The organism is Candidatus Manganitrophus morganii, from assembly GCA_021651055.1.
In the GTDB taxonomy this organism is placed as follows: domain Bacteria; phylum Nitrospirota; class Nitrospiria; order SBBL01; family Manganitrophaceae; genus Manganitrophus; species Manganitrophus morganii.
Genome location: JAJHOH010000001.1, coordinates 1,613,930 through 1,671,600, shown reverse-complemented (window position 1 = coordinate 1,671,600; position 57,671 = coordinate 1,613,930). Strand labels below are relative to the sequence as shown.

The 57,671-nt window shown below is 57.0% G+C and carries 50 protein-coding genes and 1 pseudogene (2 of these 51 running past the window's edge); 32 read left to right on the top strand and 19 right to left on the bottom strand.

Annotated features, from left to right (window positions below; all coding sequences use genetic code 11):
- A protein-coding gene (locus tag MCM46_07460) for an EAL domain-containing protein (protein MCG3111648.1) crosses the window boundary here: on the bottom strand, positions 1-1,081 show its 5' end (the start). 1,556 nt of this gene lie to the left of the window's left edge; 1,081 of the gene's 2,637 nt are visible here — the first part of the coding sequence; the start codon lies at positions 1,079-1,081; its stop codon lies beyond the left edge, outside the window.
- Between the two features lie 638 nt (positions 1,082-1,719).
- Positions 1,720-2,001, bottom strand: a complete 282-nt coding sequence (locus tag MCM46_07455; protein MCG3111647.1) for a DUF2934 domain-containing protein — start codon at positions 1,999-2,001, stop codon at positions 1,720-1,722.
- A gap of 402 nt (positions 2,002-2,403) precedes the next feature.
- On the opposite strand from MCM46_07455, the gene MCM46_07450 reads away from it, so the two are divergent.
- Positions 2,404-3,120, top strand: coding sequence for a response regulator transcription factor (locus MCM46_07450; protein MCG3111646.1), 717 nt, complete (start codon positions 2,404-2,406; stop codon positions 3,118-3,120).
- 21 nt (positions 3,121-3,141) lie between these two features.
- Here MCM46_07450 and MCM46_07445 read toward each other — a convergent pair whose 3' ends face one another.
- From MCM46_07445 to MCM46_07400, 10 genes are all read right to left on the bottom strand, one after another.
- On the bottom strand, positions 3,142-4,035 hold the full coding sequence (locus MCM46_07445) for a ribose-phosphate pyrophosphokinase (protein ID MCG3111645.1): 894 nt from the start codon (positions 4,033-4,035) through the stop codon (positions 3,142-3,144).
- 85 nt (positions 4,036-4,120) lie between these two features.
- Positions 4,121-5,380: a glycosyltransferase gene (locus MCM46_07440; GenBank protein ID MCG3111644.1), complete on the bottom strand. Its 1,260-nt coding sequence runs from the start codon at positions 5,378-5,380 to the stop codon at positions 4,121-4,123.
- 8 nt (positions 5,381-5,388) lie between these two features.
- Positions 5,389-8,115, bottom strand: a complete 2,727-nt coding sequence (locus MCM46_07435; protein ID MCG3111643.1) for a bifunctional acetate--CoA ligase family protein/GNAT family N-acetyltransferase — start codon at positions 8,113-8,115, stop codon at positions 5,389-5,391.
- A gap of 38 nt (positions 8,116-8,153) precedes the next feature.
- Positions 8,154-8,885 carry a VIT1/CCC1 transporter family protein gene (locus tag MCM46_07430; protein ID MCG3111642.1) on the bottom strand — a complete coding sequence of 244 codons (732 nt, stop codon included), beginning with the start codon at positions 8,883-8,885 and terminating at the stop codon, positions 8,154-8,156.
- Between the two features lie 57 nt (positions 8,886-8,942).
- A complete protein-coding gene (locus MCM46_07425) occupies positions 8,943-9,983 on the bottom strand; it encodes a zinc-dependent alcohol dehydrogenase family protein (GenBank protein ID MCG3111641.1) in 1,041 nt (346 codons plus the stop codon).
- Positions 9,984-10,019: 36 nt separating this feature from the next.
- Complete coding sequence (locus MCM46_07420) at positions 10,020-10,493, bottom strand: universal stress protein (protein ID MCG3111640.1); 474 nt, start codon at positions 10,491-10,493, stop codon at positions 10,020-10,022.
- Positions 10,490-13,192, bottom strand: coding sequence for a cation-translocating P-type ATPase (locus MCM46_07415; GenBank protein MCG3111639.1), 2,703 nt, complete (start codon positions 13,190-13,192; stop codon positions 10,490-10,492). The genes MCM46_07420 and MCM46_07415 overlap by 4 nt, the downstream gene beginning before the upstream one ends.
- 242 nt (positions 13,193-13,434) lie before the next feature.
- Positions 13,435-13,920 carry a universal stress protein gene (locus MCM46_07410; GenBank protein ID MCG3111638.1) on the bottom strand — a complete coding sequence of 162 codons (486 nt, stop codon included), beginning with the start codon at positions 13,918-13,920 and terminating at the stop codon, positions 13,435-13,437.
- A gap of 13 nt (positions 13,921-13,933) precedes the next feature.
- A complete protein-coding gene (locus MCM46_07405; protein ID MCG3111637.1) occupies positions 13,934-14,383 on the bottom strand; it encodes a CBS domain-containing protein in 450 nt (149 codons plus the stop codon).
- Positions 14,384-14,427: 44 nt separating this feature from the next.
- Positions 14,428-14,874: a CBS domain-containing protein gene (locus tag MCM46_07400; GenBank protein ID MCG3111636.1), complete on the bottom strand. Its 447-nt coding sequence runs from the start codon at positions 14,872-14,874 to the stop codon at positions 14,428-14,430.
- 224 nt (positions 14,875-15,098) lie between these two features.
- On the opposite strand from MCM46_07400, the gene MCM46_07395 reads away from it, so the two are divergent.
- Positions 15,099-15,548, top strand: a complete 450-nt coding sequence (locus MCM46_07395) for a response regulator (protein MCG3111635.1) — start codon at positions 15,099-15,101, stop codon at positions 15,546-15,548.
- Between the two features lie 45 nt (positions 15,549-15,593).
- Here the strand turns inward: MCM46_07395 and MCM46_07390 are convergent, their stop codons facing one another.
- Genes MCM46_07390 through MCM46_07380 form a run of 3 tightly spaced genes read right to left on the bottom strand, consistent with a single transcriptional unit; the run spans position 15,594 to position 17,642 of the window.
- A complete protein-coding gene (locus tag MCM46_07390) occupies positions 15,594-15,980 on the bottom strand; it encodes a hypothetical protein (GenBank protein ID MCG3111634.1) in 387 nt (128 codons plus the stop codon).
- Positions 15,981-16,021: 41 nt separating this feature from the next.
- Positions 16,022-16,585 (bottom strand): hypothetical protein, encoded by a 564-nt coding sequence (locus tag MCM46_07385; GenBank protein MCG3111633.1) that lies wholly within the window; start codon positions 16,583-16,585, stop codon positions 16,022-16,024.
- Between the two features lies 1 nt (position 16,586).
- Positions 16,587-17,642, bottom strand: a complete 1,056-nt coding sequence (locus MCM46_07380) for a tetratricopeptide repeat protein (GenBank protein MCG3111632.1) — start codon at positions 17,640-17,642, stop codon at positions 16,587-16,589.
- Between the two features lie 192 nt (positions 17,643-17,834).
- Here MCM46_07380 and MCM46_07375 point away from each other — a divergent pair, with 192 nt between their 5' ends.
- The 6 genes from MCM46_07375 to MCM46_07350 all read left to right on the top strand — a co-directional run bounded on the left by MCM46_07375 (position 17,835) and on the right by MCM46_07350 (position 32,983).
- Positions 17,835-19,103, top strand: a complete 1,269-nt coding sequence (locus MCM46_07375; protein ID MCG3111631.1) for a sigma 54-interacting transcriptional regulator — start codon at positions 17,835-17,837, stop codon at positions 19,101-19,103.
- A gap of 501 nt (positions 19,104-19,604) precedes the next feature.
- Positions 19,605-24,419, top strand: a complete 4,815-nt coding sequence (locus MCM46_07370) for a multicopper oxidase domain-containing protein (protein ID MCG3111630.1) — start codon at positions 19,605-19,607, stop codon at positions 24,417-24,419.
- Between the two features lie 109 nt (positions 24,420-24,528).
- Positions 24,529-25,704 (top strand): PQQ-binding-like beta-propeller repeat protein, encoded by a 1,176-nt coding sequence (locus MCM46_07365; GenBank protein ID MCG3111629.1) that lies wholly within the window; start codon positions 24,529-24,531, stop codon positions 25,702-25,704.
- Positions 25,705-26,111: 407 nt separating this feature from the next.
- Positions 26,112-31,049, top strand: coding sequence for a multicopper oxidase domain-containing protein (locus MCM46_07360; protein MCG3111628.1), 4,938 nt, complete (start codon positions 26,112-26,114; stop codon positions 31,047-31,049).
- An 88-nt stretch (positions 31,050-31,137) separates the two neighbouring features.
- A complete protein-coding gene (locus tag MCM46_07355; GenBank protein MCG3111627.1) occupies positions 31,138-32,064 on the top strand; it encodes a carboxypeptidase-like regulatory domain-containing protein in 927 nt (308 codons plus the stop codon).
- Positions 32,065-32,140: 76 nt separating this feature from the next.
- Positions 32,141-32,983: a carboxypeptidase-like regulatory domain-containing protein gene (locus tag MCM46_07350; protein ID MCG3111626.1), complete on the top strand. Its 843-nt coding sequence runs from the start codon at positions 32,141-32,143 to the stop codon at positions 32,981-32,983.
- Here the strand turns inward: MCM46_07350 and MCM46_07345 are convergent.
- Positions 32,980-33,384: a hypothetical protein gene (locus MCM46_07345; GenBank protein ID MCG3111625.1), complete on the bottom strand. Its 405-nt coding sequence runs from the start codon at positions 33,382-33,384 to the stop codon at positions 32,980-32,982. The genes MCM46_07350 and MCM46_07345 overlap by 4 nt on opposite strands.
- A gap of 396 nt (positions 33,385-33,780) precedes the next feature.
- On the opposite strand from MCM46_07345, the gene MCM46_07340 reads away from it, so the two are divergent.
- Positions 33,781-34,101, top strand: coding sequence for a hypothetical protein (locus MCM46_07340; protein ID MCG3111624.1), 321 nt, complete (start codon positions 33,781-33,783; stop codon positions 34,099-34,101).
- Positions 34,102-34,136: 35 nt separating this feature from the next.
- On the opposite strand, the gene MCM46_07335 is transcribed toward MCM46_07340, so the two are convergent.
- Complete coding sequence (locus MCM46_07335; GenBank protein MCG3111623.1) at positions 34,137-35,081, bottom strand: hypothetical protein; 945 nt, start codon at positions 35,079-35,081, stop codon at positions 34,137-34,139.
- Positions 35,082-35,497: 416 nt separating this feature from the next.
- Positions 35,498-36,157: a hypothetical protein gene (locus tag MCM46_07330; GenBank protein MCG3111622.1), complete on the bottom strand. Its 660-nt coding sequence runs from the start codon at positions 36,155-36,157 to the stop codon at positions 35,498-35,500.
- 280 nt (positions 36,158-36,437) lie between these two features.
- Between MCM46_07330 and MCM46_07325 the strand changes: the two are divergent.
- The 14 genes and pseudogenes from MCM46_07325 (at position 36,438) to MCM46_07260 (ending at position 47,400) form a co-directional block, all read left to right on the top strand.
- A pseudogene (locus MCM46_07325) lies at positions 36,438-37,001 on the top strand (DUF507 family protein).
- Complete coding sequence (locus tag MCM46_07320; protein MCG3111621.1) at positions 37,002-37,352, top strand: hypothetical protein; 351 nt, start codon at positions 37,002-37,004, stop codon at positions 37,350-37,352.
- 248 nt (positions 37,353-37,600) lie between these two features.
- Positions 37,601-37,789, top strand: coding sequence for a hypothetical protein (locus MCM46_07315; GenBank protein ID MCG3111620.1), 189 nt, complete (start codon positions 37,601-37,603; stop codon positions 37,787-37,789).
- A complete protein-coding gene (locus tag MCM46_07310; GenBank protein MCG3111619.1) occupies positions 37,780-38,784 on the top strand; it encodes a cation diffusion facilitator family transporter in 1,005 nt (334 codons plus the stop codon). Before MCM46_07315 ends, MCM46_07310 begins: the two co-directional genes overlap by 10 nt.
- Positions 38,785-38,888: 104 nt before the next feature.
- Positions 38,889-40,169: a Glu/Leu/Phe/Val dehydrogenase gene (locus MCM46_07305; GenBank protein ID MCG3111618.1), complete on the top strand. Its 1,281-nt coding sequence runs from the start codon at positions 38,889-38,891 to the stop codon at positions 40,167-40,169.
- Positions 40,170-40,224: 55 nt separating this feature from the next.
- Positions 40,225-41,274 (top strand): leucine dehydrogenase, encoded by a 1,050-nt coding sequence (locus tag MCM46_07300; protein MCG3111617.1) that lies wholly within the window; start codon positions 40,225-40,227, stop codon positions 41,272-41,274.
- Entirely contained in the window at positions 41,252-41,515 is a 264-nt protein-coding gene (locus MCM46_07295; GenBank protein ID MCG3111616.1) for a hypothetical protein, read from the top strand. The genes MCM46_07300 and MCM46_07295 overlap by 23 nt, the downstream gene beginning before the upstream one ends.
- A 26-nt stretch (positions 41,516-41,541) precedes the next feature.
- Positions 41,542-41,877 (top strand): hypothetical protein, encoded by a 336-nt coding sequence (locus tag MCM46_07290; GenBank protein ID MCG3111615.1) that lies wholly within the window; start codon positions 41,542-41,544, stop codon positions 41,875-41,877.
- Positions 41,878-41,953: 76 nt separating this feature from the next.
- Positions 41,954-42,862 carry an agmatinase gene (gene speB, locus MCM46_07285; protein ID MCG3111614.1) on the top strand — a complete coding sequence of 303 codons (909 nt, stop codon included), beginning with the start codon at positions 41,954-41,956 and terminating at the stop codon, positions 42,860-42,862.
- A 48-nt stretch (positions 42,863-42,910) separates the two neighbouring features.
- Positions 42,911-44,272 carry an acetyl ornithine aminotransferase family protein gene (locus MCM46_07280; GenBank protein ID MCG3111613.1) on the top strand — a complete coding sequence of 454 codons (1,362 nt, stop codon included), beginning with the start codon at positions 42,911-42,913 and terminating at the stop codon, positions 44,270-44,272.
- Positions 44,272-44,592: a cupin domain-containing protein gene (locus tag MCM46_07275; protein ID MCG3111612.1), complete on the top strand. Its 321-nt coding sequence runs from the start codon at positions 44,272-44,274 to the stop codon at positions 44,590-44,592. The genes MCM46_07280 and MCM46_07275 overlap by 1 nt, the downstream gene beginning before the upstream one ends.
- A gap of 521 nt (positions 44,593-45,113) precedes the next feature.
- Positions 45,114-46,718, top strand: coding sequence for a phosphatase PAP2 family protein (locus MCM46_07270; protein ID MCG3111611.1), 1,605 nt, complete (start codon positions 45,114-45,116; stop codon positions 46,716-46,718).
- A gap of 144 nt (positions 46,719-46,862) precedes the next feature.
- On the top strand, positions 46,863-47,144 hold the full coding sequence (locus MCM46_07265) for a zf-TFIIB domain-containing protein (GenBank protein MCG3111610.1): 282 nt from the start codon (positions 46,863-46,865) through the stop codon (positions 47,142-47,144).
- Positions 47,145-47,241: 97 nt separating this feature from the next.
- Positions 47,242-47,400: a hypothetical protein gene (locus MCM46_07260; GenBank protein MCG3111609.1), complete on the top strand. Its 159-nt coding sequence runs from the start codon at positions 47,242-47,244 to the stop codon at positions 47,398-47,400.
- A 120-nt stretch (positions 47,401-47,520) separates the two neighbouring features.
- On the opposite strand, the gene MCM46_07255 is transcribed toward MCM46_07260, so the two are convergent.
- Positions 47,521-48,438, bottom strand: a complete 918-nt coding sequence (locus MCM46_07255; protein MCG3111608.1) for a mechanosensitive ion channel family protein — start codon at positions 48,436-48,438, stop codon at positions 47,521-47,523.
- A 335-nt stretch (positions 48,439-48,773) separates the two neighbouring features.
- Here MCM46_07255 and MCM46_07250 point away from each other — a divergent pair, with 335 nt between their 5' ends.
- From MCM46_07250 to MCM46_07210, 9 genes are all read left to right on the top strand, one after another.
- The gene (locus MCM46_07250; GenBank protein ID MCG3111607.1) at positions 48,774-49,856 is read left to right on the top strand and encodes a hypothetical protein; all 1,083 of its coding nucleotides are present in this window, start codon (positions 48,774-48,776) and stop codon (positions 49,854-49,856) included.
- Between the two features lie 376 nt (positions 49,857-50,232).
- A complete protein-coding gene (locus MCM46_07245) occupies positions 50,233-50,946 on the top strand; it encodes a hypothetical protein (GenBank protein MCG3111606.1) in 714 nt (237 codons plus the stop codon).
- Between the two features lie 40 nt (positions 50,947-50,986).
- The gene (locus MCM46_07240; protein ID MCG3111605.1) at positions 50,987-52,696 is read left to right on the top strand and encodes a DUF4157 domain-containing protein; all 1,710 of its coding nucleotides are present in this window, start codon (positions 50,987-50,989) and stop codon (positions 52,694-52,696) included.
- Positions 52,697-52,782: 86 nt separating this feature from the next.
- A complete protein-coding gene (locus MCM46_07235) occupies positions 52,783-53,436 on the top strand; it encodes an ankyrin repeat domain-containing protein (GenBank protein ID MCG3111604.1) in 654 nt (217 codons plus the stop codon).
- A gap of 139 nt (positions 53,437-53,575) precedes the next feature.
- Positions 53,576-54,199: a hypothetical protein gene (locus tag MCM46_07230; GenBank protein ID MCG3111603.1), complete on the top strand. Its 624-nt coding sequence runs from the start codon at positions 53,576-53,578 to the stop codon at positions 54,197-54,199.
- Positions 54,200-54,400: 201 nt separating this feature from the next.
- Positions 54,401-54,946, top strand: a complete 546-nt coding sequence (locus MCM46_07225; GenBank protein ID MCG3111602.1) for a PEP-CTERM sorting domain-containing protein — start codon at positions 54,401-54,403, stop codon at positions 54,944-54,946.
- A 341-nt stretch (positions 54,947-55,287) separates the two neighbouring features.
- Complete coding sequence (locus MCM46_07220; protein MCG3111601.1) at positions 55,288-55,839, top strand: DNA-3-methyladenine glycosylase; 552 nt, start codon at positions 55,288-55,290, stop codon at positions 55,837-55,839.
- A gap of 486 nt (positions 55,840-56,325) precedes the next feature.
- Positions 56,326-57,090, top strand: coding sequence for a phosphatase PAP2 family protein (locus MCM46_07215; protein ID MCG3111600.1), 765 nt, complete (start codon positions 56,326-56,328; stop codon positions 57,088-57,090).
- 169 nt (positions 57,091-57,259) lie between these two features.
- On the top strand, positions 57,260-57,671 hold the 5' portion of the coding sequence (locus tag MCM46_07210) for a hypothetical protein (GenBank protein MCG3111599.1). 32 nt of this gene lie beyond the right edge of the window; the window shows 412 of its 444 coding nt (coding positions 1-412); the start codon lies at positions 57,260-57,262; its stop codon lies off the right edge, out of view.

The following is a 57,671-nucleotide window of genomic DNA, read 5'->3' as shown; positions in this document are numbered from 1 at the left end:
TGTAGGCGGCCTGTGAGTTCTCCAGAATACCGACCGTCGCCTCTCCGACCAGCCCCTCTTTCCAACCGACCCCCGCCGCCAACAGCAGCGCGCTCCCGTCCGGGAGCGGCTCCAACACTTTGCAATACTCCACTCCCAGCGTCTCCGCGACCGTGATCACCGCCTCATTCCTCAACGCGGGAAGCGCCATGCCCGAGAGCGCCCGCTGCCCCAGCTCCGCGAGGACCGCCTCCCGGCGGGCGCGGGACCGGAGCGCCTCCTCCGCCGCTTTGCGCTCGGTGATATCCGCAAAGGTCGCATAGACTTGATAAGGTTTCTTTTCTCCAGGTTGGAATTGCGGAACGGCATTGATGCTGATCCAACGATAATTCTCCGTTTCGGGATGCCGGACCCCCATCACCACCTCTTTGAACATCTTTCCGGTTTTCAGCGCGGCCATCGCCGGGTGGGTCTCTCCCGGAAAGTCCGACCCGTCTTCATGGATCGTCCGCCAGCGGGGATCGAACGATGTTCTCCCTTGCAGTTGATCCAACGTCAGGCCGAGGATCCGCTCCGCCGCCGGATTCGCCGATGTGATTTTCCCTTCCGCGTCATGATAAACGACCCCCTGCGCCATCGTTTCGAACAGGTTTCGGTATTTCTCCTCGGATTGGCGCAACGCTTCTTCCGCCCGCTTCCGCTCGGTGGCATCCTCGATGGCAAGGAGGATCGTGCCGGTTTCGGCGGTGTTGTCCTCCGTACGGACCTGCCGGGCATTCAGCAGCATGGTCCTCCGTCCGATCGTCGGAAAGTGGTGTTCAACCTCGAAATTCTCGAACTGGCTGTTCCTCGGGAGAACCTCCTCCATTTGGGTGCGCAATGCCGGAAGGTCCCACTGGCCGTTTCCGAGATCATACAAAGAGTGATGTTCCGTCTCGTCCGGAGAGACCCGGAAGGTTTCGTAGAAAGAGCGGTTCGCCCGCTTGATCCGCATCTTCGCATCAAGGATCAGGAGCGGCTCGCGAATGGTGTCGATGATCCCGTCGGCATAGGTCAGCGCCGCTTGCAGCGCTCGCTCGACACGTTCCCGTTCCGGAGGCATCCGGCGCTCCTAGGATAAGAAAGGTGAATCTTAAGCGGAAGATCGGATCCCGTGATCCCATCATCCCGGTCAATGCCGTTTGGAGGAGAGATTCTTCTTGAACGCGTACGCGCGTCGCAGTCCTCGCAGCTTGCTGCGGGGAGCTTCCATCTAATTTTGGATCTACATGTCCTTCAACGAGAGGAGATGAATATTCCTTGGCGGTGATGCATCGGCATTCTTCCAATAGGCCTTCGAACGCCCGCATTATTTGAAACAAAGACGAAAACCAGGCAGTAAAGGTAGGTCCGGCGTGTGCAGAACTACGGTATCATTTTTAATGACCCTGTCAAGGTAAAGATCAATTAGTGATTCTTTGGTCCGGTAATTATAGGACGGAATGAAAGGGAGAATTGATACGGAGATACCGAAGATGGTTTTTAAACGGCGTGAAGCGGTCCGCCGCGACGGCGGGAACCCCCTGTAGAGACGTTCCGCCGGGACGTCTCTACAGGGGACCGGTTTCGGCGCGGCGAGGGGCGTCGATCGAGACACCCCGCCCCATTTTCCCCATCGACATAGACAGATCCCTCCACGCTTCGGGCGAACCGCTCCCCGGATTTGTTTCCAAAAAGGTGAATGGGTTCCGGATGAGGGAATTACGAAGCCTTTTGCTCGCCGCTTCGCTTCCGGGTCGATTTCGCGCGCGAGGCCGGCTTGGCCGCGGGCGCGGGCGAAACCGCATTTGAGCCGTGTTCGGAGAGAACGCTCTGTTCGGCTTCCAGCCAATCGGCCAGGTCGTTTCCGTGATATTGTCCTCTACTCTGATAAAGCGCGTAGGCCCGTTCGGCAATCCGCTCTTGCAGCAGCCGATCGTCCGGCCTCCCGTTGACCTCTTCCTGGGGGAAGTTCTCATTTTTTTTGGGGGTTGTTTTTTTCATGGGCTCCTCCTTCCTTATTGATGAAGTCATTCTGCCTGAGTGCGGAACGTAACGCAACCCCGCAAACGGCGTGTTCTAGGTCTCGTTCACCTGGTTTTTTCCGATGGTTAATTATCGACAAGAATATAACAAAAACGGCCTCAGGGTAAAGAGGGATTCGTGGTAAGGGGGAGGCCCCCTCTTTTTTTTCGTTAAAAATCATCTGAGACGATTCCTTTTTTAGGGAAGTGGATTAGATCTTCTTTAAAACAGCGGACGACGTATTGAATTGAACGGCATTCGGAGGAGATGTTTCCGGAGATCCGGACTCCTTCTGTCGTTCGGTAGCCGTTTGACAGTCGGATAGAGGGGTATTATACTCCCCTTCATCGTCACCTTGAGCGGCTGGATGGTATATCCCGGATGAGTACACTCGACAAGGAATCGGTCTTTATTCTGCTGGTGGAGGACAATCCGTTGGATGTCGACCTGATCCGGCACTCCCTCGAAAAGGGGGGAATCTCGAATCTCCTCCACATCGCGCGAGACGGTCGGGAGGCGATCGATTTCCTCCATCAACGGGTTTCCCTGCCGGGTGTGTTGATTCTGGACATCAATCTCCCAACGCTCAGCGGCATCGACGTGTTGCGCGAGGCCAAAAAAATCGATTCCGAAATCGTCGCGATCATGCTAACCGGTCAGGCCTCCTTGGATACGGCGGTCCAGTCGCTCCGGAGAGAGGGGGCATTCGATTATCTTGAGAAATCGAAGGACGATTTGCCGCAGCTGGTCGAGGCGGTTCGACTCGCCATCGAAAAACGAGCCCTCCAGCTTCAAAATCGGTGGATCGTCCAGATCGAAGGCCGGATGGAGATTGTCGAAATGAAAAAGGTGCAGGAAACGTTTCATCTCTCGGAGCGGGAGATCGACGTCGTCAAATGCCTCTGCCGGGGAGACGCCAACAAGGAGATCGCCGATCATCTCTTCATCAGCGCGTTTACCGTGAAAGATCATCTCAAGAAGATCTACCAAAAGATGGGTGTGCACAATCGGGCCGCCCTCGTCTCCAAAATCTTATCCAACGCGATGCTCGACACAGCGCCCCGCCTGCCGGAAGAATTGAAGAAATGGAATGAATGAAGGCCGCGCCGCGAACGGGGGTCACGGTGAAAAAAGGGCGGACACCCCCTCCGCAAGAAGGTCCCCCACGTCGATCCGGTTCGATTCATGAGGAATGGTGTTGCAAGTCATCACTTGAGCGGCGCCCGACGCGAGGAGATCGGCATAGGCCCGGTCGGCGAAAACGGCGTGGACGCCGATGCAGACCGGCGGGGCGAGGCCGGCGCGCCGCACCTGGCCGACCGCTTCGATCATCGTGCCGGCGGAGGAGATGATGTCATCGACCAAAACCGGCGTCCGGTCGCGCCATTGATCGGCCATCGGAAGGGAAATTTCCACCTCCCGATCGCCGTGGCGAATTTTTTCCAGAATCAAATGGGGGGCGCCGGCCTCTGCCGCCACGGCGGCGACCCACTGCTCGCTCTCGCGGTCGGGACCGATCAGGAGGGGATGGGGGAGATGGGTACGAACCCAATGGGCGATCGCGGGGGCGGCGCGCACCACGCGGCTGGGGATGGAGTAGACCTCTTCCAGCGACGGGTGGCGGTGGAGGTGCGGATCGACCGTCACCAACCCATCCAAGACATCGGACAGAAGTTGACCGAAATAGACCGAAGAGAGTCCCTCCCCCGAGTGGAACCGATGATCTTGCCGCATGTAGGCGAGATAGGGGGAGATCAATCCTACTTTTTCGGCGCCGAGATCTCTCGCCGTTTTCGCCATAAAAAGGAGCGGCATGATTTTGTCGTCGGGCCTGTCGAGGGTGCAGCAAAGAAGAACGGTGCGCCCTTCCACCGGGCTTTCGATCCGGACATACGACTCGCAATCGGGAAACCGGCGGACGATCAGCTTGCCGATCTCCGCATCGATTCGGCCGGAGAGCCCATCGGCCAGCCCGGCATTGCCCGGAAAGGGTAAGAGAAGGGGTCTTTTCATGATGACTCCTGGAACGGGGTGATCACGGCCTGACTTTTAGTATACCCCAAAGTGTACCGAACCTCTTCGTGTTCGACAATGATCTTCATCCGGGGCGGAGAAGGTCTTCAATCAGCCGCAGCTCGTCCCGCAGGAGCCGCGGGAGGAGGAAATGTTTCCGGACATGTTCCCGGCCGGCCCGTCCGAAATCACCCCGTTCCCCAGGCCGTTTTAAAAGGTGGAGGACCCGGTCGGCGCACTCTTCGACGGTGTCGATCAGGTATCGGTCGTACCCTTCCGGGAACTGCATCGGGATGCCGCCGGCGCATCCGGCGATCACCGGCTTCTCCTTCCAGAGCGCCTCGGAGACGACCAAGCCGAATCCTTCCCGGATCGACTTTTGAATGATCAGGTCGCAGCCGCGCTGGAAGACGTTCACCTCCATGCTCCCGACCCCTCCGAGATTGGTGAAGACGAAGAGATCGGGATCGGCTGCCGCTTCTTCTTCGATCTGCTCCAGAAGACGCCATCCCTCCGGATCATCTCCCGCCATCCCGCCGATCAGGGCCAACTGGATTCCCGGAACCGCCTCTTTCACCAGCCGATAGGCCTGGATCACCCCCAGCGGGTCTTTCCAGGGATCGAACCGGGAGACCTGGAGCAACAGCGGCCGGCTGAGATCGATTCCGGAGTCGGCCATCGCCCGCTTGCAGAGGTCGATCGGCAGATCCATGTTCTTGGTGGCGAGGGGATCGATGGCGGGGGGGATAAAGGCGACCCGTTTGATCTGAAGGCCGGGGAGGAGAAACTCGGCCATCGTGAAGACCAGGGCGTCGTATTCCTCGATGAATGGTTTTAAGAATCGGCTCATGGTCGGATCGGGGGCGGAGCTGTCGATGTGGCAGCGCCAGATCCATTTTGCTCGGCTCGCGCCGATAAAGTGACGGATCGCCGCCGGTTGGGGGTCGTGGACGATGTAGGCATCGTAGCCGCGCCCGATCACCTTGGCGCTCTCCTCGTTGGCCTGAAGATAAACCGACCGGTCCGCCTCGGTCAAATCACAGCGCGTTCCCTGGAGGGCATTGTGGAAACTTTTGGTGGTCTCAAAAAATACCGGTGTCCCGTGAATGATTCGCCAGTCGGCCGAAAGGTCGAGGGCCTGCAGGAGCGGGAGATACCGGGAGAGGAGCTCGGCGACCCCGCCGCCGAAAGCGGTGGAGTTGAGATGGCAAATCCGGACCCCGTTCAACCGGCGCGCCAGCGCCAGCAGCTCGTCGATCAGCTCGTCTCCGACGAGGGGCCGGTAGTGGTTAATGTCGATCGAGGTGGAGCCGGCATGGCGCCCCACGGAAATTTTCGGCGGCATCGTTCTCCTCAAAGAGTCAACTCGGCGGAGACCAGCGGGTCTCCGACTTGATGATGAAGGCGGAAGCCGAGCTTCTTGCAGACCCGCTGCATGGCGGTGTTGTCGGGAAGGATGTCGGCGCGGATTTTTTTGAGGTGCTCGTCGCGGCCGATCCGAATGAGGCGGCGGAGAAGCTCGGTGCCCAGCCCCTGCCGCTGATAAGGATCGGCGATCAAGATGGAAAATTCGGCCTCCTCGGTTCCTTCGATCTTGGTCAGCCGGGCGGCGCCGAGCAGGTTCCGGGTTTCCGTGTCGGGATCTTTCCGCTCCGCGACCAGCGCCATCTCGCGATCATAATCGATGAAGCAGATCCGGGTCAGCCGCTCGTGGGCGACCCGCTGGCTGAGCTTCAACGGTTGAAAGAAACGGAGATAGACGCTCTGGTCCGAGAGGGCCTGGTGGAAACGGACCATCAGCGGCTCGTCTTCCGGCCGGATCGGACGGATCGTCACCGGGGCGCCATCCTTCAACGTCGATCGGCTGACGTACTGTGTCGGATAAGGGCGGATGGCGAGCTGGGGGAGCGCCTCCTCGCGGACCTCCTTCCCATGAACGACGACGCGGGCATCGAGCGCGATCTGCCGATCCTCGGAGACGAGAAGGGGATTGATGTCGATCTCCTTGATCCACCGCTGCTCGACGACCAGCCGGCTGAATCGGACGAGGAGCTGCTCCAGCGCGGCGAGATCGACCGGCCCCTTCCCCCGCACCCCCTTCAGCGCGGTAAATATTTTCGTCTGCTCCATCATCCGGCGTGCCAGCGTGGTGGTCAGCGGCGGAAGGCCCAACGCCCGGTCCTGGAAAACTTCGACCAGTGTTCCCCCCGCGCCGAAGAGGAGAACCGGGCCGAACTCCGGGTCTGGGCTGCTCCCCAAGATCAGCTCGTAACCATCGCGGGCGATCATCGGCTGGACGGTGACCCCGAGAAAATCGGCTCCCTTCACCTTCTTCTCGATCGCCCGATAGGCGCGCCGGACGGCGGCGGCGTTGGCCAGGTTCAACTGAACGCCGCCGACGTCGCTTTTGTGTGTGATCGTTTCGGAGTGAAGCTTAAGGACTACCGGGTAGCCGGTCTCGGCGGCGATCTCGGCCGCCTCCGCCTCGTTTTTTGCGAGCCGCGTTTCGACGGTCGGAAGGGCATAGGCGGCGAGGAGCTGTTTCGATTCCATCTCGGTCAGAAGGGTCCGGCCCGACTTGCGGGCTTTTTGAATCAACCGCTCGGCCGCGGCGCGATCGATCCCCTCCTCGGCGGCCAGCACCGGCGTTTCGTAGAGGCTGCGGAGATTATAGCTGTAGCGCCACATGTAGTTGAAGGCGCGGACGGCGGTGTCGGGGTAGGAGAAGGTCGGGACGCCGGCGCGGTTTAAGATCGTCACCCCGGCGGCGACGTCGGCCCCCCCCATCCAGCTTGCCAGCAGCGGTTTGCCGTCGAGCCGGGCGAGCCCCTTGAGCCGCTCGGCCGTCTGCGTCGGATCGGTCATCGCTTGGGGGGCGAGGACGGCGAGGAGGCCGTCGCTGTTCGGGTCCTTCGCGGCGATCTCGACCGCCTGCGCGTAGCGCTCGGCGCTGGCGTCGCCCAAGATGTCGATCGGATTGCCGTGGCTCCAGTGGGGGGGGAGAATTTGATCGAGCGCCTGAATCGTCTCCGGCGCCAGTTCGGCCAGCGCTCCCCCGGTGAGAATCAACGCGTCGGTGGCCAGCACCGCCGGGCCGCCGGCGTTTGTCACGATCGTCAGCCGCGGTCCTTTGGGACGGGGCTGCTTGGCGAGCACTTCCGCCATATAAAAGAGGTCGGCGATGCTGTTCACCCGCAGGACGCCGGAACGGCGGAAGGCGGCGTGGAGCACTTCGTCGCTTCCGGTGAGGGCCCCGGTGTGGGAAGCGGCCGCCTTGGCCGCCGCCTTCGTCCGTCCCGCCTTGATCACGATGATCGGTTTGGTCAGCGCGACTTCCCGGGCCGCCGAAATAAAGGAGCGGGCGTCGCCGATCGACTCCATGTAGAGGACGATGCTCTGCGTCCGGGGATCTTCGCCGAGATAGCCGATCAGATCTCCCCAGTTCACGTCGAGCATCGATCCGATCGAGACAAAGGCGGAGAAGCCGACCATTTCCTGAAGGCTCCAGTCGAGGATCGCCGTGCAAAGCGCCCCGCTCTGGCTGATGAAGCCGACACTGCCTGCCCGCGCCATGGTTCCTGCGAACGTCGCGTTCAGGCCGGTGAGGGGGCTCATCACCCCGAGGCAGTTCGGGCCGATGATCCGCATTTTTCCGCGGCGCGCCTCGGCGAGGATCTGCCGCTCCAATTCGACCCCGGCGGCTCCGGCCTCTTTGAAGCCGGCCGAGATGATGATCGCCCCCCGCGCGCCGGCTTGGACGCATTCGCGGATGATCCCCGGCACCGTCTGCGCCGGGGTGGCGATCACGGCAAGATCGACCGCCTCGGGCACTTCGGCGATGCTCGGATAGGCCTTGATCCCCAAGACGCTCGAACGTTTCGGATTGATCGGAAAGACGACCCCGCCGAACGGGTTGCCGATGAGATTTCGAAGGATCGTCCTCCCGACGCTCCCTTCGCTTTCGGTCGCGCCGATGAGCGCGACCGTCCGCGGCGAGAAGAAAACGTCGAGGGGGTGATGGCGCCGCCGAAAAATGTCGTGGGCCGGTTCCCGCTCCGGGATCGGTTTGATCTTGGACATCGGTTTTCGCCTTTGTGTCGTTTCGCTCTTATATCATATTACTTGATCCAAAAGCTTGCAAGCCGCCCGATCCCGTATCCTGCCGCGGCTGCAAGACCCGCGATGCCGACCATCTCAAGCGCGCTGCGCCATCCCCTTTGGCCGACGAGGCGTCCCTTCAACCCGCCGAAGAGAAAAAGGGCGATAAGCGTGCCGGAAACGGAGAGCGGCATCGCCGCGTCGATCGAGAGGATCAGATAGGGGAGGACCGGAACGAGGCCGCCGAAGACGTAAGCGATCCCCATCACGAGCGCATTGCCGGCCGGCCCCTCCAGGCTCGCCGGAGAGATGCCGAGCTCCTTGTGCGCCATGTCTTCCAGGAGAAGGGCTTTATCGCTCAGCAGCCGATTCGCAATGATCGCGATCTCCTCGTCGGGATAACCCCGCTCCCGGTACATCGCCCAGATCTCCCGCCGCTCTCCTTCCGGGTCCCTTGCAATCTGCTCCTCCTCTTCCCGGAGAAGGCGCTGAAGGTATTGCTTGTGCGATTTTGAAGAGAGATAGGAGCCGGCGGCCATCGACAGCGATTCGACGACGATGATCACCACTCCGGAAATGACAACCGCCGCCCGGCTCTCCGTCCCTTCCGCGATTCCGGTGAGGGCGCCGAGGGTCGAGATGAGACCGTCCTGGACCCCGAAAACCGCCTCCCGCAACCGCCTCCGAATCAGCCCGCGGAAACCGGGCTCTTTTTCAGCCGGCCGTTTCTTCTTGTTTCGGTCCTTCGTCATCTGCGTCACCGCAGGGGGCGCCGCATGCGGCGCCCCCTGCACGACGGGTGGGTTTCATCACGCCGCCAACACGACCTTCAACGTTTTCTCCTTGGCGGCGTTCATGAACGTATCATACGCTTTCATGATGTCGTTCAGATCGAAGCGGTGGGTAATGAACTGCTTCGGCTGCAGCTTCCCGGACCGGACCATCTTGAGGAGCATCGGCGTCGTCTCGGTATCGACCAGCCGCGTCCTCAACGTGATGTTGTGTGACCAGAGGGTCTCCAGATGGAGGGGGGCCGGTTTTCCATGAACGCCGATGTTGGCGATGTGGCCGCCTGCAGCGACGATCTTCTGGCAAAGCTCGAAGGTCGCCGGAATGCCGACCGCTTCGATCGCGACATCGACCCCCTTGCCGTTCGTTAATCCCATCACGTTCTCGACGGCCCGGCCGTCGCTGCTGTTGATCGTCTTCGTCGCGCCGAACTTTTTGGAGACGTCGAGGCGATTGTCGTCAAGATCGATCATGATGACCTCGGCAGGGGAGTAGAGTTGTGCCGTGGTCAACGCCGCCAGACCGATGGGACCCGCCCCGACGATGGCGACGACATCTCCCGGCTTGACCTCGCCGTTCCGCACCCCGCACTCGAAGCCGGTCGGAAGGATATCGCTCAACATCGTCAGCGCCTCCTCATCCATCCCTTCCGGGATTTTGTAGAGGCTGGTGTCGGCGAAGGGGATCCGGACATACTCCGCCTGGGTTCCGTCGATCGTATTTCCCAAAATCCAGCCGCCGCCGTTTTCACAGTGCGAATACATCCCCTTTTTACAATTGGCGCAGCGGCCGCAGGAGGTGATGCAGGAGATTAGAACCCGGTCGCCGGGTCGGAAGCTCCCGACGGCGTCGCCGGCCTGGTCGATCACGCCGACCCCCTCATGTCCGAGGGTCCGCCCGTCGGTGACGGTCGGGACGTCCCCCTTGAGGATGTGCAGATCGGTCCCGCAGATCGTTGTCTTGGTGATTTTCACGATCGCATCGGTCGGCGCCTGGATCGCGGGCTTCGGTTTTTCTTCCAAGGCCCGTTTGCCGGGGCCGTGATACACAAGTGCTTTCATGATAGACCTCCTTTACAGGTTTGCTTCACAGTGTCCTCATTTTTTTGCAGCCTGCTCCACTCTTTTTTCTCGGACGATGAAAACCGGGCAAGGCGCTTCGCGCGCCACCCGCTCGGCGACGCTCCCCATCACAACGTGCGAGAGGCCTTTGCGGCCATGCGTCCCCATGACGATCAGGTCGGCGCCGACCTCCTTTGCCGTTCGGATGATCTCGATGGACGGGCTCCCTTCTTTAAAAATCGTCTCAACCGGAAGACCCTCCTTCCGAATTTCATCGCTGAGGGCATCCAGGTTTTTTATCTCCTCCTGTTTGAAATCCTGGAGCCATTGATAGACCTCGGGGTAGGAGCCGAGCGACGTCTCCGCCGGGTAGACGAAAGGAGATTCGAAGATGTGGAGGAGGGTCATCCGTCCGTTCATCTTGAGGGCGAGCTGAATGGCATGATCGAGCGCCTCCTTCGAGCAGGTCGAGAAATCGGTCGCCACCAGAAGATGTTCCAGTTTGATCATACGGTTTCTCCTTTTGAATGAGCGCGCAACCATTTCTCTCCCTCCACGGCAAAATAAACCGTCGAGGCGACCCCGATGCAGGCGAGCAGCTCGCCCGCCGTCAGCGCCGTCGTCTTGAAGAGCGCCTGAAGCGGCGGCAGATAGGTGATGGCCAGTTGAAGAGAGAGGGTCAGAACGGCGGCCCCCAACAGGTGTGGATTGGAGAAGAGGCCGATCCGCCAGAGAGGATCGCGCTCCGAGCGGATCGCCAGGACATGAAACATCTGAAAGAGCATCAATGTCAGGAAGGCGATCGTTCGGGCATGCGCCAGATCGCGCGTTTGAACCGCCCAGGCGAAGAGGGCGACCGTTCCGAGCCCCATCAGCAATCCGACCCAGACAATATGGAGGCCGAGGCCGCCGGCGAAGAGGCTCTCTTCGGGAGACCGCGGCGCTCTTCGCATGACGTCCCGTTCGGGGGGCTCCAGGCCGAGGGCGAGGGCGGGGAGGCCGTCGGTGACGAGGTTCGTCCAGAGGATCTGGATCGGAAGGAGCGGGAGGGGGAGGGCGAAGAGGATCGCAAAGAGCATGATCAAAATTTCGCCGCTGTTGGTGGAGAGAATATACCGGGTGAACTTCCGGATATTGTCGTAGATGATCCGTCCTTCCTCCACCGCCGAGACGATCGTCGCGAAGTTGTCGTCCAGCAGGATCATGTCGGAGGCTTCGCGGGCCACGTCGGTCCCGCTTCGCCCCATGGCGATGCCGATATCGGCGGCCCGCAGCGCGGGAGCGTCATTGACCCCGTCGCCCGTCATCGCGACGATCTCCCCCCGGCGCTTGAGCGCCTCGACAATCTTCACCTTGTGTTCGGGGGCGACCCGGGCGTAGATCGAGATCTTCTCGACCATCGGCTCCAGCGCTTCGGGGCTGAGCCGGGCCAATTCCTCCCCGGTCAGGACCTGCTCACCGGCCTCCTTGATACCCAACTGGGCCGCAATCGCCTCGGCGGTAATCCGATGGTCCCCCGTGATCATGACCGGACGAATCCCCGCGGCCCGGCAGCGGTGGACCGCTTCCGCCGCTTCGGGCCGCAAGGGATCGATCATTCCGAAGAGACCGAGAAAGGTCAACGCTTCTTCGACCCCACGGAGATCGGAAGGGTCGATGTCGATCCGGTTTTTCACTTCCCGCATGCCGCATGCCAGCAGGCGCAGTCCGGCCCCGGCGAGCTCTTGGTGTATCCGGGCGATCTCTTCCCGGTGATGATCGGTCAAGGGGACCGGCTTTTCGTCTTGAATGATAAAAGCCGATCGCCGGAGAACCTCTTCAAGCCCCCCCTTGGTGAAGACCCAGCGCTTCTCTTCCAGACCTTCATGGAGCGTTGTCATCATTTTGCGGGACGAGTCGAAGGGAATCTCCGCGATGCGGGGATATCGGCGTTCGAGCGTCTCTTTCCAAAGTCCGGCTTTGGCGGCGACTGCGAGGAGGGCTCCCTCCGTCGGATCGCCGAGCACCGTCCACTCGCGCCCCCGAAGCTCGAGACGGGCATTCGAGCAGAGAACCGCGGCGCGGAGGAGATGGAGAAGCGGTTGATCGGTCAGCGGATCGAACATTTTTCCCTTTTTGTAAAGGTGCCCTTCCGGCCGGTACCCGCTTCCGGAGACCTGCACCCGGCGGCCGTCGACATAGATGGCTTCGACTGACATCACATTCTGCGTCAGCGTTCCGGTCTTGTCGGTGCAGATCGTCGTGACGCTTCCGAGTGTTTCGACGGCGGGAAGTTTGCGGATGAGGGCGTTGCGCCGGACCATCCGTTGGGCGCCGAGGGCGAGGACGATGGTGACCATCGCCGGAAGCCCCTCCGGGATGGCGGCGACCGCCAGGCTGATCGCGGTGAGGAGCATCGTCTCGATTGTTTCTCCCCGGAGCAGTCCGGCGACGAAGATCACCGCCGTTACGATTAATGCCGCAGCGGCGAGCCTTTTCCCCATCGAGGCGAGCCGGCGCTGCAGCGGGGTCTTCCGGTCTTCCACCGTCTGGAGAAGGGAGGCGATCTTCCCGAGCTCCGTCCGCATGCCGGTCTCGGTGATCACAGCCGAGCCGTGCCCCGTCATGACGGCGGTTCCCATGAAGATCCGGTTGATCTGATCTCCCAACGGAACCTCCCTCTGGTTTAAAGGTTTGAGCTCCTTGCCGACCGGGACCGATTCGCCGGTAAGTTGAGACTCATCGACTTTGAGCTGAACCGTCTCGATCAGCCGCCCGTCGGCGGGGACTTTCTGTCCCGCCTCCACGTCGACGATGTCTCCGGGAACCAAGTCCCGGGAGGGAATTTGGAGGTAGGCCCCCTCCCGTCGGACGACAACCTGCGGCTGCTCCAGTTCTTTTAAGGCGGAGAGGGCCCGCTCGGCCCGGTATTCCTGGCTGAAGCCGAGCGCGGCATTGAGGAGTACGATCACCAGAATCATCGCGGTGTCGGTGAGATCCCCCATCGACCAGGCGATACCGGCTGCGATGAGAAGGATCAGAATCATCAGGTCGGTAAATTGGCGAAGGAGGATCGACCAGGGGCTTTTCCCCTCGGTCTCTTTGAGGCTGTTCTGACCGTAATCCGACAGTCGCCGCGCGGCCTCGGCTTGAGAAAGCCCCTCGGGCGCGCTCTCCAGCACGGTCAGCGTCTGCGCTGCGGTCAATTGATGCCAGGGTTTTTCGTTCACGCCGGTCTCCTCGACTCAGCCAGGGGAATGGAGAGAACGGCGCAGGGGGCCAAGCGGACGACCTTCGGGACAAGGATCTGTTTAAAAGCCATTTGGATACCCCGTTGCGATAGAGATCATCGATCTACATGTTGCAATTCTCCCGCAACAGGGTCGGGGGGACAATCCCCCAAAGGGGGTATTTGAGGGGACGTGAGGCGTGAAGCGTCAAGCGTGAGGGGTAAAGACAGCCGTCTTTTGACTTACCGCTTACGCCTCACCGATTTTGAGCCCCCTTTTGCAGCGGTCATCGTTAGGACCGGGCAGGGGGCGAGGTGGACGACCCGGTCCGCGACGCTTCCGAGGAGGAAGTGTCCGACCCCGGTTCGTCCGCGGGTTCCCATGACGATGAGATCGATCTTCTTTTTGCCGGCCCAGGCAAGGATTTCCTCATAGGGGACTCCGCGGGTGAGATGGGCTTCGACCGTGGCGCCGCTCTGCTCCAGCTTCGCGCGGGCGTTCTCGAGCAGAGAGGAGGCGATGGTCTTGAGCGCTTCGCCGTGGTTGATAACCGTCATCGTGTCGGTCACGCTGTAGGGGAACGGCTCGACCACGTGGAGGAGAACGATCTCGGCTTGAAAGCCGTCCGCCAGCATCGCAGCGTAATCGGCGGCCCGCTCGGAGTGGGGCGAGAAATCGGTGGGGACCAAAATTTTCCGGATCGCTTGTCGTGTGGACGGTTTTTTCATATCGGTCCTTTATTTAAGAGCGTACACTTTGGTATCGTTCAATGAGATAGAGACAGTACCGCAGCGCATCGAGCTCGCTGAAGATCCCGACGACATGCTGCTTTGAATCGACGACCGGAACGGCGCCGATCTTGTGTTCTACCATGAGCCGGACCCCCTCGGCAAGAGGGGTTGTCTTCTCGACGGTATAAAGATGGGTCGCCATGATCTCCGTGACCGGAAGCCGAAGCTGGCGCCGCTCTTCCTCGCGGTGCTTCGCGGCAATGCTCGCCTTCCCGAGGAGCTGGCGAATATCCCGGTCGGAGACCATCCCGACCACCTTCCCGTGAGAGACGACCGGGAGATGGCGGATGTCATGCTCGAACATCAGGACCAGCCCCTCTCCGATCGTCTGGTCGGAGCGGATCGTGACCGGATCGGGGGTCATTCGGTCCTCCATGGTCATCTTCTCTTCTTGTTGCATGGAATACCTCCTTTTGCTTTGTAGGGGCGTATTGCAATACGCCCCTACAAAGCGTCTTTATCTCGTTCAAGAAGCGCTTCCAGGTATCCGTTCAAAAGGTCGCGCCGTGCGACCATCCCGACCAACCGATTGTCCTGATCGACCACCGGCAGACGGATCAGATGATTCTGTTGGATGAAGCGGCCGATTTCCAAGGCCGGGCAGTCGATCGAAACGGCGTGGGGATGTTTCATGATCTCCTCGGCCGAAAGGTGGGTGACATCGACGCCGGTCATGAGGGCGTCGAGAAGATCGTACTCGCTCACGATACCGAGGAGCCTCATCTCCTCATCCACAACCGGAACGCTTCCGAAGTTTCCGTTGACCATGCACGAGAGGATCGCGTCACACTTCGTCTCTTTTTTAAAGAAGACCACGGCCCGTTCCATCAAATCGAGGGCTGTCGTCTGCAGGAGCGGCTTGGCTCCCATCTTCAAATCGTTCTTTCTCATGGCAGTCCCCCTCAAAGTTTGTTCCCTCATCTTTACATAACATAAAGAGCAAATGGGATGCCAGCAGGACCCCGAAGGTAAAATAACTTTCGCCTTTAAATACAACTGGTTAAAAGATGACAATGAGTTATGGAGAGGACTGCGTCCCCCCCGTTTGTCTACCTGAATGGACAGCGCATTGGATCGAAAGATCTCTAGGACAACGATCTTGTATACTATTCAGTATGGACGATAAGAAGGATCAAATAAAGACGAGGCCTCCTCGGATCCTGGTCCTGGATGACGATAAAAGCTTCCGGGAGCTTTTGGTCGACCTTTTCAGAGGCAACGGGTATGAGGTTGTCACGGTTGCCACCGGGGAGGATGCCCTTTGCAAGGTTCAAGAAGAGCAATTCGATCTCGCCACGATCGATTTCGACCTTCCCGGCTGGGTCAACGGGATCGATTTTCTAAAAGAGCTCAAAGAGATGGCTTCTCACACCGAGGTGATCCTCCTGACCGGCAATGCTTCCGAGGAGGTGGCCAAAGAAGCGATTATTCGAGGCGCCTACCATTATTACGTCAAACCGCTTCATCAAATTGATCAGTTCCTCCAACTGATCGCACAAGCGCTGGAATCGAGCCGTCAAAAGAAGAAAAACAAAGAAAATCCGAACGCTTCCAGCCGGGCCTAAAGCAAACCGCTCAGACGATCAATAATCAACTAATAAAATTTGGTTTTAGTTTGGAAAGCGAAGCTTCACCGTGACGCGGCTGCTTTTGACCTGGGAAAGAAAGTTGCTGTTGATGTAGGAGTCTGAAACAACCTCGACGGTTTGACCCGGCGCGATCGTTTTATTGGCGACGTTGCTTGCCAGAGGGACATTGTCGGCGCTCAAGAGATCGTAGTAAACGAAGACCCTCCTTTTGGCGTCGGAATGATTGCGGAGGGTGGCGCTCCAGATGAATTTCGTCTTTCCGATCTTTTCCCAAACCGCGTCCGGACGCCACCGATGCTCCAGGACTTCCACGTCCGACCGATCGGGCGGGGCCGCTATGGCGGGGGCGACGACGGCGATGAGCACCGCTGCAATGAGGAGGCGAGAAAAGAGCCGCCGCATTCGCATCGATTCATTCTTAAATATCGATACCACGACGATTGGGATTCTCATTGTGTTTGTTCGCGCTCTGGGTTTCCCATCCCAAAGGGCAACTTCTTTTCTTTTTGACGGGCCAACTCTCTGTAAAGATCGTGAAATTTCTCAGTCGTGAGGGAAGGGTCGGTCAATCGGGCCAGCTCCTCCGGGCTGATCGGAATCCAGGTCAGCTCGGAGGTGTCGGTCGTCCCGATCTTGACCCAGTGGTGGGGCATAATATCTTGCATAATCAGCCGGTCGACCCCGCCGTTGTGACGGATCGCCTCCCGGATGGCGAGGCGAGCTTCTTCGGCGGAGACGCATCGGCCGATCCCGATGTTCATGGGGGGATCCAAAAAGGGGAAAAACTTGATCCGAACTTTCAACGATTCGTCCACCGTTGTGAAAGATTGCTTCACCTCTTTGGTGCGGTTCTTCCATTTTCCGGCGAGAAGAATTTCAATGGTCGTCGGCTTATCGCGGTTCTCTTGCGCGGCGCAATCGTACGTCCGTTCGACAGCGAAAGAAGCGATCGGCGTGAAACAAACCATCGCGGCGATCGAGATTCCGTAAAATATCAGAGCGCGGTGATCCATTCTATTCAACGCTTTTCCCCTTTCCCGTTTTTTCCGAAGGTGCTCTTTCATTTTTTTGCGCCCGCGCCGGTTTCTCGGAGTTCAAGCGGTCCAGATATTTGCGGGCCTGCACGTTTTTCGGATCGAGCTCAACGGTCCGTTGAAACGCCTGAATCGCCATGGTGATCAATTGCCGGCGCTCGTTTGGGTCGGAGAGACTTGCCGCCAGCAAGAGCTGGGATTCGCCGAGGGCGAGGAAAATGTCGGGTGAGCCTTGCTTGACCTGCGAGAGGGTGGCGTACTCCCGGGTTGCATCGAGATATTCCCCGCCGAGGAAATAAACCCGCGCGAGCTTCTCGCGCGCCCTCGATTCATTCGGATCGGCCTCGACCATCGCCTGCCATTGCTTCACGGCGTTGGAGATCTCCCCCTTCTTCTCATAGATCAGACCCAGATTGTACCGCGCTTCCATGAGTGAAGGATCGATCGCAAGCGCCGCTTCATACTCCTTTTGCGCTTTGTCGAAATGGTTCCGGCGGTAATGGATATTGGCCATGCCGGCATGGACGACCGCAATTTTGGGCGAGAGTTTGTTCGCCTGCGTGTAGGCTTCCAAGGCCTCTTTCTCTTTTCCGATCCGAAGGTAGACATGCCCTAGCGAAACAAAGGCGTGTTCGTCCCGAGGGGCCAGCCGGGCGGCCTCCTCGAATTCCTTCGCCGCCTCTTCCAAAGCGCGGCTTTCCAGATGGAACCGGCCGAGCCAGTAATGGACCGTTGCATTCGTCGGGTGTTTCGCCGCCAGATCTTTGTAGAACTGTGTTCCTTGGGGACCGCGGCGCAGGGCAATCTGGGTCCGGTAAACCGCCTGGTGGTAGATATGGCTGTCGAGGCTCAATGTCGCCGCCTGGATAAATTTCTCAAGGGCCTCATCGTAGCGCCGTTGCTTGTTCAGCTCGATTCCTTCTTCAAAGGAAGATTTGGCGCGATCGGCGGGGGAAGAGGCGAACGAAAAACCGGGCAGACAAATGAGGAACAAACCTGCGATGTAAATCAGCCGCAGGGGTACGATCCATTTCACGCTTAAAAGACTCCCTTTCTTAAAGACGGCTGCATTCTATCATCCCAAAAAATAAAAAACAACTGACGGTACGGCGATCCGGTGTCTTGCTGGGCGACCGACCGGATTTGTCATGTCAATAAAATCTTGACACAGATTGGCCGTTTCAATAAGATAATCAAACTTCTTGGTATCAGCGAAGAACGGAGGCTTGTGACCGAGTCGAATCATCAAGAAAAGCGTGTTTCTGTTGCTTCGGAAGGGGAGACCTGTTCCTTGGGTGAGGACGACTCCGTCGCCCCACCGATCTCCGCCGAAGAGCGTGCGGTTCCTCAGGATGGAAACGGCGCTCGGCCGGGTGAAGAGTCGAAGGGGCACCCTACGGAAGAGGGGACCGCGCTTGCAGAGCGGCTCCGCGCCTATCCAATTTTTGATCGAGACGGAAAGGTGGCCCGGGTCATCGAGGTCGTTCGGGATGTCCCGATCGAGGAAGCCCCCTCCGCCATAGATCGAGCGGAGGCCCCCCCCTCTTTTTGCGGGATGATCGGGGGGAGCCGGAAGATGAAGGCCCTTTTTGAGACGATTCAAAGGGTCGCCCCGAGCAATGCCACGATCCTCCTCTACGGCGAGAGCGGCACCGGCAAAGAGCTGGTCGCCAAAGCGATCCACGAGAACAGCCTAAGATGCCATGCCCCCTTCATCGCCATCGACTGCGGCGCCCTTCCCGAAACGCTGCTGGAGAGCGAACTCTTCGGCCATGTCAAAGGGGCCTTCACCGGCGCCATCCAGAACAAAAAAGGGCTCTTCGAAGAAGCCGAAGGGGGAACCCTCTTCCTCGACGAGATCGCCGACACCAGCTTGGCGTTTCAGTCGAAGCTCCTTCGGGTGTTGCAAGAAGGGGAGGCGCGGCCGGTGGGAGGCAATCGGAGCATCAAGGTGAATGTGCGGGTGGTGGCCGCCACCAACAAGCCGCTGAAGGAAGCGATCGCCAAAAAGAGCTTTCGAGAAGATCTCTACTACCGGCTGGCGGTGATGCCGATGGTGATCCCCCCCTTACGGGAGCGGCCCGAAGACATCCCCTTGCTGGCCCGGCATTTTATCGAGAAATATTCCCTTCCCGACGGCAGAGCGCCGCTGCGCCTATCGGAGGAAGCGATTGGAGTGTTGACGAAATTCCCCTGGCATGGGAATGTGCGGGAGCTGGAGAATGTCATCGAGCGTGGCGTCCTTGTCTCCCCCGATTCCGAAATCCTTCCCGAAGCATTCATGATCGGAGAGGGGGCCGATTTGTCGGGGACATCCCCCTTTGCCGCTCACTCTTCGAGCATGGAAGAGGCGCTTGCAAAGGTCGAGCGTGAGCAGATCATGCATGCCCTCGAAAAACATAACGGTAATAAATCGCTCTCCGCCCGCTTTTTGGGTATCTCCCGCGCCAGTCTTTATAACAAGATCAAGCAATATCGGATCGGAACCCGCCTCTAACCCTCTTGTCTTTCTCAAAGCGTTTAACCTAAGTTTTAATCACTGCGATCCATCTGTTTCAAATCAGATTATTTTAAATCGGCGGCGAATTTTCAACCGGTCTGCTCGTCCTATTTCCGCCGAGCGAGTGAATAAATTTCTAGTCAACTGTCTAAAATATTGACACACTGACTACGATCCAATACCGGTCTCATTCCGCATTTTATAAAAAATCCCAGTCTTTTTCGGTTTTCTTCTGCGTCAATTTTTTGGCATCGCTCTTGCTCTGTAGCGAACCGCCATTGTCGCTTGCCGTGAAATGGAAGGTGTCAATACTTTTATTCACGGAGTGAGGATCACCAATCTCCGTTTAGAACCGATGGTTGAGACGCTTTCAAGCGTATCTCGGCGAGGGGATATCGCTCAGCGCTCAATCAATGAAATGAGAACCACATCATCACCTGTCATCGGATACGATCATTTCAGGAAGAAAATTACAAGAGAATGATGAGGAGAAGCGGAATGAAGAAGTCAGAAGGTAGCTTCTGGGGGGGATTTTTTGCGTTTTTAGCATTGTTTTTGTTCCAGAGCGGCGTGTTGAATGCCGAAGGGACACATCCGCACGATCATGACATGCAGGAAATGAGAATGCCGGAGCGGGGCCAGGGAAGTCCGGTTCCCGCCGGGGCCGTCCGCCAGGACGCCGGCGCGCAGATGTTGAACAAACTGACCGAGAAGCTCGATCACGAAATCACCCGGGCCGGTGGAAATCTGGGCGGATTCACGAACGCTTCTCAGGCCCACACGATGTCGCAGGGGATTCCCCTCCAGATCGCGAATGAAGAAGCGGTCGTCCAAGGGGGACGCTGCCCGAGCAATATTCCGGTGAAGACCTTCGATATCTCCGCCATCAATGCGGAGATCACGATCAGCCGCTTTATGGACTACTATCCCGGCTACCTCTATGTTCTGACCGAAGATCTCCAAAAGGTTCGCGCGGAAGAGGCCAAAAACAAAGCGGCCCGCGAGAGCAAAGATCCCTTTCCTGCGGCGGCCGTTTCCGTTGGGCTTCAGGGCGATCTGATTCAACCGCTGGTCATCCGCGCCAACGCCGGTGACTGCGTCCGGATTACCCTCCGGAACCAGACCGAGAACGACGAGCCGGTTAGCCTCCACATTCACGGCTCCAGTATGATCGTGAAGGCCACCGGTCAGGCGGCAACGATGACGAACAAGGATTCGATGGTCGCGCCGGGCAAGACGCAGGAATTCGAATGGTATATCCCCGGAGATCAACCCGACTCAGCACATCATTTCCATAGCCATGCCGTCCGTGATCAATGGTCGCTCGGCATGTTCGGTTCCCTTGTGGTTGAACCGCGGGGTTCTCGTTATCTGAATCCCTGGACCGGCAAGGAGATGAAGAGCGGCTGGATGGCGATGATCGAAGATCCGAACGGACCCGACTTCCGTGAGTTCGCCATCTTCTATCATGAGATCGGCGACGAGGTCTTCCGGATCCTGGACCGCAACAGCGAGATGCTGGCGCAGCGCGATTCCTTCACCGACACCTATCGGCCCGGCGGCCGGGGACTGAATCTTCGAAGCGAGCCGCACGGAACGCGGCTGGCCATGCAGGACAAGGAGCACCATGTCCACGATGAATCGATGGGGTACGGCTCCTACACTTTTGGCGATCCTGCCACCACGGTTCCCCGTTCTTACTTGGGCGATCCGACCAAATATCGGATGATGGGGGGATCGGAAGTCATTCACTCCCATCATCTCCACGGCGGCAGCGACCGCTGGCCTCGTTCACCCGGCGCCGTCACCGCGGCGGAGTTTAATTTTGCGGCGACCGCCGGCGGAACCGGCCCGGTGAAGTTCCCGCCGGTCCGAACCAGCTCCGAGCGTTTGGACGTTCAGGCGATCGGCGCCGCCGAATCGTATGATCAGGTGATCGAATGCGGCGCCGGCGGCTGTGCCTACGGCGCGGGCGACTACACCTTCCACTGCCACATCCCCCAGCACTACGTCACCGGGATGTGGGGCTTCTGGCGCGTCTACAACACCCTTCAGGTGGCCGGCTCCCAAGATGACATCATGCCGCCGCTGGCCGAGCTTCCCGATCGGAAAGGAAAGATGAAACCGGCGGTCGATTCCTCCAAACTTGTCGGCAAGACGGTCGATTGGTTCGGTGGACAGAAGTTCAAGATCACCGCCGACAAGAGCAACTGGAAGGCGAATCCACCTGAAGTGTCGATCAAAGAGTGGGTCGACATGATGCTTCCGGCCCAGGGAAAACCAGGCGGGACCGACGACGAGCATAAGCAGGTCGTTTCGATGGATGCGACGGTGCTCGATTGGGTTTGGGATGGAAATACCGCCATGTCGGAACCGGAGACGAAGCAGGTGTGGGTCAACTATAAGAGTCCCACGCCGGGAAAGCGGTTCGCACTTCGGTTCGATCCGGCCACAGGGAAACTTTCAATCCCTTATTTAAGGCCGCACATGGGGAAACGGGTTCCTTTCTCGCCCGAGCACAACCCGGCGCCGTTCTTTGAGCCGATCCGACGGATGGCGAGAGAAACAGAGCCGGCGACTCCTGGAGAGCAGGGGCCGTGGAGCCTCTGTCCCGGAAGAGCACCCCGGAAATTCTACACGATCAACGGGATTACTCTTCCGATCACACTGAAGGCGGCGACGAAGAAAACGCCGGCGATCGTTGATCCGGATGGGTTGCTCTTCGTTTTGGAAGAGGAAGAAGCGGAAGTTCGTAAGAACGACGATAAAAAAGTGCCGTTGGCGATTCGTGCCAATGTGTATGATTGTGTCGACGTCATTTATAAGAGCAAGATGCAGGATGACGACCGAACCGTTCATTCCAATAAGACGAACATCCATCCCCATTTCTTCCAGTTCGACATCACCGCGTCGGACGGGGTGATCATCGGCTTTAACTACGAGCAGTCGGTCCGGCCTTTCACCATCTTGAAGCCGGAGGACAAGGCGAAGCCGCATTACGGACTACCGGTTCCTCAAAACACCACGTTGACCAAAGAGGCGAAAGCAGGGGATACCTCGATTGAGATCGCCTCCGCTGTCCGCAAAGTCGACGTGCATGAGATCAAGTTCGATACCCCGATGTTCCACCCGGGGATCACCATCGGACTTTCCCTCGACGGCGTCGGCGAGTTCGAAGCGGTCAAGATCAAAGAGATCAAGGGAACCACGGTGGTCCTGACCGAGCCTCTTAAGGGGAATCATAAGAAAGGATCGATCGCCAGCCCTGAGTTCGTTCGTTATCGGTGGTATCCCGACGTCGACCTCGGCCTGGTCTTCTGGCACGACCATGTCTTCGGTCTTGATGGCTGGGGCCATGGGCTCTTCGGTTCGACGATCGTTGAGCCGGCCGGATCGACCTATCATGATCCGGCGACCGGAAAAGAGATCCGGAGCGGGATTGTGGCGGATATCCGTACGACCGATCCTGTTTCTCATCAGGTCTCGGGCAGCTTCCGCGAAGTCGTCATGCAGATCATGGATTCCAACCCGAGAACGGCTGAGTTGATCACGGCCGATAACCCGATGGCGGGACGTCCTTCCGTGGACGGAACGCCGTCTGCGAAGTATCCGGAACGGCTGAACAAGTCGGCGATGACCTTCCTCAACGGAGGAGAGGCCACCACCGGCGGAGGGTTTGGATTGCGGGTGGAGCCGCTTTCGGTGCGGCTGGCCAACAACCCCGATCCTTCTCAGCTCTTCTCCAGCAAGGTGCATGGCGATCCGGCAACCCCGATGATGAAAGCCTATCTCGGCGATCCGATCGTCTTCCGCATCATTCAGGGAGCGGCGAATGAAGCCCACACCTGGCATGTCAGCGGCCATTATTTTCCGATGGAGCGCTTCAACTCCGGTTCGCTGCCGCGCAATACCTTCCACATTGCCATTGCAGAGCGGCTCGATATGGTCATCCCGGCCGCCGGCGGACCGCAACGGATGGCGGGGGACTACCTCTACTACTCCGGGCGGGCCTCTCACTTCTCCGGTGGATCGTGGGGATTGATCCGGGTGTTGGATAAACCGGATAAGAGCCTCCAACCCTTGCCTTCTCGGGAAGAGATTCCCGCCCCGGCAAAGGAGGTCTGCCCTGCGGATGCGCCGGTCAAGAACTTCAGCGTCTCAGCGATCGATTATGCCATGCGTTTTAATCCCGGCATGCCGGAGATCATGGAGGTCGACCTGGGCCGGAGGGTGAATACGGCCAACGAGCAAGGAAAGGCCTATGTCCTCGATGATGAGGTGACCAAGGTAAAAAGCGGGAATCTCAAACCGATGCCGCTGACACTGTGGGTCAACGTCGGGGATTGCATCAAGATCAAGCTCACCAACCGGATGGCCAAAGAGCGGGCGGGGCTGCATGCCGATATGCTCGCTTTTGATCCGAAAGATTCCACCGGGGCGAACGTCGGAAACAATCCCGGCGATCAAACGGTGGCCCCCGGCCAGAGCCGGACGTATACCTACTATGCCCACCCTGAATATGGTGAAAATGCTTCCATGATTCAGGACTGGGGGAACGTCGTCGACAATCCTCGGAACGGTCTCTACGGCGCCGTTATCATCGGGCCGAGAGGGTCGAAGTATCGCGATCCGGCGACCGGAGAGGATATTACCCTGAAGAATTCCTGGCAGGCCGACGTGATCGTTGACCGGAGCGTTCCGGGCAATGAGAACAAGAAAAACTACCGGGAATTCTCGCTGATGTTCCAGGATGAAGATCAGCTTATGGGAACCAGCTTCATGCCGTATGCTCAGAAGGTCGCCGGCCTCACCGGGGTGAACTACCGGGCGGAGCCGAAAGACTGGTATATCGACAACGGAGCCTGCGAGGTTGGGATGATCTTCCAGTGTGTGTCCGCCAGCAAGACCGGTCCGAGCACGCCGGTTCTGCAGGCCCATGCCGGGGATCCGGTTCTCATCCATGTCTTTGGCGGATTCAGCGAGCAGGTCGGGGTCTTTGCGCTGGATGGTCACGAGTGGCCCGCCGATCAATTCAGAGGGGCGCATTTGCACAGTTCCTTTGAATTCGGCGGAAGCTCCTACCTCCGTGTCGACCTCAGAGGGGGCGCCGGCGGACCGCATCAGTTGGCGGGTGATTACGTCTATATGAATCACCGGGCTGCCTACATCGATGCGGGACAATGGGGCTTCCTCAAGGTGCTTCCGAAGGGAGACAAGAAGATTCTCGCCTTGTCGCCGACCGATCCCGGCTTCCGATTCGCGGGACAGGAGGGAAGCGCTCGACCGATCTCCGTAGAGGGGAAGGCTGAGTAAGCATTCTCTGAAATAAAATGCAAGACAAGTAGAGGGACTCGAAAGTCCCTCTACTTGTTTTTGCACCGGAGCGTTTCTTGACCTTTATCAATATCGTTGGAGAGAATTCATGGTGAGCGGAGAACGCCTTTTTCAAATAAGCGGAGAAAAGCGTTGGCGTCGTTCCCAATGGGGAAAACGCAGGTCGATCTTCGCGACACTCCTCTTCGTCAGCTTGGTTCTCGGAATGTTATCTCCTCTTTTTTTCCCGCTTCCCGGCAATATCGGCCTCGGCTATGCCGCCAAAAGCGCCGGTCCGGTAAAATGGATCTACACGACCGGAAACACGATCTACTCCCGCCCGACGATCGGATCGGATGATTCGATTTACGTCAGCTCGACGGATACCTATCTCCACGCGATCGATGCCAGCGGAAAATTGCGCTGGAAGCAAAAGATCGGCCCGCTGAAACATGTCCATTTTATGAGATCGACTCCCGTCATCGCCGCGGATGGGACTATTTATGTCGGATCAACCGATTACCATCTCTACGCGGTGACCTCCAAAGGCGAATTGAAATGGCGTTACAAAGCGGGAAGGGAGGTTCAATCCTCTCCGACCCTGGGGGGAGACGGAACGGTCTACTTCGGATCGGAAGACGGTTATTTTTATGCGGTTGATTCCCGCGGACAATTAAAGTGGAGGTATGAGATTGGCGGCTCCGTTCAATCCGATCCGGTGGTTGGGAATGACGGCGTCATTTATCTTGGTTCGGAGGAGGGATTTCTCTACGCCTTTCAGTCGAATGGGGAACTAAAGTGGCGCTTCAACGCGGAGAGCCGCATCGCCTCGCCGACCCTCGGACTGGACGGGACGATCTATGCCGGATCCGCGGACGGTTTTCTTTATCACATTTCTAAAGACGGCAAAACGTTATGGCGATATCGGACGGCGCAGCCGATTTCGGCGGCCCCTACGGTCGGCCCGGACGGCGTCATTTACGTCGGATCATCCGATGGCCCCCTCTATGCGCTCGAACCGAACGGAACGCTGAAATGGCAGGTTCAGGTTAAAAGCATTATCAATTCCACCCCCAGAATCGGTCCTGACGAAACAATTTTCATCGGATCGAACGACGGATTCCTCTATGGATTCAGCCCGGAAGGAAAACGGGTCTGGCAGTTTCGGCCCGGACATGCCGCCTCTTCGATTCCTGCCATTGCAAAAGACGGCACGATTTATGTCGGTTCCCACGAGGGGGATCTCTACGCCCTGAGCGTAGAGCCGCCGCCGCATCATTTTTAAAGTGGGCCCCTTCCGCTGCGCCATGGGGCTCCTTGTGCGGCGGTCGTCTCGAAGAGCCTTCCAACTCCGCTCCTAATCCATCCTTAAAGAACAACGATCCATTGTTTCGGTTTGTCTTCGTCTCATCCGAATCAGTTTATTCCTTTGATTGGCATCTCCCAAGAAGATCTACCGTTCATCTGATATTTAAGTGTAAAAAAACTAAACATATGTAAAAAATACTTGACACGTCATAACGTGCATGCTAGATTCACGACACATTTTGGCCGATTATTGTTACTACCAGCCACCGACATCCAACATCTAAGATGATTGCCACGCATCGAAAGACAAAATCTTTTCAGGACGATCCATTTCTTTCAACAAGTCCGGTTTACGCAAATAACAAAGGTAGAAGGAGAGACACCATGAATACTGCAAGGCGGAACGTCTTCACAATATTCTTCGCTCTCTTATTGGTTCTGTCGGGAAGGGAGGGGGTCTTAGCCGGCGGGGCGGACCATGACCATTCCCATGCTCCCGATTCAGCGGCGGCATCGACCAATTGGGAAGAGAAATTCAAGGCCCAGCTCGTTCGGGAAGATCAGGCCGAAGGGCGCGCCGGCCATGCAGATCGCGTCGACGCGGCAATGAACAAATTGATGGATGAGATCTCCAAGGGAACGGGAGGACATTCCAATCACGGCGGGGAGAGCGGTCCTTTCAGCGGCATGGCGATGATGCAGCAGATGGACCAGAGCTTCTTCCTCGGCCCGACAGGGGTGGCGGAAAGCGTCACCTCGGGCGGTCGTTGTCCGAAGAACGCGCCGGTAAAAGAGTATGACATCTCCGCGATCAACGTCGAGATCACGCTGAATCAGTGGCTCGACTTTCACCCCGGATACATGTACGTCCTCTCGGAGAATGAAGCGAAGGTCCGTGAAGAAGAAAAGAAGAACGCGGAGGCCCGTGAGAAAGAAGGTTATGATCCGGGTGCCGTGACGACCGGTCTTCAGACCGATATGATTCAGCCGCTGAATATCCGCGGAAACCAGGGTGATTGTATCGTCTTTACGCTGCGGAACAAGCTGGACGGCGAAGATGTCAGCATGCACATCCACGGCTCCAGCACGATCGTGAAGACGAGCGGAAAAGCGGCCACCATCGCCAACCCCGAATCGACAGTGAAGCCGGGCGAGAGCCAGACGTTCGAGTGGTATATCCGTCCCAACGAACAGGAGGGGGCGCATACTTTCCACAGCCATGTCGGCCGGGAGCAGGCGAGCCTCGGCATGATCGGAACGTTCGTCGTCGAGCCGATGGGGTCGAAATACCTCGATCCGATCACCGGGAAAGAGAGCAAGAGCGGCTGGCAGATGATGATCGTCAGCGACAAGAGGATGCGGCCGACCTCGAAGGATTTCCGTGAATTCATTCTGATTTACCACGAAATCGGAGACGAATCGTTCCGACCGTTGAACCGGCAGGGAGAGATGATTCCGCAGCGCGATCCGAACACCGACGCCTATCGTCCTTCCGCCCGCGCGATGAACTATCGCAGCGAGCCGTTCGGCGTCAACAACCTGGCGCTTCAAGAAAAGTATTTCCACTTTGAAGACGAATCGCTTGGGTACAGCTCCTACACCTTTGCCGATGCTCCGACGACCATTCCCCGGTCCTATCTCGGAGATCCGGCCAAATTTCGCCTGGTCCACGGCGGCGGCGAAGTGTTCCACTCGCATCATCCGCACGGCGGAACGATCCGCTGGCTGCGTCAGCCGAAAGCCGACGGCAAGGGTGAATTCCTTTTGACGGCGGCCGAGAACGGTCCGGTGAAATTCCCCGAGATCCGTACCACCTCCGATCGCGTCGACGTTCAGGTGATCGGCCCCTCTGAAGTGCTCGATCTGCAGACCGAGTGCGGCTCCGGCCTCTGCCAGCAGTTGGCGGGAGATTTCCTCTTCCACTGCCATGTGGCGCACCACTATGTGGCCGGGATGTGGGGGTATTGGAGAGTCTACAACACGCTGCAGTCGGGTAACTATCCGATGGCAAGCACCGATGTCATGCCGCCGCTGCAAGAGCTTCCAGATCGGAAAGGCCGGATCAAGGCAGCGGTGACTTCCGACAAGCTTGTCGGAAAGACGATGGACTGGTACGACAAGAAATGGAATGTGACTTCCAATAAATCGGATTGGAGCAAGCCGATTCCCGAGATCTCGATCAAGGACTGGGTCAAAATGATGCTCCCGCCCGCCGGTCAGCCGGGGCATACCGCAGACGAGAAGGGGCAGATTATGGCTTATGATGCCACCGTCTGGGATTGGGTTTGGGAAGGAAACAAGGCGATGGGCGAGCCGGAAGTAACCGGCAAGTTCGATTGGCCCAAATATAAATCTCCGATGCCCGGCAAGCGTCCGCCGATTCTCTTTGACGCGGCGACCGGAAAACTCGCCTGGCCGCATTTCAAGCCGCACTTCGGAAAGCGGGTGCCGTTTGCCCGCCATCATGGACCGGCCCCTTGGTTGGAGCCGATCCACATGGAGAAAGAGAATGGTTCACTCCCCTCTGATCCGGGCGGAAAAAATGTGGCCGGAATGGAGACGACACAGCCGGCCAAGCCGGGTGAGCAGGGCCGATGGAGCCTCTGCCCCGAGAATGCGGGCCGCAAACAGTACACGATCCATTTCATCGAAACCCCGATTCAGTTGACCAAAGGGCTCGGCAAGCAAAAGCCGGTCGTCGATCCGAAGGGGCTCCTTTATGTTCTCCATGAGGATGAAAAGGAGATCCGGGCGAATCCGGCGAGTGATAAGACGATCCCATTGGTCTATCGGGCCAGTGTTTACGACTGCGTCGATGTCATCTTGAAGAGCGAGTGGGAGGATAACGACACCACCAACTTCCAGATGTCGAAGATCAATATCCACATCCACTTCATCCAGTTCGACAATCAGGCATCGGACGGCGTGATCACCGGGTTCTCGTATGATCAGTCTGTCCGCCCCTTTACGCAAATGGGGAAGAAGAAGCAAAAAGGTCTTCCTGCTCCGATGAATGCGGTGATTACGGAAGATGTGAAGGCAGGCGCCAACTCCATCAAAATCAAGATGGGAGAAGGGGCGACTCCCTTTCATGTGGGGACCGATCTGATGATCGGGATGGATGAGGTCAACTCTTCGGAAGTTCGCTGGATTAAATCGATCGAAGGCGACACCGTTACCTTTACCGAGCCGTTGGCGAATGCGCACAAAAAAGGGGAGATTGCCTCGGTCGAGTGGGTGCGGTACCGTTACTGGGTCGATGCCGACAGCGGGACGGTCTTCTGGCATGACCATGCCTTCGGCGCTACCACCTGGCCGCACGGCGGGGTTGGCGCCATGATCGTCGAGCCGCCGGGGTCAACCTATCACGATCCGGTGACCGGAAAAGAGATCCGAAGCGGTCCGGTGGCCGACATCCGTTCCACCGAGCCGATCGGCTACGGCATCAACGGCAGCTTTAGAGAACTGGTTGTGATGCCTCACGACACCGTCCCCTACACCGCCCAGGTGGTTGTGGAAGGGAACCCTCCCGGTCAGACCATTCAGGTCGCGATCGATGCGGGGCAGACCCTCTCCTTCCAGATGCCGTATGATTTGGATCTGGTCGCGGTGCCGATGCTGAATGGGGGAACCCACACTACCGGAGGGGGATTCAACTTCCGGTCGGAGTCGGTGGCGCGGCGGTTGAAAATGAATCCCGATCCCACCTTGATCTTTTCGAGCAAGACGCATCAAGATCCGAGCACCCCGCTTCTGCGGGCGTATTTGGGAGACACCATTGCGGTTCGGCTCCTTCATACGCTGATGAACGAGACGCATACCTGGAAGGTGGCGGGACATGCCTTCCGGACGGAGCGGTTCGCGGAGCATTCCGACTTTAGAAATGCGCACCATGTCGGGATCGCCGAGCGTTACGATCTGGTCTTTAAGGCGGGCGGCCCTCAGCAAATGGCGGGGGATTATCTCCACTACAACGGCCGGGCCTCTCACCTCTCGGAAGGGAGCTGGGGGATCATCCGGGTGTTGGACAAGGAGGTGAAAGATCTTCAGAAGCTTCCCGGAACGGGAGAGATCCCGCAATCGGCGAAAACACTCTGTCCGTCGGATGCGCCGGTGAAGACCTTCAACGTCATCGCAGCCGATCGGGCCTTGAAGTTCAACACCAAGGCCGGCGATTTTATCGAGGTCGACTTCGACCGCAAGCTGTTGGTATCCAACCCGAAGGGCAAGATCTTCATGCTCGAAGGGGAGAAGCGTAAGGTGGCCGATGGCGATTTCCAGCCGATGCCGCTCGTTCTGCGGGTAAATTCAGGGGACTGCATCAAGGTGAATCTGAAGAACGAAATGAAGGGGAGCAAGGCGTCGTTCAGCTCCGACATGCTCTCGTTCGACCCTAAAGATTCTCAAGGGGTCAACGTCGGCAACAACCCCGGCGATCAGACCGTCGCCCCCGGCAAGAGCAAGACCTACACCTTCTACGCGCATCCTCAATATGGCGAGTTTGCTTCTCTGGTGTGGGATTGGGGGAATTTCATCAACAACGTTCGGGACGGTCTCTTTGGGGCCATCATCGTCGGCCCGAAGGGGGCGAAGTTCCGCGACCCGATGAACGGAGACGATGTCTCGATGAAAAACGCTTGGGCGGCCGATGTGATCCTCGATCGCTCACTGCCGGATAGCATGGGCCGGTCCGATTACCGCGATGTCGCCCTCTTCTTCCAGGACGAGGACAACATCATCGGAACGTCGTTCATGCCCTATATCCAGCAGATCGGCGGATTGACCGGCGTGAACTACCGGGCCGAGCCGTGGATGTATCGGGAGGAAAACGGGTGTGAGCCGGGTAATATGTTCACCCCCTGCTTGGCCGGCGAGACCGCTCCGGAAACACCGACGATCATGGCACATTCAGGCGATCCGGTTCGGATCCATGTCTTCGGAGCCTTCAGCGAGCAGAACCAAATCTTCAGCATTGAAGGACATGAATGGCCCTTCAAGCCGAACATGGAGGGGGCCGATATGCTCAGCAGTCTCCAATTCGGCGGCGCCGAGTACCTCGACGTATTTTTGAAGGAAGGGGCGGGCGGTCCGTTCGCTCTTCCCGGCGACTATGTCTGGCAGAACCATCGGATGCCGTATGCGGCGGCCGGACAGTGGGGCTATCTGAGAGCGCTTCCAAAGGGCGATCGGAGAATCCTTCCGTTGAACGGCGCTGCGGGGCCGGGCGGAAAGACCGCCGAGGCGCCGGTAGAAGAGGCGCCGGAAACGGTCTCTGAATTGAAAGACCAGGCCCCCGGTCCGGTGTCGATGCTGCATCAGTAACCAAAGCATTGTTTTTACAAAATGGGGCAGGGGGGTCTCACTACCCCTGCCCCATTTTGCTATTTTCATGAGGAGAGGTACTGTGAAGATGTCAATGGTTTTTCGCGTTGGATTGATCCTCATTGGAATGATCTCTTTCTTCGATCATTCCAATGCGTTCGGATATGAAGAGATCGAGGTGAAGAACGGGGGAAGCGTTACCGGGAAGATTGTATTGAAAGGCCCCGTTCCGGATCCGCGTATTTTCCCCTTGGTCCTTTATCCGTTCGGACCCTTCTGTAAAAAAATTTCGGACGGTGAGGGGAATGTCCGGCTCAAGGAGTTCATCGTCGGAAAAGCGGGCGCCCTGGGAGACGCCGTGGTGGCAGTGAAAGAGGTAAAGAAGGGGAAACCTTTTCAGAAGATCCAGGCCGATTTCGTCGCGGTCGATTGCATGTTTCATCCGGCCGAGGTTCCCGACGAGGAGCAATACTCGGTGAAGGAAGGACAACTCCATCACGAGCATCCGAACGTGACCGTTCTGGTGAACCACAAACCGATCTCGATGATCAATAAAGATCCGATCATTCACAACATCCAGGTTTTTCAAAACGAGAAGGGAAATATTATTCTCAACACCCCCCTTCCGGTTTCGACGGAGCCGCGCGGCGGGGTTCTTCATTTCGCCCCTGGAAAGCGGATCTCTCAGATGATTTGCGGGATGCACGAGTTCATGCAGAGTTGGGGTTTCGTCGTCGATAACCCCTACTACACCAAGACGAAGAAGGACGGTTTATTCAACATCGACCAACTTCCGCCGGGAACGTATCAAATTACCGCATGGCATCCCCACTTCGATATTATCGAGAAAGAAATTACCGTTCCCGCAAATGGAAAAGTCGAAATTAATTTTGAGTTCGACGCCACGACGGTCGAGCGGGCGCTTTACGAAACCCAGCACCAGCGTCGAATCAGTCCGGCCACGCCGCACGATCATATGCTCGGTCCGAAGGACGATCGCATTATCATCGATTAACGGTATCGATTAACCGTATATGTGAGGGTTCATCATGTTACTGAAGGTGTCTCTTCAAAGAGTGAAGAGGATGGGAATGATCATCGGTTTGTTGGCTGTCTGGGTCTTGATCGGCTCGTCGACCGGATGGGGGTATGAGGAAGGGCCGATCACCGACAGCGGCGTTCTGGAGGGAAAAGTTGTCTTGAATGGAACGCCCCCTCCCGCCCGGATCTTTCACCTGATTTTCTCGCCGAACATCGATTTTTGCGGGAGGATTTCCGATGGAAAGGGAAACCGGCTGCTCAAGGAATTCCAGGTTGCCCCGGATGGAGGGCTCAAGCATGCAGTGGTCGCGGTGGTCGGGGTGCAGCGGGGGAAGCCCTTCGACTATACTCCGGAAGTCACGATCGAAAACTGCCGGATCGCCCCGTGGGTGACCCCGGTCCGCAACGGCCATCCGTTCCGGATGGTGAACAACGATCCGATCGCGCACGATGTTCAGGGCTACACCCTCAAGGACAAATACACCTTCGCGATGTTTAACAAACCGCTTACTCCCGAGACGATAGCATCCAAAACGGTAAAGCTTCGCAACGGTCATTACATTTTTCGCACGCAGTGCGGCGTGCACGATTTTATGCAGTCGTGGGGGCTGGCGGTGGGAAATCCCTACTTTGCAGTGACCGGGCAGGACGGCCGTTTTACGATTCCCGATCTGCCGCCGGGAGAGTACGATGTCATCGCCTGGCACCCGCATGTGAAGGTCCGGGCGGGCCGGATCAAGATCGACCCGAGCGGGAAATCGGAATTAAATTTTGCATTCGACGCGGGGGAGATCGATATCCCGCTTCATGATCTTCAGACGCAGTTCCGGATGGATACGGCCCTTCAACCGCATCATCTTGTGCCGCCGGCGGTCGAGCTTCAGCAGTATTAATCGGTGTACTTCGGAAGTTCAACGTCTTCTCCCGTCAGATGACGGTAGAGAATGTGGAATTCCTCCGTGCTGAGTTCCGGATTCAAGAGTTTCTCCACATCCTCCTGGGCCACCGGGATCTGCGAGCTTTCGTCAAAGGCGGATGAGCCGATGACGATGTGGTCCGGGAAGTAACGGAACTCCGGAAGGAGATACTTGATCCCCCCGTTGTAGGTGATTGCCAATTGCATCGCGACGCGGGCGACCGGCGCCGGGATGTTTTTCCCGATGGCAATGTTCGGCGGCGGGTTCCCCAATCGGAAAAATTGGGGCCGGATTCGAGTGATGGAGAGCGCCTCAAACTCCTGTTTAATTTTATCAATATCCGCCTTTCGCTCCTTCGCCAGGAAAAGTTCTACCAAAATTTTCCTGTTTGCTTCCTGCCCTTCTCCCGTATTTATCAGAGTTAAATCCTTTTTTTCTGCGGCTTGGGCCCTTCCAACCATCATGTGGATTGGGCTTATGTTAAGGAATAAGAGCCATCCTAAAATGATTTTTAGGAAGAGGTTCGATTTTTGCATTAAAGCCTCCCAGGAAATATTGTATAATTACTAATATAACGTCCATGTCCCGCGATGGGCGGGATTATATCAAAAACATTTTTATTTGAAAAGGATTGCCCTATGCGTCAAACGAGCCGATGTTATTTCATATCGATAGCAAAAAGCCGATTTGTCCCGATCTTTTTGGCAAGCCTGTTTCTCTCCTTTTCCCCTATATCTCTGCTGGTAGCCCAGCCGCCTGCCAAAGAGCTTCCAATGCTGGTGACTCTGAACGACCTTAAAACGGAGCCGGGCCAATATGATGGTCACCGGATTGTGGTGACCGGCCGGGTTCAGTCCATTGAGGTCCAACAAGGGCGGCGTGGAAGCGAATTTGTGATGCTTGTTCTGGAAGAGGAGTCGGTGAATCCAAGTAGTACCGGGTCGACGATTAAGGTCGTCAGCCTCACCCTTCCCACGATACAGCGAGGGCATTATGCTCTTGTTCAGGGGACCTATCATGTGGAAGGGAAACAGGGAGGTCGTCCTTTCGAGCATTTTATCGATGCCGAAGTCATTCTCAAAGACAAGCTGTAAGCGGTGATCGAGGGAAAGAATCCTTGCGGCGACCGTTAAAAGAAGACCTTACAATCAGGCAAGGTTTGCCGTAATCTCTCCAAGCCGCCGGGACTGACGGAAGTGTCCTTGAGATCGAGTTCTTTCAGGTTCGATAAAGCGCTCAAATGAGCCAGCCCCGCATCCGTGATCCCCGTTCCCGGAAGATAAAGCCACTTCAAACCCCTCATGTTTCGAAGAGAGGCCAAGCCGGCGTCGCTGATCCGGGTTCCTCCCAAATAGAGCCATTCCAGTGTTTGCAGCTCTTTTAAATGGCTGAGACCCTCATCGGTGACCCGGGTTGCGGCCAGGGCGATCCGCTGCAGTTCGGGAAGTTCACGAAGATGCGCCAGGCCCGTGTCGCTGATCTTGGTACAGCCGAGAAACAGCCCTTGGAGCGCGGTATGCTCCCGCAAGAAGGCCATCCCCTTATCTCCGACCGTTGTTCCTCCTAGAGAAAGCCGTCTTAAGCTCCGCATTTCTTGAAGGTGCGACAGCCCGGAGCAGGTCACCTGCGTCATTCCGAGATCAAGCTCTTGGAGAGTGGTGAACTCCCGAAGGTGTTTCAGTCCTGCATTATCGATCGGGGTTTCCCAAAGGCCGAGTTCGATCAGAAGTTTGAGATTACGCAGATAGACGAATCCTTCCCCGGTGACGGCGGTACTCTTCAACTCCAGCTCATTGAGCCCGGTCAAACCGCGAAGATGAGACAAATCCGCATCGGTGATCTTCGCATATTCAAGGCGAAGGCTTTGCAGATCATTCGGTTTTAGGCCGGTCAGCGGCGACAGATCGACAGGCGCCCCGTCTCCCGAGGCGACCTTCAATCGAAGCGCTTTATCGGCAAGGAGAAAAACATCCCCGGAGGCGGGGCCGATTTCTTTCCAGGCATCTTCGGATCGGTTATTTCGGTCCCTCTGAAAAAGGATTCCGAGGGTGCGATCGGCGGGAAAGCGGACCATGCGATTCTTCGAATGAAAAAAGAGGGCCAGCCCTCGCTGGAAGATTCCGGAAATTCCGGTTCTATTTTTGTCTCTATTTTCCGGGTAGTTATCTTGTTCCCGACCCTGGGCTCGGCTCATTGCGCTCTTTCGTGGCGGGCCGATATCAGTACCCCCGGCCTGCCCTTCTTCAAACGGGTTTTGCCTGCAAGATTTTGAAGCAGCGGTTTCCGGACTAGGAGAAATCTGCTCGACCTGATAAATGCCAATCAGAAACCATACTAAAAGCACAACGAAACATCAAGCGAAATTCAGTCAGATTACTCTTAGGTTGATCAGGTAGAAAGAGGAAGAGAAATCGCTCTTGAAATAGAGGGGGGTCCGAAATCTCTGTTCCGATCCGGACCCCCATTTTACTTCATCGGGAAATGCCGTGGTTATGAGGGCTTGTGGGCATCCATCACGCGGTTTTGTTCGTCGACCTCAAGGACGACTTCGGTCCCGGGCATCACCCCCGTAAGTTTGCTGATCGCCGGGTTCTTCAGCTGAAATGATTTCGATTGACCCTCTGCCGTTTTGATGGTCACTTTTCTCTCCATCGCATTAAAAGACTCCAGTGTTCCGGTAATCGAGCGGTGTTTCTCCGGAGAAAAGCCCCCCTTTCCGTCATCGGCGCCACTTTGGTTTCCTTCAGCCACTTGGGCTTCTTTATGGATGTCGGCGATTTCATTCCCTTCATCCAATTCGAGCGTGACGCGGTCGCCGGGCTTCAATCCTTTCAGGCCTTCTTTTTTAGCATCTTTGACGCCGAACTTGCGAACGGTTCCCTCTTCGGTCTTCAAAGAGATCATGCCGTCTTCAAGCCGATCGATCTCCCCTGTGACTCTCCGATGGAACTCATCTGTGGCGCTCTCATCTGCTCCATCGCTTTGACTGGCGGGAGGATTTCCCTTGCTCCGGTCGGCGGGCGTGTCGACCATCTCTTCGTTGGCAGGGGTGTCGATCATCGGCCCTCCATCGAGGAGATCGCCGGCATAGGTTGTCCTCACCGTCAATGCCAGAAGGAAAAGTGTTGCGTAAAGCATCTTTCGATTCATCTCGTGCTCCTTCATGAGAGGATTTTTTTGTTTCTCACCCTCCCCCTCTCCAACGCTCAAATTCTCTGGGTGATCTGCCAGACCAGCCAACCATAATCGAAATGGGGGATACCTTGTTAAGCATTGCCTCTTAATTTTAGTATAGCCAATTCGGGAGTGCCGTAACAAGGGTGCGGTCTATTCGCCGCCTGGTGAGTGAGGCAGTTGAGAAGGCTCAATCTCACCATCGGGGCGACCGGCGCTTGTTGACACCCCCCCCCCCTTTTGTTATTCTACCGAAATGAAACTTGCCAAAGAACGGGTTGCCTCTCTCTCTAAGATATTGGTGGAGACCCTTCTCAAAGAAGGGCTGATTGCCTCCTCTTCCAAAAAAGAATTCTTAATCGGAAAGGTCGAATCGGTGATCTTGGACGATCTCCAGGTCGAAGACCGTCTGAATGCCGAAGTAAGGGAGATCCTGAAGGGTTACGAGAAGGAGATCGATCAGGGGAATGTCGATTATCAAAAGATGTTTCAGATGATCAAAAAACAGCTGATTAAAGACAGAAACTTGGTGGTATAAAACGATATGGCCCTTAGCGACGAAAAGATCAGCCACCTCTCTCACCTCATTCTCCAGGCGTTGGAAAAAGATCCCTCCGTCGAGCGAAAAGTGGAGAAAGAGGTGATCCTCCGGCAGATCAAGCGGACCCTCCTTTCGGAATTGAATCTCGATGTGCAGATCGACGAGCTGGTTCGGCAGAAGCTCTCCTCTTATTCGCGCAGGATCGTCGAAGGAAGCCCGGAATGGGACATCCTCTATCAGAAGACGTTTAATGAGGAAATGAAAAAAAGGAGGAAGTAATTGCAGAAGTGCGCAACCGCCGTTGTATTATTTTTTGTTTTGTTCCTCTCGGTGGGGGTCGCTGAGGCCACCGACGGAAAAGATATCATCAGCAGAAACCAGATCCTACGTGAACATCACCGCCTCCTGCATCAAATGTTGATGGCGATGAAAGATCAAGCCGAGGTGACCGAGCGGCTCCTTTCCGGACAGTCAACCGCCGCCCAGAGAAAAACGATGAGAAAAAGAATGGTCGACACGGCCGCGGAGCTCGACGGAATGGTCAAGAAGCACGACGCGCTGATGAAGTCGTTTGAGGAGATGATCCAGAAACGTGAGAACCCCGAGCCGCCCCCGGAGGAAGCCCCGTAACATGATGAGGCGGACCCTCTTAAGTTCCGGCACGTCGACCGGCGTCCCCGCGATTGGCTGCCCCTGCCCGGTCTGCCTTTTTTCCCACCCCCGAATAAACGAACGCGCTCTTCCCTCCGAGTTCAATATCCAGACCGCTCGATTTTCATCGATGCCAAAGGAAGAGACCGAGGTGCCGGCTTCCCGCTTTGCCGAGGGCCGCGGCTAGGGGAACGTTTCGGTTTATGTTATACTCAGGAGCGAGGAGCATGTCCGACTCCAACAAGGGAAAATGGTCTGGGGATATCCTGATCGCCCAGCTTTTATTGGGTATCCTGATTTATGTTGTTTTTAGCCTCTATCCAACCCAGCCGAAAATCGCGCTCATCATCATCTATGTTCTGCTCCTCGGAATTTTCTTTTTTTCTTGGAGAGGTTTAAAAAAACTGTGGAAGTAGATTTCCGATCGATCGTCACGGGGCATCATCACGAAAGCGAGGATCAGGAGACCTATCATCCTTGCCAAAATAGCTGCGGCCTCGACCTGGGGCATCCGCACAATCCCCAGGTCCAACCGATTTCATTTTCGTCGGTCTGGTCCGGGGAGCGGAAAAGGCTCCTGTCGGCGATTCTCCTCACCGGCGGGGTGATGATTGTGGAGGTCATCGGAGGATTGATGACCAACAGCTTGGCCCTTCTCTCCGACGCCGGGCATATGTTGACCCATCTCCTTGCGCTCTCGATCAGCTTCGTCGCGATGATCTTTTCGGTCCGCCCCCCCACCTCCAAAAAGACGTTTGGCTTTTACCGCCTTGAAATCTTGGCGGCGCTGCTGAACAGTTTCCTTCTCTTGTTGGTAACCCTTTGGATCTTCTACGAAGCGTATCAACGCTTTTACAACCCGGTTCCGGTGGCCACGGTGGAGATGATCCTCATCGCCACGATCGGTTTGGTGACCAACCTGGTCACCGCCGCCCTGCTGAGCCGATCGATGAAGCGGAGCCTCAATGTAAAGTCGGCCTATCTGCACATGATCGGAGACACCCTCTCTTCCGTCGGGGTGGTGGCGGCGGCCGGGGTCATTTATTTTACCCAATGGTGGTTCGTCGATCCTCTCGTGGGGGTGTTTCTCTCGTTCGTCATCCTCTACTGGGCGTTTCGCCTCATGATGGATTCGATCGATATTCTCCTGGAGGCGACGCCGAAGGGAATCGATCCGGTTCATGTCGTCGAGGCGGTGAAGGTGCTGGAGGAAGTCCGCGATGTCCATGATGTCCATGTCTGGACGCTGACCTCCGGCATGTATGCCTTGTCGGCGCATGTGGCGGTGGAGGACATGCCGCTGAAAGAGACGACGCATCTCCTGAAGAAGATCAATTTTCTCCTCTGTCAACGTTTCAAGATCGGCCACGCCGCCATTCAACTCGAAATCGACGGGGCCGCCCGAAAATAGTCCGGGTGCGGATTTTCGAAATAGGAATAAAGTAGAGACGTCCCGCCGGGGCGTCTCTACCAACGATTGGGGCCGCATTCCGCCGTCGAAAAGGAGATCCTTCCATGTCCGAGAACGAGAATCGGGAGTGGCTCGGCGAACTCGACCATCCGGAATACAAACTTGCACTCGCTCAGTTTGAGCGGGCCGCCGCGCGTCTGAACCTCGATCCGAATCTTTGTGAGCGGTTCAAAAGCCCGCAACGGACGCTGACCGTCAGTATCCCGATCCGGCGCGACGACGGCCATGTCGAGGTTTTTCGCGGCTATCGTGTTCAGCACGATTCGGCGTTGGGGCCCTTCAAGGGAGGGATTCGTTATCACCCCTCCGTCACCCTCGGCGAGACGGCGGCGCTGGCGATGCGGATGACCTGGAAATGCGCTCTCGCCGGTCTTCCTTACGGCGGGGCCAAGGGGGGGGTCCGGTGCGATCCGAAGGTCCTCTCGCGCAACGAGTTGCAGCGGCTGACCCGGCGCTATACCGCGGAGATTTTTCCGATCATCGGGCCCGATCAAGATATTCCGGCCCCCGACGTGGGGACCAACGAGCAAGTGATGGCCTGGATCATGGACACCTACAGCCAGTTCAAAGGGTATTCCGTCGCGGAGGTGGTGACGGGAAAGCCGATCAGCATCGGCGGCTCGCTCGGCCGGGAAGAGGCGACCGGCCGCGGCCTTTTCGTAACGATTCTTGAAGCGATGCGTCATCTCAATCTTCCCGTCACCGGCAGCACAGCGATCATTCAAGGGTTCGGCAATGTCGGCCGGCACGCCGCGCGAATGCTTTCGGCCCATGGCATTCAGGTGATCGGCGTTTCCGACTCGAAGGGGGCGATTTACGATCCGAGGGGGCTCGATCTGGCAAGGCTTCTCCCTTATAAAGAGCAGACGGAGAGTGTGGTCGGCTTTCCCGGGGCCGATCCGATCTCTCCGGAGGATCTATTGGAGCAGCCGTGCACGGTCCTGATTCCAGCGGCGTTGGCGGGGGCGATCCACATCAAGAATGCCGGCCGGCTTCGGTGCCGCATCCTGGCGGAAGGGGCGAACGGTCCGACCGATTTGGATGCCGATGTTTTACTGAACGACCGGGGGATTTTTATCCTTCCCGATATTTTGGCCAATGCGGGGGGGGTGATCGTTTCTTACTTTGAATGGGTACAGGATCTGCAGAACTATTTTTGGAATGAGAAGGAAATTCAGAATCGGCTCGCCGAGATCATCACCGAGGCGTTTCAGCGGGTCCTCGCGCGGTCGCTCTCGGAGAAGGTCGATATGCGGCTGGCCGCGATGATGACCGGGATCGAGAAGATCGCCAGCGCCCACCTGGTGCGCGGGTTATATCCATAGATAATGGCCGTGTCGAGGCACGACATGTCGTGCCCGACAAAAAAGAAAGGACAAGATGAACCTCTTCGAACAGATGAAAACGGAAGGGCACGAGCGGGTGCTGTTCTGCTCCGATCGCGCCTCCGGTCTTCAAGCGATCATCGCCATCCACAACACCCAGCTGGGGCCGGCGCTCGGCGGCTGCCGGATGTGGCCCTATCCGGATGCCGCCGCCGCCCTGACCGACGCGCTTCGGCTCTCGAGGGCAATGACTTATAAGGCGGCGATGGCCGATCTCCCCCTCGGCGGGGGAAAAAGCGTCATCTGGGGCGATCCGAAAAAAGAGAAGAGCGAAGCAAAGTTGATCGCCTTCGCCAAAGAGGTCGCTTCTCTCGGAGGACGGTACATCGTGGCCGAAGATGTCGGGATCGGCCTTGCCGATATCGACCGAATGCATCAGGTGATGCCGCATGCCGCCGGACTTCCGGAAGAAAAAGGGGGGAGCGGAGATCCCTCTCCGGCGACCGCTTATGGCGTCTTCTGCGGGATGCGCGCCTCTCTCGAAGAACGCTTCGGAGAGAGCTCTTTTCAAGGGAGGAAGATCGCGATCCAGGGAATCGGAAAGGTCGGGTATGCTCTGGCGCTTTTTCTTCACAAGGCAGGGGCGAAGCTTTATGTCTGCGATATGGATCCCGAGCGGGTGGCGGCGATCTGTAAGGTCACCGGCGCCGATCCGTTCCTGGGGCATGAGATCTATCGGGTGGAGTGCGATATTTTCTCCCCCTGCGCGCTGGGGGGATTCTTAAATGAAAGAACCATCCCGCGGCTGTCGTGCGAGATCATCGCCGGGGCGGCCAACAATCAGTTGGAAAACGCCAAGGCGGCGATCCTTCTAAAAGATCGGAATATCCTTTATACCCCCGATTATGTCCTCAATGCCGGCGGACTCATCAATATCGCCGAGGAGCTGAACGGCTACTCAAAAGAGAAGGCTTATCAAAAAATCGAGGCGATCTACAATCGCGTAAAGGAGGTGTTTGCCCTTGCCAAGAAAGCATCGATCCTCCCGTCCGAAGCGGCCGACCGGCTTGCCGAAGCCCGGCTTGCAGCTGGAAAGCGAGGCTGAGCCGAGGAGCGCCACCCTCTGGAAACCGGTGACGGCGGCGCTTCTCTCGATGGTTTTCGCGGGGCTGGGCCACTTCCTTCTTCAAGAGTATGCTCGGGGAGGGGTTCTGTTGGCGGCGGGAGCGTTGATTTTCAGCCTGACCGCCTATTGGCCGCCGGCGACGGCGCTCAACATTATCCTTTTTGTTTTCGCCGCCTTCGATGCGTTTTCGATCGGTCGGCGCGGATTTGGAATCGTCTAGCGAATGCGGCGTGAGAGGAGGCCGGAATGCAGATGACCCCTGAAAAGAAGCAAACACCCCCTTCGGAAGAGGCCGGCCCTTCGTCCGAACCGAAGTTGGAGAAGGAGAAAAAGACGGAAAATCGGATTGAATCGGATCCGGTCCGGCCGGTGATCGCCGCCGTGCTCTCCTTGGTTTTCGCCGGGCTGGGGCATCTCTATCTGCGGAAGTGGGGACGAGGGGTTTCGCTCCTCTTTGTTGCCGCTTTTTTATTTAAGATTTCCGGTTACTCGCCTCGCGCCATGATGTTGAATGTGGTCCTCTTTGTTTTCTCCGCATTTGATGCCTTCTCGTTCGGGAAGAGAGGACATGGGATCGTCTGAAATTCGAATGACGAATTGGCGAAAAGCCGAAGTTGGAAAGGAATGATAAAATAGAACCATGGCAAGGAAGTCGAATTTGAAAGAAGAAAAATGGTGGGCGGGTCTCAACCAGCCGAAGGCGGCGGCGCCTGATATTACGATCGTCGGCTTTCCCTATGACGGCGCGGTCTGTTATCGAAAGGGAGCGGCGAAGGGGCCGGATGCGATCCGCAAGGTCTCGAGCGAGATCCCGCCGGTCTTGGAAACGGGGGAGCTCCTCCGGGGGCTGGTCATCCGCGACGACGGCAACCTTCCGTTCGGGAAGAATTTCGTCGCCGCATTCCCGAAGCTCGAGAAGGAGGTTGAGGAGCGGGCGGCCCGCTCGTTTGTCTTGACGTTGGGCGGGGACCACTCTGTCGTCATCCCGGTCCATCGGGCCTTCAGCAAACGGGCGACCGAGAAGATCGGGTTGATCTTTGTCGATGCCCACACCGATCTCTCCGACACCTTCGACGGCTCTTCTTACTCGCACGCCTGTCCGCTTCGAAGGACGATGGAGAGCGACCGGTTCGATCCGAAAAAGACGGTCCTGGTCGGCACCCGCTGCTTCGAAATGGCCGGCCTGCAATTCATCCAGGAAAACGAAATGAAGATGGTCCCGGCCTATGAAGTGGCGGAGCGGGGGATGAAGGCAGTCGCCGATGAGATCGTCAAGCAGTTTGCTGACATGCAGAATGTCTATCTCTCGATCGACATCGATGCGCTCGACCCGGCCTTTGCGCCGGGGACCGGCATTCCCGATGCGGGGGGACTGACCACGCGCGATGTCATCACCCTGATCCGCAGGCTCCACCCGCTCCCGATCGTCGGGGCCGATCTGGTGGAGGTGGCCCCGCCGCTCGATGTCTCCGACATTACCAGTTTCGCCGCCCTTCGGATCATTACCGAAATCTTCGGCCTGGTCCATCGGAGAAAAGAGCAGCGCAAGCGGCTGAGCGTCATCTAGATTGAACAGGCGTCGAGGTGTCGAATCGCCGCCGGAAGAGGTTTTCCCATGAAGAAGAAAAATAACAATAAGATCCCCTCTCTCAAGGGGACCCCTCCCGGACCGAATGCCCAGAAGTGGGTCGAGCGGGACAACGCCGTGATCTCTCCCTCATACACTCGCGCCTATCCGCTGGTCGTTCAATCGGCCAAGGGGAGCGTCATCACCGATGTCGACGGAAACCGCTTCCTCGATTTCACCTCCGGGATCGCCGTGACGGCGACCGGTCATTGCCATCCCAAAGTCGTCAAAGCAATCGTCGATCAGGCGAAGCGGCTCATCCACATGTCGGGGACCGACTTCTACTATTCCTCCGAAGTCCTTCTCGGCGAGAAGCTCAACCGGCTTGCGCCGGGCCGGGAGCGGAAGAAGGTCTTCTTCACCAACTCTGGAACGGAATCGACCGAGGCGGCGATGAAACTGGTCCGCCATCAAACAAAACGGCCTTATTACATCGCCTTCTTGGGCGCCTTTCACGGGCGAAGCATGGGGGCCCTCTCTCTGACGGCGAGCAAGGTGGTCCATCGGGCCGGCTTCGCGCCGCTCGTGCCGGGGGTCATCCATGCGCCGTACCCCAATCCGTACCGCCCGCCTGCAGGCGTTCCCACGGAGGAGTGCGATCGCTACACGTTGAACTGGATTCGGGAGGTCGCCTTCCGGCATCTGGTCGCCCCCGAAGAGGTCGCCGCGATTTTCGTCGAGCCGATCCAGGGGGAGGGGGGCTACGTCGTTCCGCCGAAGCGCTTCTTAGGGGAGCTTTCCGACCTTGCGCGTGAATTCGGAATTCAGATCGTCGTCGATGAGATCCAGACCGGAATGGGCCGGACCGGAAAGATGTTCGCCTCGGAGCATTTCAATCTGGTTCCCGATGTGATGACGCTCGCAAAAGGATTGGCCTCGGGAATGCCGCTCGGGGCGATGATCGCCCGGGAGGCGCTGATGCGCTGGGCGCCGGGGGCGCACGCCAATACGTTCGGCGGAAACCCGATTGCCTGCGAGGCGGCGCTGGCGACGATCGATCTTCTGGAAAACGGCGGCCTGATGCAGAACGCGGAGAAGATGGGAAACCACCTTCTCTCCCGGCTTCGCGCCATGCAGAAAACACATCGCCTGATCGGAGATGTCCGGGGCTTCGGCCTGATGATCGGCGTCGAACTGGTTCGGGATCGCGAAACGAAAGAGATGGCGATTCCGGAGCGGAACAAAATCATCCAGCGCTGCTTTGAGAAGGGACTACTTATCTTAGGCTGCGGACAGAATGTCCTCCGCTTCGTTCCGCCGCTGGTGATCAAGCGTCCTGAGATGGAACGGGCGCTGGCGATCTTCGAGGAGGTTCTTGCCGAAGTGGAAGGGGAGCGAACGCCGAGATAATGCCCCTCTCGATCCGCCGATGGGAGAAGCCGGGCGAGCCGGCGCAGAAGGTCGCCCTCGAAAAAGACTTAAAAGCCCAGGGCTATCAACCGGAGTTCTGGGTCGATAAGCCCGGCACCAGCTACCCCAACCGAAAGTATCCCGCCGAAACGATCCTTTGGATCTTACGCGGGGAAGCCAAAATCACCGTCGGCGCCGACGCCGACATCCTCCGCGACGGCGACCGCACGATCCTCCCTCCGAACACCCCCTACAGCCTCCAGGTCCTGGGCGACAAGAGCCTTCTCTGGTTGATTGCGCTGAAGAAGAAAAAAAGGTAAGCGACCGTAAGCCAAGCTCATCAATGGCGCATAGATCTCCACTGGAGCGACCGAATTCCTCTCTCCTCCCAACCCCCTGATACTTTCAAGGTTTTGAAATCAGTTCCATTTCAGTTGATTGCACAAAAGCTGAAAAGAAGGTAAACGCCAATGGGATGTTTCCTCCGTTGGATTCTGGCGTTTTCACCTGGTGCATTGTTTTTAACATTTTTCTGTGATATACCCTATCCGCTCAAACTTCCAAATAGAACTTTTCTCGTCTCAGTTCAGTACGCTCTTGAGATAACCTGTACGCCTCGGGTATAAACCGCTGCAAGGAATAGAAATTTTCCATGAGATATGGACTGCAGTCTGCCTCATTAATATGTAAATATAAACATGTAAAAATCCTACTCGAAAGGAACCTTTTCTGCGTTAAGTTGTAAGTACTCTTGCCGGGTCTATTCATTGCATTGATTTACCTGGAACGCGGCGAGGGTATATGACGAAGGAGAGTGAAGAATTAAAAAGGAGAACGACGCATGATCGTAAAACACAATTGGAAGTGGATCATCCCGACATTGGTTATTCTTACTGTCGCCGTGACCGGTCCTGTCTGGGCGCGCGGGTCCGCGGGCGATTTCGATAATGCCTGGGGCCGACGCTTTGACGGCCAATCGCAATTCCGCGATTCGTCGAGAGATCAAACAACACGGGGTGGAAATGACGCGATCAACCGCCTCCGTTACTGGAACGAGATCGCCATCAACACCAGCGGGCTCGATCACACCCCCGTGGCGCCGGGCGAGAGCCGCGTCTTCGGGGAGCAATTGGGCCCCGGGCGGTCAAGCCGCGCGCTGGCGATCGTCCAGATCGGGGTGTTTGATGCAATTAATGCGATCGTCGGCGGGTATCGAAGCTATACCGGTCTTTCTCCGGTCTCCAGCAGCACCTCCATCGATGCAGCCATTGCACAGGCGGCGCACGATACGTTGATTGCCCTCTTCCCCTCGCAGAAGGCGAGACTGGATGGCCTGCTTGCCGAAGACCTCAGGCAAATTCGGACCTGGGATGGGCGCGCCAAGACAAACGGGATTAATCTTGGAAAGCGGGCGGCCGCCGCGATCCTGGCGCTTAGGGCGAACGATCATTCGCACTATATCGAGCCTCAAATGAATACGGAGTACATCCCGAGCAACGAGCCGGGAAAGTGGCGCCAAGACCCAATCAGCCAGATTCCGATCGCAATGGGCGCCTACTGGGGCAAAGTGACCCCCTTTGTCTTAAGATCGAGCGATCAGTTCCGGGTGCCCCCTCCGCCGGCCATGGACAGTCCTGAATATACGGCCGCTTTTGAAGAGGTGAAACGCCTGGGGGGAGACGGCGTTGTCACCCCGACGGAGCGGACCACGGCGGAGACCGAAATCGGCATTTACTGGGCTTATGATGGAACGCCGAGCCTCTGTGCCCCGCCGCGGCTCTATAATCAAATCGCGGTGCAGATCGCCGAACAAATGGGATCAAATACCATCGAGCTTGCACGGCTTTTGGCGCTGGTCAATGTGGCGATGGCCGACGCCGGCGTTGCCATTTGGGAGTCGAAATTCTACTACAATGTTTGGCGTCCGGTCACTGGAATCCGCGAGGCCGACGAGGGGACCGGCCCCACCGGCCTCGGCGACGGCAATCCCGCCACGATCGGAGATCTGGAGTTCACGCCGCTTGGCGCGCCGGCCAGCAATCTCACCGGGCCGGACTTTACCCCCCCCTTCCCGGCCTATCCTTCCGGGCATGCCGGGTTCGGGGCCGCCCTTTTTCAAGTCTTGAGGAACTTCTACCGGACCGACAATATCCCCTTCACCTTCGTGTCGGACGAGTTCAACGGCGTGACGCTGGACAACGACGGAAACGTCCGCCCGCTTCTCCCGCGCAGCTTCTCGACTCTCTCCCAGGCCGAGGAAGAGAACGGCCAGAGCCGAATCTATCTCGGCATCCACTGGTCGTTCGACAAAACCGAGGGAATCGCCCAGGGCCGGCGTATCGCCGATTTTGTGTTCAGGAACGCCTTCGTGCCGGTGCGCGAGCGAAGCTCCGATGGAGATGATCGGGATTCGGATCGAGATGATAGAGATAGAGATTGGCGGTAAGAAGTATAAGCCTCTTGGAGAAGGCCGTTTTTACCTGCTGAGCCGGTGGCTTGTTTTTAATGAGAACGTGTGATATCTATCCTCTTTTATCCATCTCTCCCCACGGATGATGAAAGACCAGGCGACAATTTAAGGAGTGAACCGATGAACTGTCCGGTATGTAAGAACGTAACGCTGGTCATGGCGGATCGACAAGGGATTGAGGTCGACTACTGCCCGCAGTGCCGCGGTATCTGGCTGGACCGCGGCGAGCTCGACAAAATGATCGAACGCGCCGCGGCGGCCATGGGAACGCCGGAAAGACAGGCCGCTGCGCCGCGCGATCCCGGCGCGGGCGCCTACCGTGAGCACCGGGATTACGATGATGACTACCGCCGGAAAACGAAAAAGCGGGGGTTTCTCGGCGACCTGTTCGATTTCGATTAATCAAAGCGAACCCTTTTTATTCCTCGATTTAAACGTACGCGTTTTGCATATGTATCCTTTCCTGAGACCGGTTTTAATCACTCAGGGAGGTTATGCTATGCTGTTTTTCAAAAAAATGCTTTTAACCCTGGCCATGCTTTCCATCTTAGGGTCGCTTGTTGCCTGTGAGAGAGAGGGGCCGATGGAGCGAACGGGCGAAAAGGTAGACGAAGCAGCGGAAGACACGAAAGACGCAGTAAAGGATGCCACCAACTGATCTTTGTCCAAGTTGAGAAGTTTTCTGCAGATTGAATGCAAAACGCGGCAGCGGGGGGGGCGAGTGGACGCTTCCCCTCCGCTGCCCGGATCTGTATGGAACGCTTTTGCTCAGGCGGCCTCAGCTGTTTGAGTTCGCCGCGACCTGCTTGACCAGGACCTCGAGCGGCTTGCTCGCCTCACCCATGTAGAGCGAGCGGTGCGGGAAGGGGATTTCAATGCCTTGGGCATCGAAGGCCTTCTTCAATCTTCGCCGGTACTCGCGCCCGACCGTCCATTGCTGAATCGGCTCTGTTTTGATCCGGGCTTTGATCGTCACCTCCGATTCTCCGAAATTGTCGACGCCGAAAATTTCGATTGGCTCGATGATCTTTTCTTTGTATTCCGCCTCCTTCGAAAGCGCTTCCGCCACCTCCCGCATTACTTTGACCACCCGGTCGGTATCCTCCTTGTAATCGACCCGGACGTCGATCACATACGCGGACCATTCCTTGGTCATGTTGGCGAGGGAGGAGATCGCCCCGTTCGGGATCACATGGACCACCCCCGCCAGATCCCGGAGGACAATTGTCCGAAACGTAATCGTCTCCACCAGTCCCCCGGTGCCGTTGATGATGGCGACATCTCCCACCCGCACCTGATTCTCCAGGATCATGAAGAAGCCGGCGATCACGTCCCGCACCAGATTCTGCGCGCCGAAGCCGACGGCGAGTCCGACAATCCCGGCGCCCGCCAGAATGGGGGCCACATTCACCCCGACCTGATCGAGACAGCTGATCAGGACGATCGACCAGATGGAAAAATATCCGATGGTTTTCAAAATCCCGACCAGCGTGGTGACCCGTTTCCTGGTGGAGCCTTTCACCGTCTCGACCGGCTCTCGGGTTTTAATGAGAATCTCCTCCATCCGATGAAGCAGAAAGCTCAGAACCCGGATGCCGATCAACCCGGCCACGATCAGTAAAATAATTCGGAACCCCGACTGCGCAAAGGCGAATGTGGTGCTCAACGCCAACTCTTTCAAACGGTCTATCGTCATTTCTCCCATGCTCTTCCCCCCTTTGTAAAGATTTCAGGATGGTTTAGGGATTGTATAGCAAGCTCAACCGTAAATTGCAAACGGTCTCGGCCGGTGTTTCAGGGACCCAACTTCTTCCTTGACCTATCGGGCGCCGTAGGATAATTTTCGGGCATGACGAACGTCGCATGGACAGCTCGATCACGCGATGATCGAAGGGAGAAAACCTTTCTCTGCGGGCAAAGTTGACCGACACGGATATCCACGGATATACACGCGCGGGAAGCGCTCTCGAAGACCGCGGTTTCAACGTCCGACTCGAAAGATCACCAAACGGGATGCTCCGCCGGAGGGGGTTGATCCTGCTTCGAAGTCTTTGTCTTTCAGTCGCCCTCGTCGGGCTGCTCGGTGCGGTCGCCGCGTGGGCTGAAGAGGGTCTTCCGGAAGGGGATTCCGAGGAAGAAACAGCGACGGAACAAGAAGCGACGGCGGGGGCGATCGACCGGGTGCATGAGATGGTCTCTTCCGGGATCACGGAAACCGCAGACTGGATCGACGCTTTCTTCGGGGAAGAGCGCGCCGAGGAAGAAATAAACCGCAGCTATCTCAAAATCGGCCTCGTGCGCATCAGCGATGAAGATGGAATGGAGATCAACAGTGAAGTCAGACTGAAGGTCGTCCTCCCCCGGTTGCAAGAGCGCCTCCAATTGGTCATTGAACGGGAAGGCGAGTCCGAGGCGTTTGAATCGGAAGGGGATGTGGGGGGCGTCCAAGCTCCGGTGAGGGATTCTCAGACGACGGATGGGGTCCGGTCGGCGCTTCGTTTGATCTTGCGCGCGACGCGCAATCTCAACATCTCTCTCGACGGGGGTGTTCGGGTTCGTATCCCTCCCACGGTCTTTGCCCGGCTTCGGTTTCGGGAGAGTGTCGAGCTCGAAGAGTGGGTTGTGCGGTTTACCCAAACTATCCAATGGGAAGAGGCGTTTGAGGATAACCCCTACCAGTGGGAAACGGTTTCGCGGCTTGATGTCGAGCGCCCGATCACCTCGAATCACTTTTTCAGAACATCGCTCCAAGGGGCGTGGTTCGAGGGGGAGCACGGTTATTTTGTCAGTCAGCGGTTCGCGCTCATCCATCTGCTCAGCAAACGCCGGGCGCTGATTTATGAGTGGAACACGCTGGCGCGGGCGGGGCAGATCGTCGAAACCGAGAACGACACCGAGATCGTGGTCGACCCGGACACCCGCTTTCGGATCGAGGAGACCGGCTTCAGGCTTCGGTACCGCCAGACCGTCGGGTGGCCCTGGCTTTTCTTCGAATTCGATCCCGAGATGGCGTTTCGCCGGGACTTTGACCGGGATACCGGCTTTGATGGGATCTGGCGGTTTTTGGTGAGGGTGGAGGTGCAGTTCGGGGACATTTTGTACGATAAATCCTAGCCGGACCCAAAAGGGGGAGCCTAGGAAGATAGTTTATACTTTTCTTGCCTCATGCTAAAATACGTCCCGATTGATCCGCTAAAATAAGTAAGGAGGGTGTGATGTCTCATCCGATTTATCGCGTCCGCTCATTCGAAATTCTTTCGCCTTATATCTTGCGTGCAGTTTGACGACAACACCGAACAAACGATCAACTCCCGGCCGATTTTGGTAATTCCAGGGACACCATACTTAATTCTTGGCCTTGCCTCCAATAGAGGGTCAGAGTAGAATCTCTTATCGGCTGATTCTATACGTCTGGATGGTTTTTACTTTGCCGTCCTGACGCGCTGTCTCGGCCTCCATCATTAGACCTCTTTCACGGAGACGCCCTATCATGAAAATCTTCATTCCAACACAGTCCTTCCAGGATTGGCAGCGTTTTCTGGCGAAGCCGAACCTTCACTGGAAAGAAGGCCATTCTGCGATGACGCTGGCCCGTTCATGGGAGGCGGCGGCAGCGACCGGCTTTCCGCCGGAGATCAAGGCCGCGTTCGAAACCTCGGGTTCGCCGCTTTTGACAAACCTCGATCCGCTGCTGGCCCTTCCTGAATTTCAGGTTCCGCTTCCCGCCGGCGTTCAATCGTCGCAGATCGATCTGCTCGCTCTGGCGCACGGAAAGGAAGGACTCGTCGGGATCGTCGTGGAAGGAACGGTCGATGAAACATTCGGTCCCACACTCAGAGAAAAGAGGATCGGACCTTCCGACGGATTTAATGAGCGCCATGTGTCTCTGCTTCAGTATTTAGAGCTCCCCCCCTCCATTCCTCAAACTATCCGATACCAGTTTTTGCACAGGACCGCGTCGGCGCTGATCGTCGCCCGGCAGTTTGACGCCAAGGCCGCCGTGATGCTGGTTCACTCTTTCAGCCCCACGAATAAAGGGTTCTCCGATTTCGAAGCCTTTGCGGGTCTGTTCAACGCAGAGCCCGAAATCGGCCAGATCGTCTCGGCGGGGATGTTCGAAGGGATGCCGCTGTTTCTCGGCTGGTGCGCGGGTGATCAGCGCTTTCGCTCCGGCGATGACGCCGAGCAAGCCGGTAAACTCTAGAGGGAACCGCTTTGACGGAAAAAGAATGACGATGCGCTCTATGCAAAAAAAGAATCAACCCCTGCAGCGGGCATTCTCCAACGTCGCGCGATCGACTCCTTCAGCAAATCACCCAAAACCTCCATTATCGCTTTATTTGCAGCGCACCGTCGGAAATCAAGCCGTTCAGCGACTTCAAGCAAAGTTAACGATCAGTTCCCCCGGAGATATCTACGAGCAGGAAGCCGACCGGATCGCCGACCAAATCATGCACACACCCGCGCCGCAACTCCAGCGCGCCTGCGCCTGCGGTGCAGCCTGTCCCAAGTGTCAAACGAAACCATTGCAGACGAAGCGGATCGAATCGGGCCACTCGGAACAGACCACAGCGCCGCCAATCGTCCACGATGCGCTGCGCTCCTCCGGCCAGCCGCTCGACCCGGCCACCCGCGCCTTTATGGAGCCGCGCTTCGGCCATGACTTCAGCCAAGTCCGAATTCATACCGATCCCAAGGCGGCAACCTCCTCCCAATCGATCCAGGCGTTGGCGTATACCGCCGGCCGCGACATCGTCTTCGCCGCCGATCAATATTCACCCCAGACGGAAAGCGGAAAGCGACTGCTGGCCCATGAGCTGGCGCACGTCGTCCAGCAGGGGGAGGGGCGACCGGTTGATCGGATTTCCCGGTTTTCAGACACCGACCATCATATTCTCGAAGAGGCGGCGTTGGAGCTGACCAAACTGACGCCGGGCGACATCAAGCAGATCCACGCCGGAAACGTCAAACGGGACTACAGCCAAACGGGGGCGGTCGCCAATCTTCTTCTGTTGTGCGATGCAAACGCCTACGGCGGCTACAAAGCCGAAGAGCATTTCGACAATTATCAGTGGAATGAGCAGTTGCAAAAGTGGCAATCGAAGAAGAACCCGGGCGCATTCGGCAAGAAAAGCCCGATCTCTTATATCGACGAAGAGCTGGTCCGGTTTGCCGACGCGTTGCCTGATCCGACGGCCTTTGAGCATGTCGGGAATGCGTTCCATACAATCGAAGATTTCTTCGCGCACTCCAATTTCGTCGAGCTGATCCACGGCGATTTCCGGTTCGGCAAGAAGCTCGTGACCGGTGGAGGAGGGTCGGGAGATACCTCTGTCCTAAGAATTTTGGAATCGGTCAGCAGCGAAGAGACCGCTCCCTTTTATGGTCAACAAGCGGCACAAGAGACGGCCAAATCGCCCCCGCACGCGCACGCGCGGCTGGCCAAAGATTACAAGTCGAATCCTTATTACATGCAGGCGGTGGTGATGGCGGCCCTGGTCATCAAAGACATCGGAGCGGAGATCAGCGTCCTCCGGGGAATGACGACGAAAGACGAGCGGGTGAAACAGGTGCGCGAGGTGATCATGGCCAAGGTGAGGCGATATCTCCGCCCGCCGGATGAAGGCGATAAATGGTGGGAAGGGCTTCGTGCTTCGAGCGGGAAGGAGATGGAAAAGTCGATCAGAGAAAAAATGGCGAAGACTCCGGTCACGAAGAACCAATGTATCTTAAGCTCGCTGAGATCGATCGAGGCGAGCAAGAATTCCAATCTCAAATTGTTCGGGCCGGCGATTCCGATCGAGACAAAACGGGGCCATGTCTGGGTGCAGGTCGGAACCGGATTTTTAGCGCCCCCCGCGTTCAAGGGACCGTCGGGAGCGGTGGAGCCGCGAAGCTTCGATTTCGTGCCGGTAGGGGTGCAGATCACAGGGACGTTTGACCTGCTTAAGTAAAATGATAAAATGATTTCGTTTTCTACCGTCCGTTGTTTTGTTTGAAAGAGGGGTTTATTTTAGTTAAAGGCCTGATCGTCCTTTTAGTGCTTGCCGCGGTCTTTACCACCAATGGCGTTGATCCGGTCCGAGGCGACGACGACCTCAATCAACGGCTTGTCGCCGCAGCGTCAAACGGCAACACATCCCGGGCCATCGCGCTTCTGCGCCAAGGCGCCGACGTGAACGCCCGCGGCGCGCGGGGACGAACACCGGTCATGGCCGCCGCTTATCGAAATCATGTCGAGACGGTGGCGGCCCTTATCGATGCAGGCGCCGACGTCAACCTCCGCGACAACATGCTCAACAACCCCTTCCTCTACGCGGGGGCCGAAGGCCTCCTCGATATCCTAAAACTCTCCGTCGAAGCAGGCGCCGATCCGAAGCTGACGAACCGCTTCGGCGGAACGGCGCTGATTCCCGCCGCGGAACGGGGCCACGTCGAGGTGGTGAAATATTTATTGACCCGCACCAATATCAACATCAATCATGTGAACAATTTGGGATGGACCGCACTGTTGGAAGCGATCGTTTTGTCCGACGGCGGCCCGAAACATCAAGAAATTGTCATGCTGCTGATTCAACACGGGGCGAACGTCAATATCCCCGACAGTGCAGGCCGCACCCCCCTTCACCACGCGAGGGAGCGCGGCTACAAAAAAATAGAGGCACTCCTTCAAGCCGCGGGCGCCCGCCCTTAATATTTCTCAACGGTCTTCACCTCATCTGGGTGACCACCGAAATAATCGTCTTCGGGTACAATATCTTTAAAGCAGTTGCCTCAACGGACGGCGCAGGAGAAACCGGTGTGCCGATCTGATCGTTTCCATTTTTAACTTCATGAAAAAAATAAACAAAGACGACAAAAATGAATTAATCATTGAAGTGACCTCGCGGTTCGAAAAGTGGGTCGGCTATGGCGCCCTTTTATTCCTCGGCTTTCCAATCGTGCAGTTCTTCTTAGGTAAACGGCTGAACGAAGAGCGTCTCATGGGGTTCATCGGCGGAGCGGTGGTGTGCGGTTTGGTTTACCTGGTGGCGTATGAAGAAGCGCTTTTCACCTTCGACTCACGGACCCGCCTGCTGACATGGAGACGAAAGCGTTCTCTCTCAACAAAACAAGGGACCCTTCCTTTCAGCCGGATCGATCAGGTTGTTCTGCAGTCGGCGATCGGCAACAAAAAACATTCTCCCAAACACCGCGTGGCGCTTCTGACGGGAGAGGGTGAGCTCCCTGTCTCCAATGCGTATGAGCATCATGAAATGAATCAGAAGATCGCGGAACGGATCCGGTCTCGCCTCGGTCTGTCGCCGGAGGAACTCGTGATGGACAGTGTCAAAGCGCTTGTCGAGCAGGGCCACCCTGTCGGCGCGGTCCAGCTCCTTCAAGAGAAGCAGGGTCTTTCATTGACCGAGGCGAAAGCGGTCGTGACCCGAATGAAAGAGCAAAAGAACAGATCTTAGAAATTTCTCGCAGTGAGCGTGTTTGCAGCTCCAGCAGCCTTCCTCCGGATGTTCATACTAGCACCATCCCAGAAAAGTGGACCGTTGAAGGTTCACTGGTTCGACATGAAAAATGGTTGTGATGGCAGGAAGGTGTAAGCCGCATTGCATGGAATGAAAATTGCTCCCTAAGCCGATTAAAACTTTTAAATGGGGGAGAAGATGAAGCGCAATATTTTTAGTCTCGTTGTAATTGCCCTTTTATTGTTGACGACGGAAGAGACAAAAGCGATATTGATCGATCGAGATCAAAATCTTATTTACGACAGTGCTCAAAATATTACATGGTATGACTTTGCTTTTAATCCGAGCGTTGAGGATTGGGATTTTACAGACAATTGGGTCAACAATTTAACTTACTTGGATCTTACGGATTGGCGGTCGCCCACGATAGAAGAGCTGCAATTTCTTGGAAGAAATGAGTTTAGAAGCACAGGCACCTATTCCACCGATCCGTTTGAATCGGTCGGGGCCGGCCTCGAATTTTATTTGTCATCGACCCTCTCCGGAGTGGACCAAAGACTGGTATATAGTCCCAGGCAAGACAGAACGTTCGGCACTTCGCCCCCGACATCGGTTTTTGGAGTCGCCGTCAGGAACGGAAACACGGTTGTTTCTGTTCCTGAACCGGCGACCGCCGTTCTGATCGGCGCCGGTATCGTTGGTTTTGCACTTACCAGACTCAGGAGAAAGAGCCGCCCGATTTAAGTATGTTTAGAGAAAACCATTTTTGTAAAACGGGGATGAACACTTCGTCATCAACGAAATGATACACCGTATCATTTTAGTTCCCCCTTTTTTCCATGGAGTAAGCAAGCCAATGAACGGTGATTGAATAAAAGAGTCGCCCCACCTGGGGACACGACCCCTCGTAGAAGGACAAAAGGTCCCTTCACTGTCTTTCTCCGCTCTAGAGGTCTCGCCTTGTTTAAACCGTCTCGGTTTGGAGAAGAGTAGATCTGGGATCTTCTTTTTGCTAATATTCACCGGGGTTGCGCCAGCGGCTCCTTGCCTCCTCCCTCATAGACTCCATGGCTGATTAACATTTCATGCAAAAATTGACACGCGCATTTTATGACCGAGATACCACCACGGTTGCAAAGGACCTCCTGGGAAAATACCTCATCCAGGTATCGGACGGCGTGGAGCGGATCGGGCGGATCGTAGAGGTCGAAGCGTACCTCGGCCCGCACGATCTTGCCTCGCATTCCTCCAAAGGGCGGACGGAACGGACGAAGATCATGTTCGGCCCGCCCGGCCACGCTTACGTCTATATGATCTATGGAATCTACGACTGCATGAACGTCGTGACCGAGCGGGAGGGACGGGCTGCCGCCGTCTTATTGCGGGCGATCGAACCGGTGAAAAATGTCGAGGGGCGAACTCAAGGCCCCGGCCTCCTCTGCCGGGCGATGCGGATCGACCGCCGCCTCAACGGAGTCGATCTGCTCAGCGATAATTTTTACATCGCCGCCGCGCCGGAGGAGAAGCCTCCCGTCATCGTCAAAAGACCCCGCATCGGGGTCGAATATGCGCGTCACTGGGCGAGGCGGCTGTTGCGATTTTACATCAAAGGCAATCGGTTTGTCTCAAAACCGTAGCGCAGGGAGACAAGCGGCATTCAGTAGATGATGAACTCCGAGCCAATTCGGGGAAGGGTCCTGTTTCTATTTTCGCCTCCTGCTTTATGATGAACAGAAGCACATCGCCTCCCACACGAAAACCGACCCGGAGCGCCCGGCAGCCTAGGCTGGGACGTTCGCTTTTTCCTTCACTTCCCCAGTTCGATTCTCAGATCAGAAAAAGACAACCGGCAACAACGAATGCGGCCTTGCCGGAAACGAATGAAATCGTCCATCCGCGGGGGGCCGCCATTGCCTTCTCAGCTTGCCAAACAGCTCGAACTCGGCAGTGACAGGACCCGCAAAATCCTCAAGCCCTTCTAAGGTTTCGACTAAAACCTGAACGATTTTACCCCACCGGCCTCCATTTTTTGTAATCCTTGTTACACTTCTCACAGGAAATTTTAGCGAGACACCGATATTCAACGTTACTGGTTTGTCATATTTTTACACCTGGTTATTGGGGTGAGTTTTTCCGGCTGCGGCACGTTGCCGAACGGGCGGGGCTGGGGGGAGGATGCAACCCTTTTCCCGGACGGCGAACGGGTTAAGAAGGCCGCCATCAATGCGCTGAAAGATCCCGACACCTGGGTTCCGGCCGCCGGGGCTGGCGTTTTTAGCATCGGGGACTGGGATGAACGGGTGTCGGAGTGGGCATATGAGAAGACACCCGTCTTCGGTTCCGAAGAGAATGCACAGAGGGCGAGTGATTACCTTCTGATGGCGACGGCCGCGGGAGCGATCGGATCTTCGTTATTCACTCCCAGCGGGGATGATCCGGGGAGGTGGGCGCTCTGGAAGCTAAAAGGGTTGTCGGTCGGCGGGGCCGCATTTTGGGCAACCTCCCAGACGACCGCGGGCCTGAAGGGTGCGATGGGACGGGAGCGGCCGAACGGACTGAGCGATAAAAGTTTCCCGTCGGCGCACAGCGCGCATGCTTTTTCTTTTACAAAATTATCACTCCGCAATCTGGAGTCGCTTCCCCTCTCCCGCCGAGAGCGGCTCTATTGGGGGGTCGGGTTGAGGACCACCGCCGCCTTGACGGCGTGGGCCAGGGTCGAAAGCCACATGCACTATCCGAGAGATATCCTGGCTGGCGCGGCGCTCGCTTCGTTTATCACTGGCTTTATCCACGACGCCTTTCTCGGGTTGGATGAGAGTCGATCGGTGGAGCTGGCGGTTGCCCCGGGGGAGCATGGCCTCTTTTATCTGCTCCGCTTCAAATTCTGAGACAAACATGATCAGGGCAGACACGCAGGTCTGCCCCTACTACCGGAACTGTTTGATTAAATTGCCGCAGGTGGGAAGCCGTCTGCGGCATTTTTATTTTTGTTGAAATGTGGTACATAGATCGTGTCCCGGAACGGTCGACTTGATATAGAAGAAGGAGTATTTTCTAATGAAAATGATCTCGACAGGGTTTTTCACCCTTTTTATCTTACTTGGTGCGTTTCGCCTTGATGCCGGCGCGGCGGAGTGGACGCCGTTTGTGGAGGATCAGCGATTTAAGCATTCTTACGACAAGCAGAGCATCTTTCACTCTCCTCAGGGGCTCGTTCGCGTTGCGATCAAGGTCGACCCCAAGGGAAAAGAGGGGCGCGACTTTTTGCTGAACGTCAGAAAGCAGATCGGCATGAATCTGGAGGGGTATGAGAACTACGGATTCAGTCTCACCGTCATGGAGATCGACTGCGTGAATGATGTAAAGCGCATCCTGCAAAGCGACGATTATACCAGCGAAGGAGAGCAGCTTGATTCCGTCTCTCCCCAAAACCCAAAGTGGGCCGCCATCGCCCCCGAATCGGTCCATG

Coding starts and splice junctions, on each gene's coding strand:
- MCM46_07455 (MCG3111647.1), bottom strand. CDS start 2,001: ATGAAAAAAACAACCCCCAAAAAAAATGAGAACTTCCCCCAGGAAGAG.
- MCM46_07450 (MCG3111646.1), top strand. CDS start 2,404: ATGAGTACACTCGACAAGGAATCGGTCTTTATTCTGCTGGTGGAGGAC.
- MCM46_07445 (MCG3111645.1), bottom strand. CDS start 4,035: ATGAAAAGACCCCTTCTCTTACCCTTTCCGGGCAATGCCGGGCTGGCC.
- MCM46_07440 (MCG3111644.1), bottom strand. CDS start 5,380: ATGCCGCCGAAAATTTCCGTGGGGCGCCATGCCGGCTCCACCTCGATC.
- MCM46_07435 (MCG3111643.1), bottom strand. CDS start 8,115: ATGTCCAAGATCAAACCGATCCCGGAGCGGGAACCGGCCCACGACATT.
- MCM46_07430 (MCG3111642.1), bottom strand. CDS start 8,885: ATGACGAAGGACCGAAACAAGAAGAAACGGCCGGCTGAAAAAGAGCCC.
- MCM46_07425 (MCG3111641.1), bottom strand. CDS start 9,983: ATGAAAGCACTTGTGTATCACGGCCCCGGCAAACGGGCCTTGGAAGAA.
- MCM46_07420 (MCG3111640.1), bottom strand. CDS start 10,493: ATGATCAAACTGGAACATCTTCTGGTGGCGACCGATTTCTCGACCTGC.
- MCM46_07410 (MCG3111638.1), bottom strand. CDS start 13,920: ATGAAAAAACCGTCCACACGACAAGCGATCCGGAAAATTTTGGTCCCC.
- MCM46_07405 (MCG3111637.1), bottom strand. CDS start 14,383: ATGCAACAAGAAGAGAAGATGACCATGGAGGACCGAATGACCCCCGAT.
- MCM46_07400 (MCG3111636.1), bottom strand. CDS start 14,874: ATGAGAAAGAACGATTTGAAGATGGGAGCCAAGCCGCTCCTGCAGACG.
- MCM46_07395 (MCG3111635.1), top strand. CDS start 15,099: ATGGACGATAAGAAGGATCAAATAAAGACGAGGCCTCCTCGGATCCTG.
- MCM46_07390 (MCG3111634.1), bottom strand. CDS start 15,980: ATGCGAATGCGGCGGCTCTTTTCTCGCCTCCTCATTGCAGCGGTGCTC.
- MCM46_07385 (MCG3111633.1), bottom strand. CDS start 16,585: ATGGATCACCGCGCTCTGATATTTTACGGAATCTCGATCGCCGCGATG.
- MCM46_07370 (MCG3111630.1), top strand. CDS start 19,605: ATGAAGAAGTCAGAAGGTAGCTTCTGGGGGGGATTTTTTGCGTTTTTA.
- MCM46_07365 (MCG3111629.1), top strand. CDS start 24,529: ATGGTGAGCGGAGAACGCCTTTTTCAAATAAGCGGAGAAAAGCGTTGG.
- MCM46_07360 (MCG3111628.1), top strand. CDS start 26,112: ATGAATACTGCAAGGCGGAACGTCTTCACAATATTCTTCGCTCTCTTA.
- MCM46_07355 (MCG3111627.1), top strand. CDS start 31,138: ATGTCAATGGTTTTTCGCGTTGGATTGATCCTCATTGGAATGATCTCT.
- MCM46_07350 (MCG3111626.1), top strand. CDS start 32,141: ATGATCATCGGTTTGTTGGCTGTCTGGGTCTTGATCGGCTCGTCGACC.
- MCM46_07340 (MCG3111624.1), top strand. CDS start 33,781: ATGCTGGTGACTCTGAACGACCTTAAAACGGAGCCGGGCCAATATGAT.
- MCM46_07335 (MCG3111623.1), bottom strand. CDS start 35,081: ATGGTCCGCTTTCCCGCCGATCGCACCCTCGGAATCCTTTTTCAGAGG.
- MCM46_07330 (MCG3111622.1), bottom strand. CDS start 36,157: ATGAATCGAAAGATGCTTTACGCAACACTTTTCCTTCTGGCATTGACG.
- MCM46_07315 (MCG3111620.1), top strand. CDS start 37,601: ATGTCCGACTCCAACAAGGGAAAATGGTCTGGGGATATCCTGATCGCC.
- MCM46_07305 (MCG3111618.1), top strand. CDS start 38,889: ATGTCCGAGAACGAGAATCGGGAGTGGCTCGGCGAACTCGACCATCCG.
- MCM46_07300 (MCG3111617.1), top strand. CDS start 40,225: ATGAACCTCTTCGAACAGATGAAAACGGAAGGGCACGAGCGGGTGCTG.
- MCM46_07290 (MCG3111615.1), top strand. CDS start 41,542: ATGCAGATGACCCCTGAAAAGAAGCAAACACCCCCTTCGGAAGAGGCC.
- MCM46_07280 (MCG3111613.1), top strand. CDS start 42,911: ATGAAGAAGAAAAATAACAATAAGATCCCCTCTCTCAAGGGGACCCCT.
- MCM46_07275 (MCG3111612.1), top strand. CDS start 44,272: ATGCCCCTCTCGATCCGCCGATGGGAGAAGCCGGGCGAGCCGGCGCAG.
- MCM46_07270 (MCG3111611.1), top strand. CDS start 45,114: ATGATCGTAAAACACAATTGGAAGTGGATCATCCCGACATTGGTTATT.
- MCM46_07265 (MCG3111610.1), top strand. CDS start 46,863: ATGAACTGTCCGGTATGTAAGAACGTAACGCTGGTCATGGCGGATCGA.
- MCM46_07260 (MCG3111609.1), top strand. CDS start 47,242: ATGCTGTTTTTCAAAAAAATGCTTTTAACCCTGGCCATGCTTTCCATC.
- MCM46_07255 (MCG3111608.1), bottom strand. CDS start 48,438: ATGACGATAGACCGTTTGAAAGAGTTGGCGTTGAGCACCACATTCGCC.
- MCM46_07245 (MCG3111606.1), top strand. CDS start 50,233: ATGAAAATCTTCATTCCAACACAGTCCTTCCAGGATTGGCAGCGTTTT.
- MCM46_07240 (MCG3111605.1), top strand. CDS start 50,987: ATGCAAAAAAAGAATCAACCCCTGCAGCGGGCATTCTCCAACGTCGCG.
- MCM46_07230 (MCG3111603.1), top strand. CDS start 53,576: ATGAAAAAAATAAACAAAGACGACAAAAATGAATTAATCATTGAAGTG.
- MCM46_07225 (MCG3111602.1), top strand. CDS start 54,401: ATGAAGCGCAATATTTTTAGTCTCGTTGTAATTGCCCTTTTATTGTTG.
- MCM46_07220 (MCG3111601.1), top strand. CDS start 55,288: ATGCAAAAATTGACACGCGCATTTTATGACCGAGATACCACCACGGTT.